Raw genomic sequence first — 56,247 nt, forward strand, 5'->3', positions numbered from 1 at the left:
GCAAGTACCGGCCTGAGGCAGGGGTCAATATCTGGCAGGTGACCGAACTCGGTCCGGCGGCAGCGATGGAACTGCAGGCGCGGGTGGAGCAAGGTGCCTGGATCGTCATCGCCGGCGACCGCGTACCCGTAAAGAGCGAGCGCGTGACCAGACTGCCCTTCCTGGGGCAGGACGCGCCCTTTTCGCAAGGGCCCTACGTACTCGGCGCACTGCTTGGCTGTCCAGTCTACACCTTGTTCTGCACCCGCAGGGGCGATCGTCATGTTCTGGATGTCGAAAAGATCGCCGACAGGATCGATTTGCCGCGGCAAGACCGGGAGGCTGCTCTCTCCCGTCATGTCGGCGAGTTCGCCGCCCGGCTTGAAGCTTATGCGGTCGCAAACCCGCTGCAATGGTATAACTTTTTCGATTTCTGGAATCCGGGCCGCAGGGAATCTCGTTCATGATCACCGCTGAATGCGAAATCGTCGCGCAGTTCTACGATATCGATCCGATGCAGGTGGTTTGGCATGGCAATTACGTCCGCTATTTTGAACAGGTCCGCGGCCTTCTGCTCGACAAGCTGGACTTCAATTATCGGCAGATGGAGCAATCCGGCTATATCTGGCCGATCGTCGATATGCGGGTGAAATATGTGCGGCCCGTCCGCTATCAGCAGCGTATCGTCGTGACGGCGACTTTGGTTGAATATGAGAACCGATTGAAGATCGATTATCGTTGCCGCGCCTGGGAGAGCGGCGAGGTTCTCACCAAGGCTCACACAATCCAGGTCGCGGTCAATGCGGCAACGCGGGAGCTCAGTCTGGAATCTCCGGCGATTCTGCTGGAGAAGGTGAGGCGCGCGCTATGCGGATCGTGACGATCTTGCGCTGGTTTGTCGGCCTTGCCGGACTCTTTGCCGGCAGCTCGGCGCTGGCCGATGGAATGAGCCCGTTGGCGTCGGGCGAAATTCTACGCGGCAGCTACACACAGGAACGTGTCCTGCAGGGCTTCACGACCCCCCTGCGCAGCGCCGGCAGTTTTGTGCTTGCGCCCGGTCAGGGCCTGATCTGGCGTGCCGAGACGCCTTTCGCAGTGACCACTTTGATGACGGGAAAGGGCCTCGCTCAGCAAAGCGACGGCGTCACCACGCTCAACCTGCCCACCAGCCATGCTCCCTTCATGGCCGGCCTCTATGAAATGCTGACCGGCGCGCTGGCCGGCGATTGGCGAGGCCTCGACCGCGATTTTTCCGTGGAACAATCTACAGACGGCGGCAAATGGAATCTGCGCCTCAAGCCGCGACATGATGCGCCGAGTGCCGCCATGCCGATCATCGAGATCCGGGTTACGGGCGGTGACTATGTCGAGACGGTCGAGATCGAAAAGCAGGGGGGCGACCACGATACGTTGACATTCAGCGGGCAGCAGCGGTTGGCCGGAGCGCTTGCCGCCGATGAAAAGGCCTTGCTCGATGCGGTCGGTGGACCGTGAAACCATTTCGTCTCGCTCGGCTCGGCGCAGCGCTCTGGCTGTTGATCGTCCTGATCACGGCTGGATATCTGGGTTCGCAGGCGTTGCGCGGCATAGCCTTCCGCACGGACTTGCTATCTCTGCTTCCGGCCGACGAGACGGCGCAGGAATCGCACACGGTCGCCACGAACTTGATGACCGGTGCCGCCAAGCGCTTCGTTCTGCTTGTCGGGCATGTAGACCGTACCGTCGCCCGCATGGCGGCCGCCGAACTCGAACGAAGCCTCGGCGAAGCCGGACTGGCAAGGGTGCGGGAAACGACTGGCGATCAGTCGAACGCCATGGGCGCCTTCTATCTGCCTTATGCGGGTTCTCTGCTGGCGCCGGGTGACCGGGCACTGCTTGCCGCGGGGAAGAGCGATCGGGTCGCTAAAAGGGCCTTGGCGCAAATCTATGGCGTCGGCGGTTTCGCCAATGGACGCCTTTTGATGCAGGATCCGTTCCTGCTGTTTCCTGCCTTTCTTGCCAGCTTGCCGGCGCCGCTTTCGCGCCTGACGGTGGATGAGGGGCGGCTCGCAGTGAAGGCGGACGGTCTCAATTGGATCCTGGTCAGCGGCGAAGTCGATGGCGATCCCTATGCCCTCGATGTGCAGGATCGCTTCCTCGGTGTTCTTGAGGGCAAGACCGGCCAGCTTTCCGGCCAGCATCCCGGTTTAGCGGTCAAGCGCGCTGGCGCCATCTTCTTCGCTGCTGCGGGATCGCAATCCGGGCTCAAGGAAACGTCGACGCTCGGCACCATCTCAATGGTTGGCACGGCACTGTTACTGATCGGTGCATTCCGCCGCGTTGGTCCTTTACTGATGAACCTGCTCGCGGTCGCGATCGGCATCGGCGCCGGGCTTGCCGCCAATTTGTGGCTGTTTGGCGAGATCCACATTGCGACGCTGCTCTTTGGCGTCGGCCTCACCGGCGTTGCCGTCGATTATGGTATCCATTACTCGGCGACCGTGTTCGACCCGCTGCAGCCAACCAGCTGGCAACGCCTACGCACGGTCTTGCCGGGGATCAGCATTGGCCTGACAACGACCCTTATCGGCTATGCCATCCTTCTGATGGCGCCATTTCCGGCCTTGCGACAGGTGGCCCTTTTTTCGATCGTCGGCTTGGCGGCATCATTCTTCACGGTGATCCTCTGGTTCCCATTTCTCGACCGGGGCAAAGCGCCGGGCTATGGCAGGCATCTCCTGCGCCTGGCGAACTGCTTCTGGCGCATCTGGGAGAACGCGCGGCTGCGACGAGTATGCTGGCTGGGGCTGGCTGTGCTGACCGGGCTCGGCGCGGTGGGATTTACGCGCCTCCACATCGACGACGATGTCCGGCGCATGCAGTCGCTTTCGCCGGATCTCGTCGCCCAACAGGACGACATTCAGCGCCTGGCCGGCATCGGCGCAACGCTACAGTTCGTGCTGGTCGAAGCCGCGGACGATGAGATCGCCTTGCAGCGCAGTGAAGCCGTGTCCGCCATTCTCGACAATCTCCAGGGCGACGGTGTACTCGGCGCCCATCGCGGTCCGGCAGATTTCGTGCCCTCGCTTGCCCGTCAGGCAGAGAATCGGCAACTGGTACAACGGCTCGACTGGGTTGCCCAGGCGACACAACTCGGTCTGGCATCCCACGAAAAACCGGTAGCCAAGGAAATGATCTTGCAAGATGCCCTGGAGGGCGGCGCATTGCCATTCCTGCGAGAGTGGGTGTTGGGGCCGGGGCGACATGTGATCGCGCTCGATGACGTTGAGATGCCGGAGACTTTGCACGAGGCGCTCGCGAACCTGGAAGGTGTGCGCTATCTCGATCCTGCCGGCGACTTCACGGAGCGGCTCGGTACTTATCGCCATCGTGCCTTGTGGCTGATTGGCCTTTCTGCTCTGCTGATGATCGTTCCGCTTGGCTGGCGCTATGGCCTGAAAGGCGGTGTGATCGTCCTGCTGCCTTCTTTGGCGGCGCTCATCCTGGCACCGGCGCTTGTTGCGGTAAGTGGGGAAGGCATCAGTTTCTTCCACGTCATGGGCCTGATCCTTGTTCTGGCGATCGGCGTCGACTATGCGACCTTCTGCGCCGAAACGGATCTGGCGCACCGCCCGGTCACGATGCTGGCGGTCATGTTGGACGTGGTGACGACCTTGCTTTCCTTCGGTCTGCTTGCCTTCAGCAGCGTCTTTGCCGTGCATGCGTTCGGCCTCACCATGCTGATCGGCATTCTCATCGCCTTCCTGCTGGCGCCCTTGGCTGGTACTATCTATCCACGCCGCAAGAGGCCGGCATGAAAGTCTTGCTTACCGCGTGCCTGTTGCTGCTGGCCGCCTGCAATGGAGTTCCCAGCTCGGACGAGGCCAACCGGCCGTTTTTCGCGCCTGGGCATGAATTGGCTCTGCCACAACCGGCCGAACTCGGCCGCGATGCCGAATGGTTGCAGCACATCACCGTCCGCCATGACGGCGATGCCTATGCCTTTGACGGTCGCATCAGCGTGACAGCGGAGAGTTTCCAATTGATCGGCATAGACGGCTTAGGCCGCCGCACCATGAGTATCGATTGGAATCGATCGGGCCAGGTCAACGCGATGCGCGCAGAATGGCTGCCGCCCCAGGTCCGGCCTGGGCCGATGCTGGCCGATATTGTGCTGCTTTATTGGCCGCGCGATGTCCTGCGTCGGGCGCTGCAACCATCCGGCGCCACGCTGCGGGAAATCGGCAAGACCCGCATTGTCTCGCTCGGTGGCAAGGAGGTCCTGCACATCGACTATCTGGGTGGCGGCCGCCTGCGTTACCGCAACAATGGCTGGGGCTACGAGATTGAGGTACAGTCGGTCGAGGTCGTGCCATGAGGCTTGGTATTGCCGCCCTGGGTCTCGCCACGCCGATCGGTATCGGCAAGGCTGCAGTTAGTGCAAATCTCTTCGCGGGCACGCGCGACGGGCTGGCGCACCGTATGGCGATCTACCCTGACCGCGAAATCCATGTCGGCCGCGTCACGGCGGAGCTGCCGCCGAGCTTTGCGCCATATCGGTCACGCAACAACAGCCTGATGCTGCTTGCGTTGACGGAGATCGCCGCGGAGATCGACGCGGCGCGGATGCGCTATGGGGCGGATAGGATCGCCGTGATCCTCGGAACCAGTACCGCCGGCATTGCGGAAGGCGAGGCGGCCTTTGCCATCCGTCTTCGGAAAGACGCTTGGCCGAAGGACTTCGACTACCGGCAGCAGGAATTGGGCAGCCTTGCCGAATTCGTGGCCGCTGACCTGCAGATCGCCGGGCCGGCTTACACTATCGCGACTGCCTGTTCGTCGAGCGCCAAGGTGTTCGCCAGCGCCAGGCGCCTGATAATGGCCGGGCTCTGCGATGCGGCCATCGTCGGCGGTGCGGACACGATCTGCGGGACGACCACGAACGGGTTTGCCTCCCTCGACGCCTTGTCGCGTGGCCTCTGCCAGCCATTCAGCCGGAACAGGGACGGCATCAATATCGGAGAAGGGGCTGCCGCCTTCCTGTTAACAAGAGAACCTGCCGATATCGCCCTATTGGGTTTCGGTGAAAGCTCCGACGCACATCATTTGAGTGCGCCGGATCCGACCGGCGCCGGGGCCGAGGCGGCGATGGCCGCAGCATTGCGCGATGCCGGCCTCAGTCCGGCGGACATCGCTTATGTTAACTTGCATGGCACAGGCACCCCACTCAACGACGCGATGGAAGCCATCGCCGTCCACAGGCTCTTTGGTGCAGGAATGCCCTGCAGCTCGACCAAGGCGATGACCGGTCATATGCTGGGAGCGGCCGGTGCCTGCGAGGCCGCCTTCCTGTGCCTGGCGTTGCACCCCGCCCATGGAGGCGGTCGCTTGCCGCCGCATCTTTGGGACGGTGCCGTCGATCCGGCCATGCCACCGCTCAATCTCGTTCGGCCCGGCATGCAACCGGTGCCCGCGGGCCGGCGCGCCATGCTGAGCAGTTCTTTCGCCTTCGGCGGCAGCAATATGGCCCTCGTCCTTGGGTACGGGGATACTTGATGGAAATCTGCCACTATCCCGTTGCCACTTTGCTGCCTCATGCCGGCCGTATGATCCTGCTCGATCGTGTCACGGGATTTACCGATACCTTGATCGAGACGGAGATTACCGTCCGGCCGGAAAATCCGTTCTTTGAAATGGGGGTGGGCGTTGCTGCGCATATCGCCATTGAGTGGATGGCGCAGGCTTGCGGCGCCTTTGTCGGTCTGGAGGCGCTACGCCGGAATCAGCCCGTGCGGCTGGGATTCCTGCTGGGGACGCGCAATTTCAAGGCGGAGCGCGCATGGTTCCGGGAAAATGAGTGCCTCATCGTGCGGGCGGAACTGGTATTTCGGGATGGCGAAATCGGTGTATTCGATTGTAATTTGCTCGATGCTGGGGTCACCCAGGCGATGGCGCAACTGACCCTGCACCAACCGGCCGATCTGGCGGCGGTTCTTGCGCGGCAAGGGATTGATATAAAGAGTCTGGGAACCAAATGAGCAGAACCATCCTTGTGACCGGCGCCAGCAAAGGTATCGGCCGCGCCATTGCCGAGAGGCTCGCGGAAGACGGCTTCACTTTGGTCCTGCATTACGGGCGCGACGTCGCCGGTGCACAGGAAACCCTCGACGCCATCAACGGTGCTGGACGACTTGTGACGTTCGATCTCAAGGATCGCGAGGCCGCCCGCGCTGTACTCGATGGCGATATCGCCAACCACGGCTCCTATTGGGGAGTCGTTCTGAATGCCGGGATCGCGCGCGACGCTGCCTTTCCCGCCATGACTGACGATGAATGGGACGATGTCGTGGATACGGATCTTGGCGGTTTCTACAATGTGATGCGCCCGATCGTCATGCCGATGGTGAGCGCGCGCCAGGGCGGGCGTATCGTCACGATCGCCTCCGTCTCAGGCATCGCCGGCAATCGCGGACAGGTAAACTACAGCGCCGCCAAGGCCGGTATCATCGGCGCTACCAAGGCGCTTGCGATCGAACTCGCCAAGCGCAATATCACGGTCAACTGCGTTGCGCCCGGCATCATTGGAACGCAGATGATCGAGAACCTGCCGATGGACGAAGTGCTGAAGATGGTGCCGATGCGTAGAGCGGGTCGGCCGGAGGAGGTCGCAGCCGCAGTCTCCTATCTCTGTTCCGACGGTGCCGCCTACGTGACGCGTCAGGTTCTGTCGGTCAACGGAGGCATGCTCTGATGCGTCGCGTCGTCGTCACCGGGATGGGCGGTATTACCGCCCTGGGGAACTCCTGGCCGGAGATTCGCGGGTACATGGCACGCGGGGAAACGGCGATCCGCCGTCTGCCCGAATTGGACCGCTTCGTGGGTCTTCATACGCGCCTTGCAGCGCCGGTGATCGGTTTCTCTGTCGACGATCTTTATCCACGTAAGAAGACGCGGACGATGGGCGTTGTGGCCAAAATGGCGGTCCGCGCCACGGAAATGGCACTGCAGGATGCCGGCCTCCTCGGCGATACGGTGGTGCGGGGCGGTCGTACCGGTATCGCCTACGGGTCATCTTTCGGTAGTCCTGCGCCGGTCATGGCTTTTGCCGAACTGATGAAGGACGGCCAATCGAGAACGCTCAACGCGACGAGCTACATCCAGATGATGAGCCACACGGCTGCCGTGAATATCGGCCTCTTCTTCGGCATCACCGGCCGGATGATTCCTACGTCGAGTGCCTGCACGTCAGGCAGCCAAGGGATCGGCTATGCCTATGAGGCGATCCGCTGGGGCAAGGCCGATGTCATGGTAGCTGGCGGTGCCGACGAATTCGATGTCACCGAGGCCGCCGTCTTCGATACCCTTTATGCGACCAGCACGCGCAACGATCAGCCGGATACGACACCACGCCCCTATGACCGTGATCGCGATGGACTGGTGATTGGCGAAGGGGCGGTGACGTTGATCCTTGAGGAGCGCGAACGCGCGCTTGCGCGCGGCGCCCCCATTCATGCTGAAATCGTCGGCTTTGCCTGCAATGCCGACGGCAACCACGTCACCCAGCCACAGGCATCGACCATGGAAGCGGCACTGCGCGAAGCCTTGGCCGACGCCGGGATTCCATCGCGCGAGATCGGCTTTGTCAGCGGCCATGGCACGGCCACGGAGTGGGGCGATATTGCCGAGACGGAAGCGACGCGCGCCGCAATCGGCTCGTCAGCGCCTATCCATTCACTTAAATCCTACTTCGGCCACAGCCTTGGCGCCTGCGGGGCGATGGAGGCCTGGCTTGGCATAGAGATGATGCGGGATCAATGGTTCGCGCCGACCGCCAATCTGGACAATGTCGATCCACGTTGCGCAGAACTGGATTACGTCATGGGTGCGCCGCGGCATCTGGATATCGGTTATCTCATGTCGAACAATTTCGCCTTCGGCGGCATCAACACCTCGATCATCATCAAGCGTGTCTGAGGCCGGACGGGCGTCACCTCCCTGCCTACACCTTGACAGGCTGTCTCATGATACCGGCTTTACGACACTGGCCTGCAGGCCTTTGTCCCCCGGCACGGCGATGTAACGCACCCGGCCACCGATGGCCAACTTGCGAAAGCCGTCGTTCGGAACGCTGTTGGCGTGGAAATAGACTTCTCCCACCCGCTCATCATTGATGAAACCGTAATCCTTATCCTGGAAGAGGCGGGCAATCGTGCCCGAGGCCGCTTCTTCTTCATGCGATTTGATGTCTCCGCGCTTCTGCCGCGTCACATCTTCGATCCGGCGAACGAGGGCATCGAAGGCGTCTCGAATTGCGACGTATATGTCCTCATGTTCCTGATGTTTGGGCGAAGTACGATTTATGGCGATCTCATGTCCCGGCAGAGTGAGGTCGATGCTCACATGATAGAGTCGGCCCGATTTCTGCCGCCGGTTCGGTGCCCGCACAATGACCCGGCAGCCCATAATCCGGTCGCTGAAGCGGTCGAGCTTTGCCGCCAGTGCCTCTATCCGGGCCCTGACCGCGTCCGACGGATCCATATTGCTGAAGGTAATCTGCAGCGGCATGTTCATGATTAAGACCTCACTTCGGCAGTTTCCGGTGCGACAGAGGACGCCCCCATCCAATTCCCGTCATCGACGTGAAGCAAGCGCTAACTTTGTTGCGCACCACCGTTCCTATCCTGATTTCCTTCGCGGCTAGCGGGATTGACCTAGGTCAATCGGGTCGCGGATGGCTTTTACATACTTCAGCGAGTGAACCGGCGAAGGTGTATTGGACATGGAGCAGCATTCGTCTGCCGATATCGGGACGACAAAAGTGCCTGTTTCGGCGCTTTATCACCCCTGTACCCTCAGTGACCTGGGGAGTGGGGAGAGCGTTCCGCCGGCACAGATCGCGGCTGTATCTCATTCGCCCCTTGCAATCGGTCAGAGCCGCGCTGTGGAGGCCATCGATTTCGGCATTGGCATCGGTGGCAAAGGTTACAACATATTTGTGTTTGGACCGACGGGAGCGGGGCGCCACACGCTGGTACAGGCCCTGCTGCAGCGCGTGGCACCGCAGCGGCCACGGCCGGACGATTGGTGCTATATCAATAACTTCGCCGAACCGCATCAGCCGACCATCTTGCGCCTGCCCGCCGGGCGCGCGGTCGAATTGCGTAGTGCCATGGACAGGACCATCAAGGATCTCCGCGTCGCCTTGCCATCCGCTTTCGAGCGAGAAGATTACCGGACTCGTCGTGACGCACTCACGCAGCAGGCAAAGTCGGCCCATGAGAGCGCCTTCGACGAGCTACGGCTGCGGGCGGAGGCGCAGGAAGTCGCAGTGTTGCGGACGCCGTTTGGACTGACATTGGCGCCACTCAAGGACAAGGAACCCATTCGGCCCGCGGATTTCGATGCACTGACGCCGGCAGAGCAGGAAAGAATCCGTCAAAAGATTGAGACGTTGCAGGTCGATCTCGAAAAGCTCGTGCGGCAGATTCCGACATGGGAGCGGGAAATGCGCGAGTCTATTCGCCAACTCAACCAGGAAGTCGTCGTCGCAGTCACGAGCCTGCCCTTCGGCGAGTTGAAAGGACAGTTCAAGGATATCCCGGCTGTCATTGCCTATCTCTCGGCCGTGGAGCAGGACATCCAGCAGAATGCCGACGAGTTCCTGTCCGCGATTCAGAATGACGGCCATGGCGAATTCTCGCTTGAAGGTGCTGGTCGCAACCCCTTCTCTTTTCGTCGATATCAAGTCAACGCCATTGTCGACAATAGCAGTGTCGTCGGCGCGCCAGTTATTTTTGAGAACAACCCAACGCATCAGAATCTGGTAGGCCGCGTCGAGCATATATCGCGCATGGGAACTTTGCTCACCGATTTCAGCTTGCTCGCGCCGGGCGCCTTACATCGGGCCAATGGCGGCTATCTTGTGTTGGACGCTGAAAAATTATTGTTGAACGGATTCTCGTGGGAATCCCTGAAGCGCGCCTTGCGGGCAGGTGAAGTCCGGATCGAGTCGATCGAGCAGTTGCTGAGTCTCGCCAGTACCGTATCGCTGCGACCGGAGCCGATGCCGCTCGACCTCAAGATTATCCTGATCGGCTCCCCGCGAATCTATTACCTGCTGTCGCTGCTCGATCCGGAATTCTCGACCTTGTTCAAGGTGTCGGCCGAATTCGACGATCAGGTCGACCGGAATCCAGCTGCAACAAGAGAATATGCCGATTTTGTCGCCTGCATCGTCGCGCGGGAGAAGCTGCGATCTTTCGAACCCGGAGCCGTTGCCCGGGTGATTGAACATGCTTCGCGGCTTTCCGGTGACGCGGAGAAACTGTCGGCCGATATGAGTTCGCTGGCGGATCTCGCGACTGAGAGCGACTATTGTGCGCGGATCGCGGGAGAAGAGGTCGTCAGCAGGAAATCCGTTGCAAGCGCCATCGAGGCGCGGCGCCGGCGTGCCGATAGGCTCTATCGCCGCTTCCAGGAAATGGTCGCCACGAAGACCGTTCGTATAGAGACGTCGGGGTTGCAGATTGGCCAGGTGAACGGGTTGGCGGTGATATCGCTGGGCGGTGTCGAGTTCGGGCATCCCAGCCGCATCACGGCACGCATTCAACTTGGCCGTGGCCAGGTCGTCGATATCGAACGGGAAACGGAACTGGGCGGACCCATCCATTCGAAGGGTGTTCTCATTCTCTCGGCTTTCCTCGGCGCGCGTTTCGGCATGAAGCGACCGTTGGCCCTCAACGCCAGCATCGTCTTCGAACAATCCTATTCCGGGATCGAAGGCGACAGCGCTTCGTCCGCGGAACTCTACGCCCTGCTATCGGCAATCGCCGATGTACCGATCGATCAATCCTGGGCCGTCACCGGATCGGTTGACCAGCGTGGTCAGATTCAGGCGATCGGCGGCGTCAATGACAAGATTGAAGGTTTTTTCGACATCTGCGTGCTGGGTGGCTTGACCGGCGCGCAGGGCGTCATCATCCCCGCCGCCAATGTCCGCAACCTCATGCTGCGCAGCGATGTCGTCGATGCCGTGAGAGACGGGAAGTTCCACATCCACGCCATCGAGCATATCGACCAAGGCATAGAATTGCTTACCGGATTGCCGGCCGGGGCCGCGGGTATAACCGGAGAATATCCAAGCGGTTCGGTCAATGAGCGCGTGATGCGTCGCTTGGCAGCTCTGGCAGAGAGTCATCGTCAATGGATCGGCGCCGGCGGGCAAGTCGGCAGGACAGGTCAAGCCTGATGCGCGACCTTGGGTTCGATCGAGTTGTAGTGATCCTGGACCCGGGCGGCGAACGCCGCGCGGCAGTCGAGGCCGCCGTCGAGATGGCATCGGCTCTGCGATTGCCGCTTCATGGGATCTTTGTCGAGGATGAGAGCTATCTGGATCTCGCCGGCCTAGCACTCTCGTCACATGTCGCACTTGGCTGCCAAGAGCCGGGCGCATTGGAAAGCGGCCTCTTGGCCGCGGCGATCAAGGTGGAGGCACGACGCAGCCGCGAACTGTTTGAGGCAGTCGCGCAGAGGGTTGGAGTTCCGACGACCTTTGCCGAATGGCGTGGCCGACCCAATCTAGGAAATGTCGGCGTCAGAGTGACGGATCTCGTCGTGGTCGAGGGTTATTCGCGCCCACTGACCGGGCAGGCGCGCATGCGTTCGCTATGGAGCCGGCGGTTGGCATCGGCTGACGCGTCCGTCCTGATCCTGAAGCATGAACTGGCGCGCAATCTCGTCATCGGCCGCATTGCGGACGGCGAGACGCAAATGCGTCCCACGCAGCTCGCCGATATGCTGGCAAGGCACCTCGCCGGATCCATTGTGCGGCTGCAAAAGGAAGAAATCTCCGACGCCGGCGACGAAACGGGCTCACGCGCTCCGGCGGCAGGCAAACCGATACCACATTACGCCGATCTCCGCTGCGATATGGTGATTGTCGAGGAAGATGAAGCGGATATCGGCATTTCATCGGCCCTTATTGCTAAGGGGCGTTGCAGTGTCTTGGTTCTGCGCCGCCGGTGACTGAGATTATCAATCGTGGCCGGGGCCGTTGAAGGTGAGGCTGAGGAAATCGCGAAATGTTCGCGTCGCGGCCGATTGTTCGCTGCCGGGATTCCACACGACGCCGACATCCATGGTTGGAATATCCGCGACGAGGCTGCGCGTCTCGATTCTCTGTCCCTCCAGCGACCAGGGCCGATAAACCATGTCGGAGAGGACCGTGATGCCGAGGCCTGCAGCTACGAGGCTGCGCACAGCTTCGACCGATGAGGTCCGGAAGATGGTGTTGGGCTGTAGCCCGCTCGGCTTCCAGTACCGATCCACCGTGTTGCTGGCTTCGTCCACGGTCAGCATGATGTAGGGCTCGCAGGCGACGTCCGCCAGGGCAATGGCATCCACCTTCAGCAATGGATGCTCGACGGGCAGCCACAGTTTGCGCTTTGAACGGATCAGCGCTTCGTATGCGAGATGCGCGCGATCCTCGAGATTCGAGACCAGCAGAACGGCGAGGTCGAGCGTGCCGGCGAGCAGGCCGCCCTCGATCGCACGTCGTGGCAGCTCGATCAGTTCGATATCGATCCCCGGGTATGAGCGGGCGAAGCGTGCATGGTGACGCGGCAGGAAGTAGCCGGCCACCGTATAGGTGACGCCGACACGGACGTGCCCTGCAAGCTGCGCATAGTCGGTGAGAGGCGTATGTACTGCCTCGTTTACCGCAGCCATGATGTTGCGGGCGTGAAGCAGAAAGCGCGCTCCCTCTGTCGTCAAGGCGACACCGCCGGGATGGCGGCGGAAGAGAGGCACGCGCAGATCCGCCTCAAGCTGCTGGATGGCGGCGGTCACCGCCGATTGCGAGACGTTGAGTTCAATCGCCGCCGCCGATACCTGGCCGGCATCGGCGGTCGCAATGAAGTAGCGGACTTGTTTGATCGAAAGAGTCATATCTGATTTCTAGATATCTATAACCATTTTTTACGATTTTACAATACGGGTATCCCGGCGCAAGACTGGCTGTGAACAGGGAGAAGGCGGCGCCAGACCGCAGATTCCTAAGAAATTGGCGACCAAATCTTCAAAGGCCGAGTTCCGCAGGCGAAACCCGGGAGGGTATGTTTGACTGTAATCAACTGTGATATGGGCGAGGCATTCGGCCTCTATCGCATGGGTGATGACGAGGCGTTGATGCCGCTCATCAATGTCGCCAACGTCGCCTGCGGCTTTCACGCTTCCGACTTCAACCATATGCACAAGACCGTTCGCCTGGCCAAGCAACATGGCGTGAAGGTCGGTGCCCACCCGTCATTGCCTGACCTGCAGGGGTTCGGGCGCCGCGAGATGAAGATCTCGCGTGAGGAAATGACGAACTGCCTGATCTACCAGATCGGCGCGCTCAAGGGTTTTCTGGAAGCCGAGGGCATGGCCCTCAATCACATCAAGCCGCATGGTTCGCTCTACGGCATGGCGGCACGACTGGAGCATATCGCCCACGCTGTCTGCGACGCCGCGGATGTGTTCAAGGTTCCGGTGCTCGGCATGATCGGCACGCTGCACGAGAAGATCTATCCGGAGCGTGGGCATCGATTGGTGGCGGAATTCTACGCCGATCTCGATTACAGCGACGATGGCGGCCTGATCGTGACGCGCGAGCATGACGCCAAGGATCCGCTTGAGGCGGCTCGGCGCTGCCTGCGCGCAGTCAAGGAAGGCAAGGTTGCCAGCGTCGGTGGCAAGGAAATCGCGGTTCGCGCTGATTCAATCTGCGTGCACTCGGATACGCCCAACGCCGTCGACATCGCTGTCGCGGTCCGGGAGGCGGTGCGCCCATATCTAGACGCATCGTGACGCAGGGCTTTTTGCCGAATTCTCTGTCGAAATGACAGAACGGGAAGGCCGGATATTTGACCATCCGGTCAGTCCACAGAAGAGGGATGAGAAGACATCATGGCCAGCAAGCAAATCCTCTCGCCATTGCCGGGCACTTTCTATCGCCGGCCGGCGCCCGACAAACCGACCTACAAGAATGATGGCGACGCCATAGCTGCCGACGACGTCATCGGCCTTGTCGAGGTGATGAAATCATTCAACGAGGTGAAGGCCGGGCAGGCGGGAAAGATCGTGCGCTTCCTGGTCGACAATGAGGATGCGGTAATGGCTGGCCAGCCTTTGGCCGAAATCGACGCCTGATCCCGCATCGAGCCAGCGCAGCATGTCCATCAAGACCCTGCTCATAGCCAATCGCGGTGAAATCGCCGTCCGCATCATCCGTGCGGCCCGGGAGCTTGGCATCCGTACGGTTCAGGTACACAGCAAGGCCGATGCCGACTCACTCGCCGCGAAGCTTGCCGATGAAACCGTCGATATTGGACCGGCTCAGGCCGCCAAATCCTACCTCTCCATTCCCAACATCATCGATGCCGCCAAGAAGAGCGGCGCTGACGCGATCCACCCGGGCTACGGGTTCCTCGCGGAGAACGCCGAATTTGCCGACGCTGTGACCGTGGCTGGGTTCGTTTTTGTCGGCCCCAGCGCCAATGCCATCCGCCTCATGGGCGACAAGGTGGCAGCACGCCAGGCGGCGGCCGCTGCCGGCGTGCCGACAGTGCCCGGCAGTGATGGTCGTGTCGACGATGTAGAAACAGCACGCAACGTCGTGGCACGCACAGGCTATCCGGTCATGATCAAGGCCGCAGCTGGCGGCGGTGGCCGCGGCATCCGCATTGCCGAGAATGAGGCGGAGTTCGAACGGCTGATGCCGCAAGCCCAGGCCGAGGCACTGGCCGCCTTCGGCGACGGCGGGCTCTATCTCGAAAGGGTGATCGAAGGTGCGCGGCATATCGAGGTGCAGATACTGGGCGACGGCGAGAATGTCGTGCATTGCTTCGAGCGCGAATGTTCCCTGCAGCGGCGCCGTCAGAAAGTGTGGGAAGAGGCACCGTCGCCGGTTCTGCCCGCCGATATACGCGACCAGCTTTGCCGTTCGGCTGTGGCGCTCGCCAAGGCCGTGCACTATCGCGGCGCCGGTACACTCGAATATCTCTATGACGACAAGACACGCGAGTTCTATTTCATCGAGATGAATACCCGCATCCAAGTCGAGCATCCGGTAACGGAGTTCATCACCGGCGTCGATCTGGTGCGTGAGATGATTTGCGTCGCCGGCGGAGCGAAGCTGCGCTACCGGCAGGAAGACATCGGGCGCCGTGGTCATGCGATCGAGGTGCGCATCAATGCCGAGGATCCGTCGCAGAACTTCATGCCTAATCCGGGTGTGGTCAACGCCCTGCACATCCCCGGCGGCATCGGCGTACGTTTCGATACCCTGCTTTATGCCGGCTATGTGATTCCGCCCTTCTACGACTCGTTGCTTGGCAAGCTGATTGTCTGGGACGACGACCGGCGCGGTGCGATCGCGCGACTGAAGCGTGCGCTCGGTGAACTGAAAATCGAGGGAGTCAAGACGACAAAGCCCCTGTACCTGGCCTTGGTCGAGGATGCCGACGTGCAGGCTGGCCAGTTCGACACGCGCTGGCTGGAACGCTGGCTTGAGGAACATGCCGCACGCCTGGGCTGAGGCGCGTGGTGCGAGTGACAGAGAAGGCCCCAATCAGGGAGGTGGCGCGACAATGAACACGCGATACTCATATGGTGGCGATGAGCATATTTTCGTCGAGGTCGACGAGGAGATGTCGCTCGGCGCCTTCTTCAAATCGCTTTCGATGACCAACGCGGTCAGGGAAAGCCGCATCAAGGGCGTGACCGAGATTTGCCCGGCGAATGCCTCGTTCCAGATCAAATTCGACCCCGATCAGATCAGTCCAGGCGACATGCTCGCTGAACTGAAGCGGTTGGAAAGAACCGCCGAAAAGGCCGATTCAACCTTAAAAACCCGCATTGTCGAGATCCCCGTACTCTATAACGATCCTTGGACGCACGAGACGCTGATGCGCTTCCGTGAGCGCCATCAGGATCCCAAGGCAACGGATCTTGAATACGCAGCGCGCGTCAACAATCTTGGCACAGCCGAGAACTTCATCAAGGCGCACTCGGGTGCGCCCTGGTTTGTGTCGATGGTTGGTTTCGTCGCCGGCCTGCCGTTTCTCTATCAGATGGTCGATCGGCCGCGTCAGCTCGAAGTGCCGAAATATCTGCGCCCACGCACGGATACGCCGAAGCTCACCGTTGGTCACGGCGGGTGCTTCAGCTGCATTTATTCAGTGCGAGGTGCCGGCGGCTACCAGATGTTCGGCATCACGCCGATGCCGATCTACGATCCCAACCAGAAGATCGGTTATCTGCGCGACTTCATGGTCTTCTTCCGGCCCGGTGACATTGTGAAATGGAAACCCATCGACCGCGCCGCTTATGACCAAGCCGTAGCCGATGTGGATTCCGGAAAGTTCGCGCCTCTGATGCGCGATATCACTTTCTCGCTTGACGAATTCCAGCTCGACATCGACGGCTACAACCGCAAGCTTGAGGGGGCTCTCTATGGCCATTAAGGTGCTTTCCCCCGGCCTTTCCACGACGGTCCAGGATCTCGGCCGGCCCGGTTACTACCATCTCGGCATCCCGCTTTCCGGTGGCATGGACCGCTTCGCGCTGCGCGTCGCCAACATGCTTGTCGGCAACGACGAAGGTGCAGCCGTCCTCGAAGCGGTCTTCATGGGCCCTGAGCTGGAATTCACCACGGACGCCATGGTCGCCATTACGGGTGCGGAGCTGCCGCCCAAGGTCGATGGTGCGGTCCATGCCACCTGGACCAGTTTCAGGGTCAAGGCGGGGCAGAAGCTTGCCTTCGACTATCTGCAGAAGGGAGCTCGCGCCTATATTGCCGTCTCCGGCGGGATTGATGTTCCGCTGGTCCTGGGCAGCCGTTCGACTTATACGCTGGGCGCGCTTGGCGGTTACAAGGGCCGCAAACTTGAAGCCGGCGACGAACTGGCTGTCGGCCAGCCGACGACGCCAATCAAGGCCGGCCGCAGTCTCTCGGCGGATCTGCGCCGTGCACCGGGTGCGTCGGCGGAGCTACGGGTTCTTCCGGGGCTCTATTGGCACCGCATCACGGACGAAGCCGGCCGCAACTTTTTTGACGACACCTGGAAGGTGGCACCGGAAGCCGACCGGATCGGCTACCGCTTCAAGGGCGGCAGGCCGCTCGCTTTCGTGCCGCGCAAGCAGCCTTTCGGTGCCGGATCGGATCCATCGAATATTGTCGATGCCTGCTACCCCTATGGCTCGATCCAGGTGCCGGGCGGCACCGAGCCGATCGTCCTGCATCGCGATGCCGTCTCGGGTGGCGGCTATTTCATGGTTGGAGCGGTGGTCTCCGCCGACATGGACCTCATCGGTCAGCTGCAGCCGCACACGCAGGCACGTTTCGTCAAGGTCGATATGGATGGAGCCCTTGCGGCGCGGCGCGATCGTGCTGCTCTGCTCGGCCGTGTCCGGACCGCCCTTACTCGCGAACAGTAGGAAAAGACATCATGAACGCTACATTTGCCGGCAATCTTTGGTCTGGCCTGGCTTCCAACCGTCTGTACCAGGTTCTGCTGGTGCTGGGCGGCACGATCCTGCTGGCGGTTTCCGCCAAGGTGCAGGTGCCGTTCTGGCCGGTACCCATGACGATGCAGACCTTCGTCGTCCTGATGATCGGCGCAACCCTGGGGGCGCGCCTCGCCGGTGCCACCATGCTTGCCTATCTGGTCGAAGGGGCGGCAGGTCTGCCGGTCTTCGCGGGTGGTGTGGGATTTGGTTACATCGCGGGACCGACCGGTGGTTATCTCATTGGCTTCGTGCTCGGAGCGACGCTGGTCGGCTGGCTGGCAGACCGCGGCTTCGGTCGATCGATCCTGACCACGCTTTTGGCTTTCCTGGCGGGTGAAATTGCGATCTTTGTCCTGGGAACAGGATGGTTGGCGACTCTTATCGGTTTGGACAAGGCGCTCCGCGGTGGGTTGGTCCCGTTCCTTCCGGGTGAGGCGATCAAAGTGGCTCTGGCTTGTGCAGTGCTGCCCATCGCCTGGCGCTTGGTGCGCCGCTGATGGTTCGACCAATCCGAGATCATACATGTCCGGATGGTTTCGCCATCCTGACATGCCTGGTTTGCTCACGAAACTCTTTGGGTGATTGACCGAAATGGGCCTTGAAGGCGCGCGAGAACTGGGCTTGGTCACCGAAGCCCCACCGATAAGCGATCTCGGCCACTGTTTGGCGGTTGGCGGGATCGGCGAGGGTGGCGCGGCAGGCTTCCAGGCGTTGATCGCGGATCCATTGCCCAAGTGTCTGATTGGTATCGCGGAACAATTCGTGGAGATAGCGGGTCGAAATGCCGCATGCGCGCGCGATCGCATCCATATCGAGATCGGGATTTTGCAGGTTGTGCCGGACGAACGCTTCGATTCGGGTGAGATGCGCTTCGCGTACGGTCGAGCTGGCGGAGGTCAGCGTACGCTCGTCGGCTTTCAGCGAAAGGACCAGCAACTCGATCAGCTGCTGACCGACCGTGTTGCGCACTTCGTCGGTCATTGCGTCGAAGCGGCCGGGTATCAGATGCAGCATGTCGACGAACATGCCGCCAGCGCCGTTCGCGGCGTCGAAGGTCATGCTGCAGAACCGGCCAGGCGCGCGGATGCGGCCGGCAAGGGCGCTGGCTTCCACTTTCAATACCCAGAGGTCCGCAGCCTGCTCATGGCTGAATTCATAGGGCTCGTTGCTGCGCTCCAGCAGGAAGCCGCCGGGAGAACAGCGAACTTCCTTGCCCAGTTGGGCGAAGAATACGTCGGATCTGGCTGGCACCGTGATGAGGAACTGCTCTCCGCGCTCGTTTGCGCAATGCTGCCGCTGGCGCCGATAGAGCAGCGATTCCGACGTAAGACGCGACAGCGAAACGTCACCGAGCTGCCAGATGGCGAGATCGCCGTTAAAGCTGTCCGGTTGCCTAAATTTCAGCTCAAGCGGGAAATAGGCACGGGCAATGGCGTCATGCCAGTGCCGGCTACGTTCGCTCGTAGCAATGTCGCTGGTGGTGAAAATCGTCTTCATCGGCCGCTCCGGCAAAGTCATAAAAGACTAGTTCAGCCGATCTGCGCCCGCAATGCCGACGCCGGCACGAAACGGACGGATTGCACAAAAGCGCAAAAGGCCGTTCACAAAGCGCAAAGACCGGTCAGTTCACAGCCCTTTAATCTGTCAGGCTATCACGGTGCGAAAAGATGCCGGGCAGGGAGCAAGGGAACGGGACCCATGGGTCGCGATCGCTACCGCTCGCCCCGGCGCAGCGATGGAGCGAGGTTCCCATGAGCAAAGCAACCAGCAGGACCGCCAGGAAAACGATCAAAGAGACTAAGCCGGCAAAGATCGTACCGCGCGCCAAGGTCGACCCCATCACGCTTTCGGTGGTGCGCGGCGTCCTCGAGACAACCCAGCGCGAAATGACGCTGACGCTGGAAAAGACGGCACGCTCCAGCGTCTTCAATCTGGCGCATGACTATTCGACGGCGTTGTTCAATGCCAAGCCGGAGATGATCCTGCAGGGACAGGATATCCCGATCCATCTGGGTTCCCTCATACCGGCGACTAAGACCATCGTCCGTTTCTTCGGCGATGACATTCATGAAGGCGACCTGATCCTGCATAACGATCCGGCCTATGGCGGCAGCCATGCCATCGATCTGTGCATGTATAAGCCGGTCTTTTACAAGGGCCGGCTGATGTACTGGACAGTGTGCAAAGGACACCTCACCGATATCGGTGGACCGGTACCGGCGGGTTACAATCCGAACGCCACCGAGATCTACGCCGAATGCCTACGCATCCCACCGGTCAAGATCTGGGATCGCGGCAAGCCACGGCATGACGTCATCAACATGATCCTTTCCAACATGCGCGCGCGCCGCGACCAGGAAGGCGATCTCAATGCCCTTATCGGCGCGTGTCAGGTGGGCGAGCGGAATCTCATTTCCATGTTGGACAAGTATGGCGTGGCCCAGGTCGAGGCCTGCGTCGATGAGTTGCTCGCCATGGCCGACCGGCACATGCGATCGCTGATAAAATCCGTTCCAGACGGCACTTATGTCGGGACCGCCATCCTCGAAGATGCCGGCCACGGCTTCGGCGATTTCGAGATTACCGCGACCGTCACGATCAAGGGTGATGGCTGCAGGATCGCGATAAAAAGTCCACCGCAGATTCCCTATTTCATCAACTCATATGAAGGCAATTCGCATTCGGGCGTCTATCTTGGCTTGATGATGTTCGCGCAGCTGCCGCCGCCTTACAACGAAGGCCTCTATCGTTGCGTCAGCGTCGATTTCGGCCCCAAAGGCACGCTCTGCAATGCCAGCGAGCCGGCGCCGCACATGAACTGCACGACGACGCCTATGGAAACTCTGACCGACGCCGTGCGCCTGGCGTTTGAGAAGGCGATGCCGTCGAAGGTGGCGGCGTCCTGGGGTCACGCCAATGGCCTCAATATTGCCGGCTGGGATTCCCGCAACAATGAGGAATATGTGACGATGGTGCTGGCCACCATCATCTCCGGCGCGGGTGCCACGCCGCAGCAGGATGGCTGGCATGCCTGCGGCCCGGAATGCTGCTTCGGCGCATTGACGTCGGGCGATATAGAACTTCTCGAATACTCTTACCCGATCGTCATTCACCGCTACTCGCTGATGACTGACTCAGGCGGCGCCGGGAAGTTCCGCGGTGGATCCGGCACGGCCTGGGAAGTGGAACCGCTCGACAAGGAGATGACTTTCATCACCTTTGGTGAAGGCCGACGCATTCCTGCAGTCGGTGCTGCCGGCGCTGCTTCCCATATGATCGACAGCAAGGTCGGGCGCCTGGAATTGAAGCGTGGTGGCGATACCAGGATCATCAAGACCAATGTGATCGAGAAGCTCAAGCCCGGCGAGACCGTTACCAATATGAACCCGGGCGGCGGTGGTTACGGGAATCCATTGGAACGGCCTATCGACAAGGTCGTCTGGGACGTCAAGAACGGCTTGGTTTCCATAAAGGGTGCAAAGGAGGATTACGGCGTCGTTATCAGGGACGATGACTCTCTCGAAGTCGACATGACGGCAACCAGACGGCTGCGCGCCGCCGTGGCTGCCCAGTGATCGCCCAGTAGCAGAGAGAAAGACAGAATCATGCGCTCCAAATATCGTCTTGGGATTGATGCCGGCGGCACTTTCACCGACTTTGTACTTGCGGACCGGACCGGCAATGTTCGCCTGTTCAAAGCCCTGTCCACCCCGACAGACCCGACCAAGGCCATCGAGAATGGCCTGAAGCTGATCGCCGAAGAAATAGGCGAAGACCCAAGCTCAATCATCTCCAATTGCGATTTGTGTATTAACGGAACGACGGTCGGGCTCAACGCCCTCATTCAACACAAGGGCGGCAAGACCGGTCTCATCTGTACCGCCGGCCATGAGGATTCGATCGAGATTCGTCTTGGCCACAAGGAGGACGGCTACCGCTACGATCCGGAATATCCGGCGGCCGTCATGCTGGTGCCGCGCTATCTGCGCCGTGGTATTCGCGAACGCGTTATCTCCGACGGCACAGTTAAGATGCCCATGAACGAGGAAGATGTGCGCGACGCCTGCAGGCTCTTCTTGAAGGAAGGTGTCGAGGCGGTGGCCATCTCCTTCGTTTGGTCCGTGCTCGATCCGGCTCACGAACGCCGGGCCGCGGAATTGGTCCGCGAGATGATGCCCGGTGTCAATCTCACGGTCGGCAGCGAACTCTATCCGCAGATACGCGAATATACGCGCACCTCGACCGCCATTACCAACGCCTACCTGGCGCCGATTTTGAAACGATATGTGACCGCGGTGGATGCCTATTTCCGGGCGCTCGGCGCGAAGCATCCGGTGCGATACTTTCAGTCCAATGGCGGCCTTGCCATCGGTCAGGCGATGACAGACCGCTCGGTCTATGCGATCAATTCCGGGCCGGCTTCGGCGCCGCAGGCCGGTCTCTTCGTCTCTGCGCCGTTCAAGAAGAAGAACGTCATCACCGTCGATATGGGCGGTACGTCTTTCGACATCACGCTGACCAAGGATGGTCTTACCAACGTCAACAAGAATATCGACTTCCTGCGCTATCGTATTGGCGTGCCGATGATTCAGGTCGAAACCCTGGGGGCCGGCGGCGGCTCGATCGGCTGGATCGATGCGATGGGCATTTTGCAGGTCGGTCCACAAAGCGCCGGCTCGGACCCCGGGCCGGCCTGCTACGGCCAAGGTGGTGCAGAGCCCACCGTATCGGATGCCAATCTGGTGCTGGGATATCTCAATCCGGACGGCCTGCTCGGCGGTCGCCTGCCGCTCGATCTGGAAAAAGCACGCAAGGCGATGCGAAAGATCGCCGATCCGCTCGGCATTTCAGTTGAGCGCGCTGCCTATGGCATCTACACGATCGTGAACAACAACATGGTGAATGGCATCCGTCGGGTCTCGGTCGAACGTGGCTACGATCCGCGCGATTTCGTCCTGGTGGGAGCAGGTGGGGCAACGGCTGCACATATCACCGCCCTCGCGCGTGAGATGGGTATTCATACGGTTATCCTGCCCAAGTTGGCGTCAGGTCTGTGCGCATTCGGCCAGATCATCTCTGACGTGAAGTACAACTACATGGCGACGGCCCCCCTGCGTCTGGACAATGACAAAGCCTATCGCCGCGTCAACACCCTGTTCCGCGAGATTGAAGTGGAAGGCGTGAAGCATCTGAAGGCAGACGGATTCAAGTCGGCCGAGATCGATGTCAAGCGCAGTCTTGACATGCGCTATGTCGGCCAGGTGCACGAATGCACGGTAGAGATCGGCAATTTCGAGATCAATGCGAGGACAATCGAACAGGTGAAGGAAGCGTTCCATAAGCGACATGAAGAACTCTACACCTATTCGGAACGCCATAACGCGGTTGAAGTAGTGAATATCGAAAGCACGCTCTATGGCCGCGTTGTCAAACCGAAACCACCCAAATTAAGCAAGGGCGCAACTTTGCCGAAGGCTTTGAAGGGACATCGCAAGGCGATCTTCCAGGCCAGCGGCAAGGCGGACAAGGTGCCTGTCTATGACGGTTCGAAACTCGGCGCGGGCGCTATCGTCAAAGGCCCCGCTATCATAGAAGAAGTCACCACTACCATCGTGATCGAGCCAAGCTGGAGTGCAAAGCTCGACGCGAGCGGATCCTATGTGATCACGTTACGAAAATGACCGAGGAAGAATGAGCACTGCATTGCAGGCGGACAACGTATCGGTTTCATTTGCGGGGCTTAGGGCCCTGTCGAATGTGGCGCTGGCGCTGCCGCCTGGCCGCATCACCGGGTTAATCGGCCCGAACGGCGCAGGGAAGACCACCTTGGTCAACGTCCTGACCGGTTTCCAGTCGCCGACCGCCGGTCGCGTGTTGATGAACGGGGACGATATCACCGGCCGGTCCGCACACATCATCCGCCGACTGGGTGTCGCGCGAACCTTCCAGTCGGGCCGGCTGTTCAACGACCTCCCGGTCGTCGACAATCTCGAAGTGACGGCGATCGGTCTTGGCATGAAACGCCGCGATGCTGCTTTGCGTGCCGGTGCGATGCTGGAATGGATGGGAATCGAGCATCTGGCTGAGCGGACGGCGGGAGCATTACCCTACACGGACGAAAGACGTGTCGCCATCGCCCGGGCGCTGATGATGGAACCGCGCTACCTGCTGCTCGACGAGCCGGCCGCCGGCATGTCGCACGACGAAGCGACAGATCTGGCAGCCATGATCAGAAGGATCGCCGCCGAGATTGCCTGCGGCGTACTCCTGATCGAACACAATATCGGCCTTGTCCTCGAGATATGCGACATGATCCATGTCCTCGATTCCGGCGAGATCATCGAGACCGGAGACCCTGCCTTCATCCGCGCCAGTGAGAAAGTGCGCCACGCCTACATGGGGACGCAGGGCGACGTTGCCCAGTCCGTCGAGGAGGCCATTCTATGACGCTTCTGGCGGTGCAGGACGTTACAGTCCGCTATGGCCGCTTGACGGCCCTGCGCAATGCCAGCTTCACCATCGGGCAGGGCGAGACCATCTTCGTCACTGGGCCGAATGGTGCGGGTAAATCCACGTTGCTGAAGGCCATTGCCGGTGTCGTCACGCCCGTGGGCGGTGACATCCGCTTCGGCGATCGTTCGATCGCGGGAAGCGTCCCTGAAGACATAGCGCGCCTCGGTTTCTCCATGGTGCCGGAAGGCCGACATGTCTTTGCGACGCTCACGATCGAGGAGAATTTGCGTCTGGGTGCCGGCATGCGGGCGGATAAGGCGGCTGTCGCCGCGGATCTGGCTCATTGCTATCAGATTTTTCCCATGCTGCGCGATCGCAAGGAATCGCCGGCCGGCATACTCTCCGGCGGCCAGCAGCAGATGCTGGTGATCGCGCGGGCGCTGATGGCGGGGCCGCGGCTTATCGCCATCGACGAACCATCCCTGGGCCTGGCGCCAAAGATTATCGACCAGGTCTATGAGGTCCTGCTGCAGCTGCGCGACGAGCGGGGGCTCACGCTGCTCATCGTCGAACAGAGTTCCACCCGCGCCCTTCTGACAGGTGGCCGGATGCTGCTGATGCGCAGCGGCGAGATCGTCATGGAGGGAGATGCCCGCGAACTGCTGCGCGGCGACGCGCTGAAACAGGCCTATTTCGGTTATGGAGGGCACTGAGGCGTCATGAGCGGAATTCTCCAGATTGTCTTCGATGCCCTGAGCCTTGGCAGCCTCTATGCTCTCGGCGCTCTCGGCATCGCTCTCATTTTCGGCGTCATGCGCCTCGTCAACTTTGCGCACGGCGATTACATCTCCTTCTGCGTGTTCGCCATGCTGGTGCCGTCGACCGATGCCATGGCGACGATGTTCCTGGGTGATCTGCCGACGATCATCCTGGTGCCGGTCATTCTCATCATCGGCGGTGGCATATCCGTATTGTCCGAGATCCTGATCTTCCGGCGCCTGCGCAATGCCAATCCGGCGACGATGATGATCGCTTCCTTTGCGTTGGGCTTCATCCTCAAGCATTTCCTCCTGATGCTCTATTCGTCGCGGCCGAAATCGATCAGCCTCTGGCCCGATCTCAGCCTGCCGGTCGAGATTCTCGGGGCGCGTCTTCCGCTCCTGCAGCTGATTGCCATAGGTATCACGCTCGCGATCCTCGCAGCTCTCTCGGCTTTTCTGAAACGTACGCGCTTCGGCCTGGAGATGCGCGCCGCTGCCGAGAACTTCACCATGGCGCGGATGCTAGGCGTGCGAGCTAACCGCGTCATCCTGATAGCTTTTGCCATCAGTGGCATGCTGGCCGCCGCCATCGGCCTGATTATGGCAACGCAGACCGGCACGGCCGACATTCAGATGGGTGTCTCGGTGATGCTGGTGGCCTTCATCGCGACGGTGATCGGCGGCCTTGGAAGCCTCCCGGGCGCGGTCGTCGCCGGCTTCCTGATTGGGGCAGCCAGCGTCCTCATGCAAGTGGTTCTGCCTTTGGAGGCGCGGCCGTTCCGCGACGCCTTTGTCTACGGAGCGGTCATTGCGTGCCTCATCTGGCGGCCGCAAGGTTTGTTTGCGTCACGATCCGCCAATCAACGAGTCTAAACGATGTCCGCAAACAAATCCGTCCTCAGCCGCACCATTTCGACGCCGGCTATCCTGCTTGTATTGCTGTTGGCGATCGCCCTGATTGCCAAGATCGCCGGTTCCGGCCCCTTCGAGCGCACGGTGACGGAGCTTTTCATCCGCGTCGTGCTGGTCGTCGGCCTCTATATCTTCATAGGCAATTCCGGCGTGATGAGCTTTGGACATGTGGGCTTCATGTGCCTCGGTGCCTATGGCACGGCCTGGCTTACCATTCCGCCGGCGATGAAGAAGTTCACGCTGACCGGCCTGCCGGACTTCGTCCTGATGCATCAGGCGCCACTTGTCGTTTCGCTGGCGCTCGCGCCGCTCCTGGCAGCGGCCTTTGCGCTGATCGTCGGGCGCGTCCTCATGCGCCTTGCCGGCATCGCCGCCTCGATCGCGACCTTCGCCATGCTGGCGGTGATCAATGTCGTCTATTCCAATTGGGAGACCGTGACCGGTGCGACCAGCTCCGTCGTGGGCATCCCGATGTATACCGGAGTGTGGCTTTCCTTTGCCGGCGCGGTCTTTGCCGTGTTCGTGGCATATGCCTATGGCATTTCACGCTTCGGCCTGGCTCTGCGTGCCGCTCGGGACGAAGCCATTGCCGCCAGGGCCTCGGGCGTCGACATCGAGCGTCAAAGATTGATTGCCTTCGTCATCAGCGCTTTCGTCATCGGCGTTGCCGGCGTGCTCTACGCCCATTTTCTCGGCGTCATCAATCCGGACGCCTTCTATCTCGGCCTTACATTCATCTCTCTATCGATGCTTGTCGTCGGCGGCATGGGTAGCCTTTCCGGTGCAGTCGTTGGCGTGGTGGCAATCTCGGCGATGATCGAGAGTCTGCGTGCGCTGGAGAAGGGGGTTTCCTTCGGCGAGGCCAGTATATCCATCCCGAATGGGGTGCAGGAGATCGCGATCGGCGTCGCCATGATCGTCATTCTGATTTTCCGGCCGAGCGGGCTGATGCGGAACAGGGAACTCCGCTGGCGCAAATGGCCGTTTGAACGAGCTTCCTGGAAGGTGTGACCGGCGGAGTCCGGCCGCATTTCAAGGATGGGTATCGGGAGTGCCAGTGTAAAAAAGGAGGAGACGATGATGAAATTCTTCAATCTGGGCTTGCTGGCGGTAGCCGGCAGCCTGGCGATAGGGTCGGGGACGGCCTTGGCCGACGACGAGATTGTCGTCGGCATGGCGACCGCGCAGTCGGGCTTCATGGAGGCTTATGACAAGCCCGCCAAGGAAGCGGCGATGATCCGTATTGATGAAATCAACAAATCGGGCGGCTTGCTTGGGAAACAGATCAAGGTCGTCGAGGCAGATACCAAGACAGATCGCGCCGAAGGAGCGAAAGCCGGCCTTGAAGTGATCGATAAGGGTGCCGATCTCGTTATCGTTTCCTGCGATTACGATTTTGGCGCCCCGGCCGCCTTGGCGGCCGAGGCCGCGGCCAAGGTTTCGTTCTTCCTATGTGCCGAATCGATCAAGGCTGGAATCCAGGGCGTCGGTCCGCATTCCTTCAGTGCCTCGGTGCTGGCGGCTGTGCAGGGGGCGACCATGGCCGAATGGTCCTACAAAAAGAAGAATGCCCGGTCCTTCTACGTCCTGCTCGACACCTGGACGGAATATAATAAAGGCATCTGCGACGGCTTCGACTGGATGGCGCCCAAGCTCGAAGGGGCGGAAGTGGTCGGCCGCGACACCTTCAAGAATGAAGATGCCTCGATCGCCTCACAGATCACGCGTATCAAGAGCCTTGCCAAGGAGCCGGATGCCATCATGCTCTGCTCGATGATGCCGGGCGTGGTGAGTGCCATCAAGCAGATCCGAGCCGCGGGCATCAATTCGATGATCCTCAACGGCTCCGGGGTTGATGGCAGCTATTGGCTGAACGCCGTGCCGGATCTCTCGAATTTCTATGTACCGGTGCAAGGGTCGATCTATGGCGACGACCCCAATGCGGCGGTCGAAGAGTTCAACAAGAAGTACGAGACCATCACTGGCGCCAGGCCTTCGAGCCAGTATGTTTATCCCGGCTATGTGCTGATCGACGTCTGGGCGAAGGCGGTCGAAAGGGCCAAGAGCACCGATGCCGATGCCGTCGTGGCTGAGCTTGAGAAGATGAAGGACGAACCGACTCTGTTCGGCCCACGCACCTTCAGCAGCGAAATCCATCATCAGAACCGCGGCCGTTACCTCATCGCCCAGACCACCGGCGGCAAGCCAGCCATTGTCGATGAATGGACGATCAGCGAGCCGGTTCCGTTGGATGCTCTGCTGAAGCAATAAGACCTGTCGAAAATCCGATTGTTCCGGGCCGCCTCGGCAATGAGGCGGCCTTTTTTTCGGGTTTTGTGCAGCCGATACGCCGGGTCAAGGTGATAGCCCCGTCGCTGTTGCGAGATGTCAGGGAACTTCAGGCGGTTGAGACCCTTGATAAGTCATGAAACGCCTGGAGGGCTCATGACAAAGCGGCGAGACGCGGGATCCTTCGAGGAAGCCATGATGAAGATTGTGCGGCTGCTCGGCGCCGGCCAGGCTGCGGAGATCGTGAACCTGTCGCCAAAGACCATCCGCGACTATTCGGATCCCGCCCGTGCTGGCAGGCCCAGATTGGCCGAGGCGGTCAAGCTCGATATGGCGTGCCTCGAGAGGACAGGTGAGGCGCCGCTATTTGACGCCTATCTGCGGAACCTCGCGGATATCACGTCTGGCTCACCTTCCGAGGGTCAATCGGGGGCCGGGCCGACTGGCGAAGGAACGGCATCTCAGGAGCAGAAGCCGTCACGTCCCCTCAATTAAGGACATTCCCCTCGATCGGTCGCAATTTAATGAATGATTATGGGGCCCGGACCCTCAGTATCCAATATCCGGGCCTTCCGACGGAGCGTCCTTGCCTCTCGCAGCGCCAGCGCAAGGCAAGCGATCTTCGTATTGGCAACGTCCAGTTCGGCACGCAGGTCGTCTCGCTCGGCCAATGTGTGCGCCAACATCTCGCGTTGCATCTCAAGGGTCTGTGCGAGTGCATCGAGAGATCGGCTGAGGCGCCGAATCTCCACGATGAATCTGTGCGTCGCGTAGTTCATAAACTTGCTCACCCTATCCTGTCAGACGAGTCTCCGCCGCTCCTGGTCGAGCTCGCGGGCACCTCGCATGCCGAACCGAGGTAAGTGGAAAGTTAAGCGCGCCCGGTCGAGGTCAGCGCTGGCGAATTCAGCCATGGATGTTCGACGTGAAACCGCTCGATATATACTTCGTTCCGAGCGCCGGCCGCATGTTCCATGCTGGCGATGTCTTCGAAAAGCCGACGGTTACGTTCGAATATCTGCAGCAACTCGGAGGCCGAGGCATCGTCGGTATCACTGCAGGCAAGGATCGCATCCTTGGTGACGCGGCAGACGACATGCTTTTCCCGGTCGAGGCCGATGAAGCGCAAACGTTCAAGATCGAAATTATATATGGGTACCTCATTCAAGAAGCGAAGCATTCGATCCTCCAATTGCCCTGCCGAAGTATGGTGAGGGAACGGCGACCGATGCAAAACCCCTTTATCCGAAAACATCATAATCACAGATTTTTCACGGAGTCCTGCGAAGTCATAGTCCAAGTCATAGTCTCTGGGGGAACTCAGACGGAGAGTCTACGGCGGAAGAAACGTTTGAGCAGCTCAAGTCCAAGCCACAAACCTAGGGCGCTCGCAAAAGCGAAGGTCATGCTCGGCAAATGCAGGGAACCGAAATGAAAGAGCTCACGCAGGGACGGGAGAAGAATGATTGCTCCGAGAATTACACCGACAAGCGCGAGGACCAGACCTAAAGCCAGATTGGGCCCCGCTATCGCCCGGCGCAACGATGGGCTGAAGGAGCGGTTGACCAGAATCAAGGCAACCAGACAGAGGATCAGCGTGGTGAAGACGAGCGCGCGTATTTCATCTTCCGCCATGCCGAGTGCCCAGGTTGCCACAAATGCACTCGCCGTAACGACAAAAGTGGCGACACCTTGGAGAGAACTCCATGTCATGAGCGCCGGAGAGAAGAGTGGGGCAACCGGATCGCGCGCCGGCCGCTTCATGACATCGTCCTCGTCCTGCTCCGCCTCGAATACCAAGGTGCAGGCCGGGTCGATTACCATTTCAAGGAACGCGATGTGGATCGGGCCGAACAATATAGGCAGTCCGAAGAGAAGCGGGAGGAGAGCCAGCCCCGCAATCGGCACATGCACGGCGATGATGAAGCCCATTGCTTTGCGCAGATTGTCATAGATCCGCCGGCCGAGGCGAATGGCGCTGACGATTGACGAAAAATCATCATCGAGCAAGACGATCGACGAGGCCTCGCGCGCCACGTCGGTGCCCCGTCCACCCATGGCTATGCCGATATGGGCCGCCTTGAGAGATGGTGCGTCATTTACACCGTCCCCGGTCATGGCGACAACATCGCCGCCTCGCTTGAATGCGTCCACCAGTCGCAGCTTCTGCTGAGGAAGGATGCGGGCAAAGACGCCGACATCGGTGATGCGTTCGGCCAAGGTCGCGTCGTCCATTGTGTCCAGTTCGGTGCCGGTGAGGACGCTTGTGGCGTTGATTCCGGCTTGCGTCGCCACGGCCCGAGCGGTTGCCGGATAGTCGCCTGTGATCATGACAACCCTGATGCCAGCCGAACGGCACTGAGCGACGGCCTTCGGCACGTCTGCGCGCAGCGGGTCGGTAAGACCGGCCAGACCGAGAAAGGTAAAGGCAAAATCACTCTGCGTTTCGGGCAATGCGCTCGCTTCGGCTTCAGCCCGAGCGACACCCAGGACCCGCATGCCGTCGCGCCCCATTTCGTCGACGGCCACCTGCAGGCTGTCGATCTCCGAGGCAGGCAGCCGGCAGAGCAGGGCGATCGCCTCTGGCGCGCCTTTGACGGCTACGAAACAGCTGCCATCTTCCCGGCGCCACACATTCGACATGGCCAGGAGATCGGGGCGGAGGCCATAGCTCCGCAGCAATTGCAGCGGTGCCGTGTCGGGTAACCGGGGGGTCAGGTCGTGAAACGCCCGTTCCATTGGATCAAAGGGCACGGCGGCGCTAGCCAGGATACCTGTGCGCGCAAGGTCAATGCAGTCTTGCGGCAAGGGGGCTGCTGCACGGCTGTCGAGGCGCCGGATCGGCGCGGAAGACGGTCGCAACTCCGCGAGAGACATCCGGTTTTCGGTCAGCGTCCCGGTCTTGTCCGTGCAAAGGATGGTGGCCGCACCCAGGGTCTCGATCGTCGCCGCGCGTCTGGTCAGGACCCTTGCGTGCGAGATGCGCCAGGCCCCCATTGCCGTGAAGACCGTGAGTACGACCGGGAATTCTTCCGGGATCAGAGACATGCCCAAGGTGATGCCCGCCAGAAAACCTTCCAGCCACGCGTCCCGATAGAAACCGTAGAGGAGGATGACCGCTATGCTGCAGAAAGCGGCGATGCCGGCAAAAATCCGCACCAGGCGTCCGGTCTGCGCCTGCAGGCGCGGTGTCTCTCCGGTTAGCGAACGCAGGCTCTCGCCGATCTTGCCGATTTCACTTTGTGCGCCGATGGCTGTGACTTCACCAAGCCCGGTGCCGCGTACCACGAGGGCGCCGGAGAAGGCGACCGCCAGATCGTCGCCGCCGGGCCGCGGGCTCATGGCGGATGCTGCACCTGTGCGCGCCTGTTTTCGGACCGGCACGGACTCGCCGGTCAGCAGAGATTCATCTGTCAGCAGGTCGCTGACATCGATCAGGCTGAGATCTGCCGGAATGCGATCGCCTTCACCCAGCACGACCAGATCGCCTTGAACGAGTTCCCGGCCCGGTATGCGCTTGCGGACGCCGTCACGGATGACCAGGGCGCGCGGACTGGATAGATCGCGAAGAGCCTCGAGTACACGCTCAGTGCGCGATTCCTGGATCAGGGTGACAAGGACTGAAAACGTGGCGAAGGCCAGAAGGATCAGCGCTTCGCCCGTACTGCCGACGATCAGGTAAATCAGGCCACCGCAAAGGAGCAGCGCCAGCATCGGTTCCTTGAGGACGTCCCTGAGAATGATCGGAACGGAACGTCCGCCACTCTGCGGCAATTCGTTAGGCCCGTCGCGCAGGTGTTTTTCCCGGGCAGCTGCGTCGGCTAATCCACGGTACTGTGCTGTCTTTTGCCCAAAAACTCGTTCGGCCATCGCGCTCCCATGCCGGTCGCAGGCCGGCTCGACATTGCGACATCTGGATTCTTCCCATAAGCCGTTCTTATATACTACTATTCGTTCAAAGAGGGCAGGGATGATGACTGAGACCGAAGGAACGATCACGCACGACATGCTACGCGAACGCGAGGCACGCTTGCGGTCGATTCTGGAAACGGCACCGGACGCAATCCTGGTCATCGACGAGCGCGGACTGATCGAATCGTTCAGCCCGGCCGCAGAAAGGCTGTTTGGTTACAAGGCCTCGGAAGTGATCGGCCGCAATGTGAGCATCCTGATGCCCTCGCCTTATCACGAACGGCATGACAGCTATATCCAGAACTATCTGGACTCCGGCGAGCGGCGCATCATCGGCATTGGTCGTATCGTCGTCGGCCAGCGCAAGGATGGCAGCGCCTTTCCGATCGAACTGTCGGTCGGCGAGGCGATGATCGGGGGGAAACGGCACTTCACCGGCTTCATCCGCGACCTGTCGGAGCGCCAGCTGACCGAAAACCGCCTACACGAGCTGCAGCTGGAACTGCTGCACGTCTCGCGCCTCAGCGATGTCGGGCAGATGGCATCGACTCTTGCCCATGAACTCAATCAGCCGCTGGCAGCGATCGTCAACTATGTGCAAGCCTCGCGCCGCATGCTGCAGACCGAAGCCGATATTTCTCCCAAGATTGCCGAAGTAATGGATAAGGCCGTCGTGCAGGCGGCGCGTGCCGGCGAAATCATCCGCCATCTGCGCAGCTTCATTCAGCGTGGCGAGGCCGAACGCCAGATCGAGGAGTTGAATAACGTAGTCGAGGAAGCGACCGCGCTGGCACTGGTTGGCGCCAAGGAAAGCAGCATCAATGTGCGCTGGGTTCTGGGCACCGAGCCGATGCCGGTGCTTATCGACAAGGTGCAGATCCAGCAGGTCGTTTTCAACATCATCCGCAACAGCGTTGAAGCGATGAGCGAACATCCGCTGCCGCGGGACCTGACGGTCACCACGGGCCTGGTCGGCGCCGACACCGCGCAGATTTCGATCAGCGATAGCGGACCGGGGCTTGCGCCCAAAGTCCTGGCACAGCTCTTCCAGCCCTTCGTAACGACGAAGGAACGCGGGATGGGATTGGGCCTGTCGATCTGCAAGACGATCATAGATTCGCATGGCGGGCGCCTGTGGGCGAGCCCGAACTCGAAGCGCGGGGCGACATTCTACATCGCCCTGCCCATTACCGACGAGACGGATGGGAAGGCTGGATGACGCTGGTCTATATTGTGGATGACGATGACGCGGTGCGGGATTCCCTAGGTATCCTGTTGGAATCGGCTGGCTTGTCGATCGAAGCCTTTCCCGGCGCCGGACCGGTGCTTGATCGCTGCAAGGCGCAGGTTCCAGACTGCGTCGTCACCGACGTGCGCATGCCCGGCATGGACGGCATGGCGCTCTTCGGGGCCCTTGGCAAGGCCGGCATCGACGTGCCAGTCGTTATCATGACTGGCCATGGCGAAGTGCCTCTGGCGGTCGCCGCGATGAAAGCGGGGGTTTCGGACTTTGTCGAAAAGCCGTTCACCGACGAAGCTATCCTCACTGCCATTTCCGGCGCCATCAAGAAGCATCAGGATCGTTTACGGTTGCGGCCGGCCAGCGCCGATCTGCAGGCGCGCCTGGACAGTCTTACCACCCGCGAACGCGAGGTGTTCGACCTGCTGGTGGCTGGAGATGCCAATAAGATCATCGCCCATGCCCTCGACATCAGCATCCGGACGGTTGAGATTCATCGCGCCCGTGTGATGGAGAAGATGAAGGCCAAGAGCTTGCCGGAACTGGTGCGAATGGCCCTGGAGCTGGGTACCTTGAAGCTGAGTTAGCTCTCCAGCTCCCTGGTGACGCGCAGCAGGCCCGGCATGTCCGGCGCGGCTTCCCGCGTGAAACCCAGCCGTTCGCAGATTCCCAGCATCGCCGCATTCTGCGCCTTGACCGTGCCGGTGATGCGGGCAAGGCCGATCGATCTGCCATAGGCGACGATACGCTCCATCATGAAGCTGCCGATACCTTGGCCGGCTACGTCGTCGCGGACGATGATGGCATATTCCGCGCCCACATGATCTGGATCGATGAGCAGTCGGGCGTCGGCGTAGATCTGCGGCGTGGCGGCCGTGGCCGGCTCAGGATCGGTGAGGACCAGGGCCATTTCACGATCGTAATCGATCTGCGTGAGGCCCGCGACCATCTGATGCGTGGGATTGGTGATGACCCTGAAGAAGCGCAGCTCGACGCTCTCCTGCGACAGGCGTTTGAAGGCGTCGAGCATGGCGGGTTCGTCTTCCGGGCGGATCGGGCGCAGCAGCTTTGCCGTGCCGTCCGGCAGCGTGATGATCTCTTCAAGTTCTTGCGGGTAGGGCTTGATAGCCAGCCGAGCCGTCGGCGGCGCATCGGTTGCCTTCACGCGGATGCGGGCATCGAGCGCGATCGCCTTTTCACTGCTGGCGAGCAGCGGGTTGATATCGAGCTCGGTTATCTCGGCGAAGTCGACGATGAGCTGGGAGACGCGGACGATTGCGAGTGCAATGCCGTCGAGATCGGCAGCCGGCCGGTCGCGATATCCCAGCAGCAGCTTGTGGATTCGGGTGCCGGCAATGAGCTCGTGCGCGAGTTTGAGATTGAGCGGCGGCAAGGCCAGGGCACGGTCGGCCGTCACTTCGACCGCCGTGCCGCCTTGGCCAAAAAGGATGACCGGACCGAATTGCGGGTCGAGGACTGCCCCAACGATCAATTCAACACCGGCGCTGCGGTCGATCATCGGCGACAAGGTAAAGCCATCGATGCGCGCTTTGGGCCGCAGTCTGGCGATCTTGGCCAGCATGGCGGTAGCTGCAGCCTCGACCGCCGCGCCACCTTCCAATCCAAGGACGACGCCGCCTACGTCGGATTTGTGCGTGATATCCGGAGAAAGCAGCTTGAGGACGAGTGGTCCGGACATCTTCTCGGCCGCAGCCTTGGCTTCGCCCGGTGTCGTCACGATATCGTCGGCCACGGCATGGATACCATAGGCACGCAGCACGGCGAGCGATTCCGGCGATGTCAGGAAGTCGCGGCCGGCGGCAAGGGCGCCATCGATCACGTGTCTTGCCGTTTCGCGATCCGGAGCGAACTGGGTCGGCAGCGATGGCGGCGTTTCCATGAGCTGCGCTTGACTGCGTCGATAGGCCACCATGTGACCGAACGCGCGCACGGCCTGTTCTGGCGTCGCATAGCTGGGAATGCCGTGTGCCGCAAATTTCTGCCGCGCCGGGCGCGACGTCTGTTCGCCGATCCAGCTTGTCAGCATTGCTTTTTTGCGCCCAGCGAGGCCGGCAATCACCGCCTCGGCGGCGGCATCGCTGGAGGTGAGCGCCGTCGGGCTGTTGAGCACGAGCAGCGCGTCGGAATGGTCGTCGCCAGCCAATATGTCGATGGCGGCGCGGTATCGCTGCGGATTGGCGTCGCCGATGATGTCGACGGGGTTTTGCCGCGACCATCCCGCCGGCAGCACCTGGTCCAGCTTGGCGGTCATGGCTTCATCGAGCGGTGCCAGTCGGCCGCCCTGCCGGATGAGGGCGTCGGCTGCCAGAATGCCGGCGCCGCCGCCATTGGTGACGATGGTCAGCCGGTCGCCGCTGGCCGGTCCCATCAGTGCCAGCGTTTCCATGGCCTCGAACAGTTCAGCAAGATCCTCGACCCGCAGCAGGCCCACGCGGCGGAACACCGCGTCGTAGACGGCATCGGCCCCAGCCAGTGCCCCGGTGTGGGAGGCGACGGCACGCGCCGTCTCGCCGTGGCGCCCGGCTTTGATGATGATGACGGGTTTCAGTCGCGCCGCGCGCCGTGCCGCGGAGACGAATTTGCGCGCATTCGTTACCGCCTCTGCATAGATGAGGATCGCGCTGGTGCGCCCGTCGCTCGCCAGATAGTCGAGCATGTCGCCGAAATCGATGTCTAGCATCTCGCCCATCGAAACGAGATGCGAAAAGCCGATCCCCCGCGCCGCGGCCCAGTCGAGTGCCGACGTCAGGATGGCGCCGGACTGCGCCAGGAACGCGATCGATCCGTTCTTGGGCGGAAGATGCGCGAAGCTGGCGTTGAGGCCGGTTTCCGGCACCAGCACACCCAGGCAGTTCGGGCCGATCATGCGCAGCAGATGGGGCTTTGCCGCCAAGAGCATCTGCTGTTTCAGCGCGGCCCCTTCCGGTCCGCCGAATCCGGCGCTGATGACGACCGCCGCGCGTGTGCCGCGTTCAGCCAGATCTGCGATCAGCTTCGGCACGGTGGGCGCCGGGGTGGCGATGACCGCCAGGTCGGGCACAAAAGTCAATCCGCCGATATCGCCGACGCATGGCCGTCCGAAAACGGAATTGTATTTCGGATTGACCATGCCGATATCGCCGCGGAAACCGTCCTGCAGCATATTGCGCGCCACGACATGCCCGAGTGCACCTTCGCGGTCGCTGGCGCCGACGATGGCGACCGAACGCGGTTGGAACAGCTTGTCGAGATTGCGGATTGTCACGAAATGGGAATCCCCTATCGGCGCGGTGAGTCAGCGGAGCAGACCATTGTGTCGCCGACATGTTGCCGGGGAATGACGCAGCCGCGCAAGTCCCCGGGCAACCCTTGGCTCCGTCTGGGGCCTAGCGGGATATCCTCAGGAAGCGATCCTCAAACTCGGTTCAGTGCGGGAGCGCTTGATGTCCTGCGTCATGTCGACGCCGGCCGCCGTTGCCAACCGTTTCAAGTCGAGGATATCGAGTTTCTGGCCACGCAAGATCACCATGCGATCCTTGCGCATGGAGGAGAGGGCACGGCAAACCGTCTCGCTGGTGAGCCCCAGCGCGTCGGCGATATGCGGCAGCATCAGCGGCAGTGTCATCGTCGTCTCGCGCAAGGCGGCATTCGTTCCCCGGGCGCGCATTACCAGTTCCAGCAGCAGATGAGCGACTCGTTCCTTCGCGGTGCGGCGACCGACGCTGGTCAGATGCTCGAAAGCACGCGCTTCGGCATCGGCCATGATCTCCAGCAGGCGGAAGCCCAGGACGGGAACGTCGCGCATCAGGTCGAACAGGCGTTCGCGCGTGAAGACGCTGAAAGTGCAGGCGGTCAAGGTTTCCAGGCTGTGGGTCATGATACCGGTGCCCGGCAGGCCGAACACGACGCCCGGCAGCGCGAAATCGAGAATTTGACGGCGTCCGTCTTCCAGAATCTGGTGCCGGAAGGCCCAGCCGTCGAGCAGCAGGTATATATTGTGACAATCGTCGCCCTGGTAGTAGAGCGATTCACCGGGCTCCAGCGTGCAGAAGGTCGGACGCGCGGCATTGACGCGGATCATGTCCTGCGGCGTAAGGCCGCGGGCGAGCAAGCTCGGCAACGGCTGCAACGCCGCATTCGTCGCGAACGATATACCTTGTGTCATCCCCTGTAGGTTGGGATGCGCAATGACTTGGGCGGCAAGTGCGGCATTTCCCGAAACGGCAACGGCGGTAGGCATCGTGTTCCCCATCTGGCGACACCCGATCTCTCGTTTCGGGCAGGGGTACAATAGGCAATAGACGCCGCTTCGGCCTAGTCAGGAAAGTTACCTAAGGGGTCCTACGTATTGCGACAGGGCGTCGCAGCGCGTCACGCCTCTTCAAGGTTCCTGCCGTTTTCTTCACTTCGCCGGTCTCCCGCCTGGCGACATCTAACCCCGCGTCATGCGGGCACTGACGGCTGGGCTCTGCCACAGCGCGCGAATGTCGGCCGGCAGAATACGCATCAGCTTGGCGACCTCGCCCTGGTCGACACGCTCCCAGATGACCGCAAAGACAGCGCGGACCGCACCTTCCAGATTGCCACGGTGGTTCTCATCCAGGCTGCAAGCGACATGCTCCAGGAAGTCCGCCACATGGCGTTCATGACTGGCGGGCGCGCTCATCTTCCAGCCTTCGAAGAACAGGCCACGGATCAGCAGCGGTAGCTGAGCGGAAAAGTGCACCGCGTTCTCCGGGCCGATCCGGTCACGCAGCGCATGCAAAACCGCCTTCAGCACATGAAAGGCTTGTACGCGGTCACGTCCATCGAGATGCCGCATCAATGCATTGAGCCACAGGTGTACATCCTCAATGCTCTTATCGAGAATGGGTAGATGATCCTTGCTCATCCCAAATCTCCTTCGACCGATAGATCATAGGGCCACCGGACCGGCTTACCTTGATTTAAATCAGCGGCTCAATCCAGCGTTGCGCGCTGCATGTGATCGGGAACCACGCATCGCCATCCCAGTTCCTCTTCGATGCGATGCCGCAGCGCGTCGGAAGCCGTCGGTTCGCCATGGGTGACGAATGTCAGCACGGGCGCCCGTCTAAAGCCCTTCAGCCATCGCATGATACCATCGGCGTCGGCATGTGCAGAGAGCATTGAGAGGTTTTCGACATGCGCTTTCACCGGAAAGTAGCTGCCATGGATCTTGATGCTCTCGGCGCCCGCCAGCATGGCGGCACCACGCGTGCCCGCGGCCTGGAACCCGGCAAACAGGATCGTGCTGTTCGGATCGACTACGTAATGCTTGATGTGATGCAGCACGCGCCCACCGGTCGCCATGCCGCTGGCCGAAATGATGATTTTGGGCATGGGGTCGGCGGTCAGGGCCTTTGACTCTGTTGGATTGCGCACAATGCGGGCAATGCTGAAGGCCGCGCGGCATTCCTCCGCGGTCAGGCGATGATCCTCGGGGTGCGCAGTAAGAAGATCGGTGGCATCTGTCGCCATCGGACTGTCGAGGAAGACCGGTACCTGGCCAAGCTTGCCTGCTTTGCGCAGGCGGTTGAGGTGGAATAGCAAGGTCTGGGCGCGGCCGACGGCGAAGGCCGGGACGACGATGGTACCGCCGCGCTCGGTCGTGTCTTTTATGATGCGCAGCAGGACCGCTTCGGGATCCAGGCTGTCATGCTTGCGGTTACCATAGGTCGACTCGACGACAAGGTAGTCGGCATGCTCGATCAAGGTCGGATCGACCATCATCGGATCGCCGAACTGGCCTAGATCGCCGGAAAAGACCAGCTTGCGGCCCTCGAAATCGACCTCGACGATGGACGCGCCGAGAATATGTCCGCCGCGACGCAGGGTAATGGCGATATCGGGGCCGATTTCACGACGTCGATCGAACGGTATCGGATCGATATGTTTCAGCGACTTGTCGGCGTCGTCCGCCGTGTAGAGCGGCAAGGCCGGACTGTGCTTCGAAAAGCGGTGCTTGTTGGCGAACTCGGCATCGCGCTCCTGCAGCATGCCGCTGTCCGGCAGAATGATGCCGCAGACCTCCTGGGTGCCGTGCGACGCGTAGACCGGTCCCTTGAAACCGTCGCGTACCAGCGCCGGCAGATAGCCGGAATGATCGAGATGCGCGTGTGTAAGGATGACCGCATCGATCGAACCGGGCGGAACGGGGAACTTCGCCCAATTGCGCAGGCGCAGCTGCTTCAGCCCCTGGAACAGGCCGCAATCGACCAGGATGCGGCGACCGCCGGAACTGAGCAGGTATTTGGAACCGGTGACTGTCCCGGCACCACCCAGAAAAGTGATCTTACGGGTCATCTTGGGCCAGGCGCCGGGCTTAACCGAAGGGCGGCCAGACGACCGGATAAGTGGTGTGGTCCTTCACACCTTCGACGCCGGGCGTATTTTCGGCCGCGACCCGCATCGCCGCGCGCTCCTCTTCCGACGTGACCTCGCCCCACAGATGGGCAATACCATGGCGCACGATCACATTGCTCGGCCGCCACGATTTGTCGGCGAATTCGGCAACAAGCTTGGCGCGAATGGCGGCATCGTCCTTCGGCGCCGCGGCCTCTGGCCGGGACGCCATGGTGGCGACCAGGGCCTGCAGCAGATTGGCTCGGCTGACCACGCCGACCAAGCGCTTTTCGCGCAGAACCGGCACGCGCTTGATGCCATGTTTCTCGAGCAGATCCGCGATATCGCGCAAGGAAGTGCTCTCGGACACCGTGACCACTTCTGTGGTCATGATATCCTTGGCCTTGCGGCCATGCGACTTCACATATTCCGCCGCCAGCTGGCTGTTGCTGACGAAGAGTTCGACCCAGGCGGCGCGCTTTTTTTCCGTGCCGCTCTCGCAGCGGCGCAGCAGATCCCCCTCGGTGATCATGCCGACAACGCTCCCGGCGGCGTCGACGACCGGCAAGGCACTGATCCGCGATTCCAGCATCAGGCGGCACAGATCCGGTATGCTGGTGTCGGGGGATGCGGTCACTACAGCCGGCGTCATGACATCGATGGCAAGCATCTCAGTTCCTCTCAAGGTGTCGATCGTCGAAACTAGGCGCTAATTCTTATTAGCGGATTGATCTGGGACAAACCACGGCAATCTCGCAACAACGCTGGCTCGCAACAACGCTGGCTCGCAACAACGCTGGCTCGCAACAATGCTGGCTCGTTAAAGCAGCGGCAAGCTGAGTGCCGTCAACAGCACGGCGTTGAAGATCATCAGAAGGCCCAGCGGCACCTTGAGCTTGCTGCGGAAACGCTGCGTGGCGAAACGGCTGCCATAGCCGATCGCCCAGGAAAGCGGAAAGGTGCCGACGGCAAAAGCCAGCATGGCGAACGCCGCCGCCAGAGGATCGCCGGTGGCGGCGGCCGCGACGATCGCACCGTAGAGAAGGCCGCAGGGCAGGAAGCCGAGCAGGATACCGAGAAGGTAGCCGTGCATTCCCGTCGGCTGGCGCATCAGAGTGCCGGCCATCGCGCGCAACGGACGCAGCAGGCTCAGGATGGGGCCCGTTGTCGCACCGGCGACGCTGCCCGAGGAGACCAGGCTGGCCGGAATTGCATCGAGCTTCGCCAAACCCTGCCACAGGAAGATCGCGGCGGCGCCCCAGAGCAGCAGCGGTGGAAGCCAGTTCGCCGACAACAGGCTGTCGCCGGCGGCGACGGGCAGGGCGGCGACGGCACCGAGCGCCATGTAAGTCGTCGTCCGGCCCAATTGATAGGGAATGAGCGCGCCGCCGGCCAAACGCCGCCAGGCTTCCCCTCTGGAGGTCACGCGCATCGCCGCTCGTTCCAGCGATTGCGCGGCCACCAGCGGACCGCACATGCCGGCGCAATGCGTCAGACTACCGACAAGGCCGGCCAGCAGCATGGCGAGGATTATCGACCCATGGCCTTCAATGACGACGACGCAATGCTCACCCAGTCCCTTGGCCAACTCCAGCATTGCCTGCGACCATCTAGTAGATTGTTATCGCGCGAATATTGACATCTAAGAATGCCGTTTGCCAACCGGCGCCTTGATCTGGATCAAAACTCGTTCCAAACAAGAGGCTAGTTTGCAATGCGGAAAGGGTTCGATTCATCCCAGTTTAACCCAATTGGGCTTTCCTGTTGGTAGCTAAGGCGAATCGACCAAGAGGGGATATGGCAAGGTCCGACACATCGCGCGATCCGGAAGGCGTCCGCTATACCTCGATCATCGGCATTGACCTGGAATTGCCAGTCAATCAGGTGACAGTGGAGCAGCCTTGGCGCTGGCTCATGCTTGGCTGGCAGGATTTCTGCCGCGCCGGTGCGGCCAGCCTTTTCTTCGGCGTCGCCATCGCCCTCGTCAGTGCCCTGCTCATCTTCGGATTCTGGCAGAGTGAACTGCGGCCATATGCATTCCCGCTCGCCGCCGGTTTCTTCTTCGTCGCTCCGCTCCTCGGCGTGGCCTTCTACGAAATCAGCCGGCGCCTCGAAAAGGGCCTGCCGCTCAATGTCGTCGATATCGCGCTTTCGTGGCGTACCCATGCCGGCCAGCTCTTTACCATGGGCCTCATCATGATGTTCCTGCACCTTGCCTGGGAACGCATCGCGATGCTGATCTATGCGGGTTTTTTCAATATCGAGCTGGCAAGCTGGGAGCATTTCGTCGGCGCCGTCCTCTTTTCGACCGCTGGTATTCCCTTCCTGCTGGTTGGCACCGCGGTCGGCGGCGTGCTGGCGATCGTCGCCTTCGCTATCGGCGTCGTCTCTTTCCCGATGCTGACGGAGCGTGATTGCGGCACGTTTCGCGCCATCACCACATCGATCTGCGCGACTTTCGTCAATTGGCGCGTCCTCATCGGCTGGGGGGCGCTTATCGTCCTGTTCACGGTCGCGGGCATCGCGACATTTTGCTTCGGGCTTATTGTGACCATGCCCCTTATAGGTCATGCCAGCTGGCACGCTTATCGAGATTTGGTGGAGACAAAAAATGAATGATAAAGCAGGTCCCGTTCAGACGGCCGATGCCGAACTTGCCGGGGGTGGATCCGGCGCGATCGCCATCGTCTTCCTCAGCATCATCGCATTGCTGGGGGTTTTTCTGTTTGCGCGCGCTGTCAGCGGGGGGTTCCAGCTGTTCGGCGGCCTCCTTGCCGTGTTCGCGGTACTGATGCTGTTCCGCGTCATTGCCCTGCTGTTCCCGTCGCAGCACTGAAATCTGAAGGAAACTCCCATGGCACTCTCTTCTGCAGACGTCATGCCATCCTATAACGAACGGGTCGTTCGGCTCTTCACCATGGCCTCGATGTTCTGGGGCGTTGTGGGCTTTCTGGTGGGCGTGGTCATCGCCTTCCAGCTGGCCTTCCCGGCCCTAAATCTGGGTCTCGAGTGGACGTCGTTCGGCCGCTTGCGCCCGCTGCATACTTCTGGGGTGGTGTTCGCCTTCGGCGGCAACGTCCTCTTCGCGACCAGCCTCTACGTCGTGCAGCGTACCTGCCGTACCGCCTTGTTCGGCGGTCCGCTGGCCGCGGAATTCCTGTTCTGGGGCTACCAGCTGTTCATCGTCCTGGCGGCCACCGGCTACGTACTCGGCATCACCGAAAGCAAGGAGTATGCCGAGCCTGAATGGTACGTCGATCTGTGGCTGACCCTGGTTTGGGTCGTCTATCTGCTGGTCTTCCTCGGCACGCTGATGAAGCGCAAGGAGCCGCATATCTACGTCGCCAACTGGTTCTACCTGGCTTTCATCGTCACCATCGCGATGCTGCATATCGGCAACAATCTCGCTGTGCCCGTCTCATTCCTGGGGACCAAGAGCTACTCCGCTTTCCCGGGCGTGCAGGACGCGATGCTGCAATGGTGGTACGGCCATAACGCGGTCGGTTTCTTCCTCACCGCGGGCTTTCTCGGCATCATGTACTATTTCGTGCCGAAGCAGGCGGGCCGTCCGGTCTATTCCTATCGCTTGTCGATCGTGCACTTCTGGTCGCTGATCTTCCTCTACATATGGGCCGGTCCGCACCATCTGCACTACACGGCGCTCCCCGACTGGACGCAGTCGCTGGGCATGATCTTCTCGGTCATGCTGTGGATGCCCAGCTGGGGCGGCATGATCAACGGCCTGATGACGCTTTCGGGTGCCTGGGACAAGCTCCGGACCGATCCGATCCTGCGCTTCCTGGTGACGTCGGTCGGCTTCTACGGCATGTCCACCTTCGAGGGCCCGGTCATGTCGATCAAGGCCGTGAACAGCTTGAGCCACTATACCGACTGGACCGTGGGTCACGTCCATTCGGGTGCCTTGGGCTGGGTCGCTTTCGTCAGCTTCGGCGCCATGTACTACCTGGTCCCGGCCCTGTGGAAGCGTCAGCGCCTCTACAGCCTGCGCCTGGTCGAATGGCACTTCTGGATCGCCACTTTCGGCATCGTCCTCTACATCGTGTCGATGTGGATCTCGGGAATCATGCAAGGCCTGATGTGGCGCGCCTACGATAGCCTCGGCTTCCTGCAATATTCCTTCGTCGAAACCGTGGCCGCGATGCACCCCTACTATGTGGTGCGTGGCTTCGGCGGCGTCCTCTTCCTGATCGGGGCGCTCATCATGACCTACAACCTGATCCGGACGATGCGCGGCGACGTGCGGCAAGAACGCGGCATCGGCAGCACCGCTGCTGTCCCGGCGCGCGCTTGAAAGGGAAAGAACTCGTCATGATCAAACACGAAAAGTTCGAAACCAATTCCATCATCCTGACGGTCGGCATCCTCCTGACGGTGGCGATCGGCGGCTTGGTGGAGATCGTGCCGCTCTTCACCATCGGCGAGACCATCGAAAAGGTCGAGGGGGTACGCCCCTTGAGCCCGCTCGAGCTCACCGGGCGCAACATCTACATCGCGGAAGGCTGCTACAACTGCCACAGCCAGCAGATCCGGCCGTTCCGCGACGAGGTCGAGCGCTACGGCCATTACAGCCTGGCGGCGGAGAGCATCTACGACCATCCGTTCCAGTGGGGCTCGAAGCGTACCGGTCCGGACCTGGCGCGCGTCGGGGGCAAATATTCCAACGATTGGCAAGCCGCGCATCTCATCGATCCGCGTTCGGTCGTGCCGGAATCGATCATGCCGACTTACGCGCATCTGGCCGAACAGGAAGTGGACGCGCACGACATCGCCGAGCATTTGAAGACGCTCTCGATCGTCGGCGTGCCTTATTCCGAGGAGATGGTGAAGGAGGCAGCGGCCGACCTCGCCGCCCAGGCGACGCCGGATGCGGACGTCGAGGCCCTGCTGCAGCGCTATCCCAAGGCCGCCATCGGCGATCTCGACGGCGACCCGGCCAGGATCACCAAGATGGATGCGCTGATTGCCTACCTGCAATCGCTCGGCCGCATGGTGGATTTCACCACCTACCGGCCCGAGCTTGGCGCCAAGACCGAGGGAGGTCAGTGATGAGCATGCATGATTTGTCGCTGCTTGCCCGCGACCTCTGGGTCGTATGGCTGCTGATTGTATTCTGCGCCATCGTGTTTCACGCCTACCGCAAGCGCAACAAGGATCATTTCGGCGATTGCGCCCAGATACCGTTTCGTGAAGAGGAGATGAACAATCATGGCTGAAGTCGAACGCGATCTCGCCACGGGCGTTCAAACGACCGGTCACGAGTGGGATGGGATCAAGGAACTCAATAATCCGCTGCCGCGCTGGTGGCTGCTGGTGCTCTATGCCTGCATCGTCTATGGGCTGGGTTACACCATCTTCTATCCGGCCTGGCCGAGCCTCACGAACTATACCAAGGGTATTCTCGGCTACAACTCGCACGCGGATTACTATACCGATGCGGCAGATGCGGCGGACGCGAAAAAGCAGTTCACCGACCGCATCGCGGCGATGAGTGTCGCCGAAATCGCCGGCGACCCGCAATTGCTGGAATTCTCGCTGGCCGGCGGCAAGGCCGTCTTCAACGAGAATTGCGCGCAGTGTCACGGCGTCGGCGGTCAGGGGCAGAAGGGCTATCCGGTCCTGGCCGATGACAATTGGCTGTGGGGCGGTCAGCTCGCCGATATCGAGCAGACGGTTCGTCACGGCATCCGCTCGGAAGATCCGGACGCCCGTCAGTCGCAGATGCCGCGCTTCGGCGCCGACGGCATCATCGACGCCGCGGCGATCGGCGATGTCGCCGATTACGTCGTGTCCCTCAGCGGCGGCGAGGTCGATGCCGCCGCCAAGGAACGCGGGGCCACGGTCTTTGCCGAGCAATGCGTCGCTTGCCACGGTGAGAACGCGGCCGGCAACAAGGATCTCGGCGCACCGTCCCTTACCAACAATATCTGGCAGTTCACCGGCGACAGGACGGCCTTCGTGGCGCAGATCACCTCGCCCAAGCATGGCGTCATGCCGGCCTGGCAGGGCCGTCTCAGCGACGACCTCGTCAAGATGGTGACTGTCTACGTGCATAGCCTGGGTGGCGGTCAGTAGGCCATCCTAGCCAAGTCTGGATCACGCGAAGAATGACCGTTCAGGATGCCCGGAAGGAGGTTCGCCCGAAGAGCCTCTACGCCTCTCACGAGAAGATCTACCCGCAGCGGATCTTTGGCCGCTTCCGATTGATCAAGTGGGTGGCGCTGGGCGTCCTGCTCGGCCTCTATTATGTGGCGCCCTGGCTGCGATGGGATCGCGGCCAGGGTGTTCCGGACCAGGCACTGCTGGTCGATCTGCCCGGTCGCCGGGCATATTTCTTTTGGATCGAAATCTGGCCGCAGGAAGTCTACTACCTGGCCGGCCTGCTGATGCTGGGTGCATTCGGCCTGTTCCTGGCCACGTCGCTGCTGGGCCGGGTGTGGTGCGGCTTCACCTGCCCGCAGACGGTCTGGACCGATCTCTTCCTCTGGGTTGAGCGCTGGGTCGAGGGCGACCGCAACAAGCGCATGAAGCTCGACAAGGAACCCTGGAGCGTCCGCAAGCTTGGCCTCAAGCTCTCCAAGCACGGCATCTGGCTGCTCATCGCGCTCCTCACCGGCGGCGCCTGGGCGATGTATTTCAACGATGCGCCCACCTTGGTGCGCGACTTCGTGACGTTGAGGGCGACACCGACGCAGTACGGCTTCATCGCCCTCTTCACGGCGACAACCTACATCCTTGCCGGCTGGGCGCGCGAGCAGGTCTGCATCTACATGTGCCCCTGGCCGCGTTTTCAGTCGGCCATGTTCGACGAGCGCACCATGCTCGTCACCTATGAGGAATGGCGCGGCGAGCCGCGCGGCAAGGTCAAGGCCGTGGCCGCCGACGGCGGCAAGATGGGCGATTGCGTCGACTGCAATCTGTGCTTCCACGTCTGTCCGACAGGTGTCGATATCCGCAACGGCCAGCAGCTCGCCTGCATCGGCTGCGGCCTTTGCATCGACGCCTGCAACGGCATCATGGCCAAGGTCGGTCGGCCACAGGAACTCATCACCTACGATTCGATCTACAATCAGGCGCAGCGTTCCGTCGGTCAGCCGGCCAAGCACCGCTTCGTGCGCGCGCGGACGGTCTTCTACACGCTCGTCATCGCCCTGATCGGCGCCGCCATGGTGGTCTCGCTGGCCCTGCGCTCGCGCCTGGATATTTCCTTACAGGCCGACCGGTCGCCGCTCTTCGTGCGCTTGAGCAACGGGGATATACAGAACGGCTACAGCATCAAGATATTGAACATGGTCCGCATTCCCGCCAACTACGCCGTTTCGGTGAGCGGGATCGACGGATTGCGCATCAAGCTCATCGGCGAGGATGACAATATCCTCTCTGTCCCTGGCGACAGTGTGGGTACTTTCCGCCTTCTCCTGCACGCGCCGGCCAAGGCCTTGAGTGACGCGTCGACGCCGATTACAGTGATGGTCGAGGACCAGACAACCCATGAGAAAAGCAGCCATGATGCCGTCTTCCGTGGTCCCGCAAAGTAACCGTCCGCGGACCGACCGGGCCTTGTGGATTCCCGGTCTGTTCGTATTCGGCTTTCTCGTCGTCATCGCGGTGAACGGTATCCTCATTGTCACGGCGGTGAGCAGCTTCAGCGGGTTGGAGACGGTGGGCGCCTATGAGAAGGGCCTGCATTACAATCAGGCCTTGGCCGCCGCCCAGGCGAACGCCGAAACCGGCTGGAACGCGATGCCCGAAGTCGGTGCCGCCGCTGCCGGTGGCGGCGATGTCGCCGCGCGCGAGCTGCTGGTCGCCATCACCGATCGTGCTGGCGCACCGGTAATGGGGCTGAAGGTCGAGGCCTATCTGGTGCGTCCCACCAATGCCGGCATGGATGCCGCCATCGCGCTGAAAGACGCCGGCGGCGGCCGCTACCGGGCCGATTTCACGCCGCAGGCCCTCGGCAATTGGGAACTGCGCCTGCAGGCGAGCCGCGGCGACGTGACCTGGCAGCAGGTGCAGCGGATTTTCGTGAAATGAATCTTCCCGCCGTCCACCAAGGATCGGAGGCGGCGGGATGCCGGCATTGCGGCGGCGAGGTGCTGGGCGATGCCGCCTATTGCTGTACCGGTTGCGAAGCGGCGCACCAGCTCATCGGCAAGATGGGCCTTGCCGCCTATTATCAGCGCCGTATCTTCGACGCGGCGCAACGCAAGCCGCGACCCGAGGATGTCCATCACACCGGCGATCTCGGTGCCTGGGTACGCGATATCGACGATGACACCGCCGAATTGATGCTCATGGTCGACGGGCTGCATTGCGGCGCCTGCGTCTGGCTGATCGAGCAATATCTGCTGCAGCAGCCGGGGATCGTCAACGCGCGAGTCTCGCTGACCACGCGCCGTCTCTCGGTCCGCTGGGAGAAGCGCATCGCAAGGCCGGAAGATCTGGTGGAAGGTGTCCAGGCGCTGGGCTACCGCCTGGTGCCGCTCGACCCCAGCTGCCTTGCGAGCAAGGAAGAGGGCGAGGTTAAAGGCCTGCTGCGCTGCCTTGCCGTTGCCGGATTTGCCGCCGGCAATATCATGCTGCTCTCGATCTCCGTCTGGCTGGGGGCGGATCCCTGGACCCGCGATCTGCTGCACTGGGTCTCGGCCATGATTGCGATCCCCGCCATCCTTTACGCCGGGCAACCGTTCTTCGCGTCGGCCTGGAGCGCCTTGCGCGCCGGGCGCACCAATATGGACGTGCCGATCTCGCTGGCCGTGATCCTGGCACCTTCCTTGAGCCTCTTCGAAACCTTCACCGGCGGCCAGCATGCATATTTCGACTCCGCCGTCACCTTGCTGTTCTTCCTGCTGATCGGCCGTTTCCTCGATCACCGCGCCCGCCGCGCCGCGCGGGCGACGGCGGAACAATTGCTGGCGCTCAATGCCGAGGCGGCGACCGTGATCGAAACCGATGGCGGTTTGCGCGATGTCCAGCCGCGCCAGCTGCGTGCGGGCCAGCGTATCCTGGTGGTGGCCGGCGCCCGCATCCCGGCCGATGGCAAGGTCCTCGCCGGCAATTCGCGCATCGATCTGCAGGTGATCTCCGGCGAGTCCGTGCCGGTCGGGGCAAATCTCGGCACCGAGGTCTTCGCCGGTACCCTCAATATCGAAGCGCCGCTGACGATCCTGGTGGAGAAGGTGGGCGAATCCACGCTGCTTGCCGACATCATCCGCCTGATGGAGGCGGCCGAGGCCCGGCGCGGCCGCTTCGTGCGCATCGCCGAGCGCGTCGCGCGCTATTACTCGCCGGTCGTGCATTCGACGGCGCTCATCACCTTCCTGTCCTGGGTCTTCATCGGTGGCATGGCCTGGCAGGATGCATTGCTGGTCTCGATCGCCGTGCTCATCATTACCTGTCCCTGTGCCCTGGCGCTGGCCGTGCCGGCCGTCCAGGTCGTCGCCAGCCAGCGCCTGCTCAAGGCCGGCATTCTGCTCAAGGCGCCCGATGCGCTTGAGCGGCTGCGCCAGGTCGATCATATCCTCCTCGACAAGACCGGTACGCTGACCATCGGCCGCCCGACACTCCATGCCTGCAGCGATCCGGCCAAGCTGGCCAAGGCCGCCTCCATCGCCGGCAGCAGCCGGCACCCCTTGGCCGCCGCCTTGCGGCGTGCCGCCGGCCTTGTCATGACCCTCGAAGGTGTGCGCGAGGTTCCCGGCTACGGCCTCGAATGGGACGGGCCGGACGGCACCTGGCGCCTGGGCAGCGCCCGTTTCACCGGGCAAGGCGATAACGGTTCCGCCGCGATGACCCTGTATCTGCGCGACCCCGCCGGCCATGCGACGTCCTTCGAATTCACCGATCCACTGCGCGGCGATGCCGCCGCGACGATCGCCGAACTGAAGAAGATCGGTCCCGTCGAAATCTGGTCCGGCGATCGCCCGGCCACGGTCGCCGAATGCGCGGCGGCGGTTGGTATCGAAATCTGGCATGCGCAGCAATTGCCGACCGACAAGGTCGGGCGCCTTGAAGCGCTGCGCGCCGCCGGCAGGCATGTGCTGATGATCGGCGATGGCATCAACGATGCGCCGGCGCTGCGTGCCGCATCGGTGTCGATGGCGCCCGCCAGCGGTGCCGAAATCGCCCAGAATGCCGCCGATCTGGTCTTCCAGGGAGACAGGTTGGAGCCGGTCCTCACGGCGATCCGCACGGCCGGCGCCGCCGACCGGCTGGTGCGCCAGAATCTGCTCGTCTCGCTGACCTACAATCTTGCCGCTGTGCCGCTGGCCATTCTCGGCCTGGTTACTCCGCTCGTCGCGGCGATTGCCATGTCGAGTTCTTCGATCATCGTCGTGCTCAACGCACTGCGTGTCGGCCGCGCCCGTCCGGAAGCGTCGGTAGCCTTGAGGCGGCCATGACGATTCTGCTGTTCCTCATCCCGGTGGCCCTGTTTCTTGGCGGATTGGGCCTTGCCGGCTTTCTCTGGGCCATGCGGTCGGGCCAGTTCGACGACCTCGATGGTGCAGCGCAGCGAATTCTCTTCGATGACGAACCGCGCCCGGCGGTGCCTCGATCAAGGCCGGAAACGCCCCCTGAATCGGCCGAACACGGCCTTCGTTCCTGACCTAAATCAATATTAAGACGGATTTCGCCCGATAGGATGCCCGTTGCAGACCGCCACGAACCGGCGGAGGGCCGTCGGAGTGGGTATGAAGAAGGGCGTTTTATTGGCTGTGGTGACCGGGACACCGTCGGATGTCGACGTCCTCGAGGCCGCCCTCGCATTGTCGCATCTTTATGACAGCCATATCGAGGTTCTGCATCCGCGGCTGGATCCCTACCGGGTCCTGGCCGGATTCATAGATGGCATTAACGGTTTGGGCACCTCCGACATCGTCGCCGGAATCAGGCTGGATATCGACCGCCGCCAGCAGGTCGCCCGCGGTGCTTTCAACGCCTGGACGGCCCAGCATGGGATCCGCCAGGGCAACGAAATCGGCAAGAACGGTGCCGGCCGCGGCGAATCCGCCACTTCATCCTGGCGGCAGTATGAAGGGACTTACGAAGGGGCCATGATGCAGATTGGCCGGCTGGTCGACTTCATCGTCGTGGCACAGCCCGGTCCCGGCGGTCGCGCCTGGCAGGATTCGGTCGTCGAGGCGGCAATCTTTAACACGGGGCGACCGGTCCTTTGCGTTCCCGCCGGTACGCGCAACCTGGATTCGAAGAGTGTCGCGATCATGTGGAACGGCAGTCTCGAGGCCGCGCGCGCCGTGGGCGCTGCCATGCCGCTACTCTCCGCCTGCGGCAGCGTCACCGTCGTCACGGCGGGCCGAAGCGAAGGCGCCGATCCGACCGACCTTGTCGAACGACTGGTCGTGCGCGGCATCGAAGCGCGTACGAAGCGCATTCATCCAGCTCAGGAGTTAACTCCTAGCGCGCTTCACGCCCTGATCGTTGAGGGCAAATACGGACTGGTCGTCATGGGCGGTTACGGTCACAGTCGATTGCGCGAACTGGTTCTGGGCGGACTCACGCGTCATATGCTGGCCGAGGCAAAAGTTCCGATATTGCTCGCGCACTAAGCCGATCCGGCGCCCGGCCTCGCCCGAGGAAGCATTTAGTAATATTTACGGGTTACCGTCTGCTCAGGAAATTACGGTTCACGGAGCAGAATATGGCCAGCCCATTCGATTCGCTCTCAAGCCTTCAGAAGAAGCTGCAGCGTTTTTCCCTCGCCCTGTTCGCGGCCATGCTGCTCGCGTTCGCTGCGGATGCACAGGAAGTGCCGATCCTGATTGTCGACGGTGCCATCGCCAAATCGCCGAGCGTCAGCTTCACGCAAGCCGATCTCGATGCGATGCCGCAATCCGATATCAAGACGAGTACACCTTGGCACGATGGCGTACACACTTTCTCCGGCCCGAAGTTGAGTGCCGTCCTGGCATTCGCCGGCGCAACGGGCGGCACGATCACCGCTCACGCGTTGAACGACTATTCCGCCGATCTGCCTGCCGAGGATGCCGAGAAATTCGGTGTTATCCTGGCCACCCGCATGGATGGGGCCTTGCTCCCCGTCCGCGACAAGGGTCCAATCTTCATCATCTACCCCTACGATAGCGCGGCAGAGCTTCGTCATGACGTCTACTACACCAGGTCCGTGTGGCAGGTCGACAAGCTGACGCTGAAATGAGCAAATAGAACGCGCGGCACGCCCGGTCATGTTGCGCTTCACCGACAATAAGCGACGGGTCAATCCGCTCAGTATAACCCTGGTCGTGATGCTGGCCGGGTTGATCGGCTGCATCGTCACGTCGGGGCTGCTTTTCGAGAAACGCAAGAATCTCGTCCAATCCATCACGGAATCGGGCAGCGAGAACTTCACCTGGGCCTTCAATCAACTGCGCGTCGAATTCTACCGTCTGCAGGCAATGTCCGAGGGTGTGAACGTCCGGCGGGATTCTCTGGGAGGGAAGGATTGGGAAGCGCCGTTGCGCAAGCGCTACGAAATCTTCGTCAGCCGTGTCAATACGGTCGATGTCGGGGCTTACCGCGACAACATGATTGATACCGGCGTCTACAAGGAGACGATGCCGCAATTGCGGTCGCTGGTGACGCGGATGGATGCCGCCCTGGGCAGTCGGCAGAGCTACAATATCGAAGCCGTGCAGCTCTACCTGCAGTTAAGCCGGTCCTTGGCGCCCTCGATAGACGAAATGACGGCGAAGGCCGTGGAGGTCGATTCCGAGCGGCTGGGCGAAATGCGCAGTCTCCTCGTGCTGCAGGAAAGCTACGAGCAGATCAATCTGGCATTTCAGCTGGCCATTCTCATCGCCTTTGCCAGTCTTGCCTTCTACGGCCTGTTCCGCCTCGACCGGCAGAAACAGCGACTGATGCTGGTTGCCGAGGAATTGCAGCGCACGCGGACCGCTGCGCAACGCGAGTCCGACGCCAAGCGCAAGGCGCTGGAGCGCGCGCTCAGCGAGGAGCAGCGCCACAATGTACTGCAGCGCCGCTTCGTCTCCATGGCGTCGCACGAATTCCGGACGCCGCTTGCCGTCATAGATAGCACGGCGCAACGCCTGCTGCGAAAGCTCGACCGGCTGTCGGCGGAGGAAATTGCCGATCGCATCAATCGCATCCGCCGCACCGTCGCGCGCATGGGCGAATTGATGGAGACCATGCTTGAGGCAGGTCGTTCGGAAGAGGGCAAGACGCAGTTCAACCCGGCCGTCGTCGATCTTGACGAGATCGTGCAAAGGGTGGTCCATCAGCATCGCCAGATATCGGCCGACCATCGGCTTGTCGACAGTATAGAGCATCTGCCGCCGGATTTTCACGGCGACCCGCGGCTGCTTGAACATGCGCTGGCCAATCTGCTTTCGAACGCCGTGAAATATTCGCCCAAGGGTAGCGAGGTCGGCCTTCGGGCGGCTTGCCGCGGCGACGCGGTCGTGATCGAGGTTTCCGATCAGGGCGTGGGCATTCCGGCGGCGGAAATTGCCCATATCGGGGAAGTATTTTTCCGCGCATCAACCTCGGCTGGCATACCGGGCACGGGTGTCGGTTTCAATCTGGTCAAGAAATTCATCGAATTGCACGGCGGAACCATCGATATCGGCTCGCGTGTCGGTGTCGGAACGACATTCACCATACATCTTCCCCTCAATCGCGGGGCGACGGCCGATATCGACGATCGGCGTGGGGTCGCCGCCCGATGAAAGACGAAGGCGATCGAATGGCGGATATCATGCCCACTGGAATAACAATTCTCTGCGCCGAGGACGAAGCTGACCTGCGCGAAGATATTGTCGGCGAATTGCGCGATGCCGGATACGAAGTGATCGAGGCCGTCAATGGCGAGGACGCGCTGATGGCCATCACCACGCTGGCACCCGATGTCGTTCTCTGCGACATCAACATGCCGCGCATGAACGGTCTGCAGGTGCTGGAGAAGGTCCGTGCCAGCGAAACCGAAGCCGCCGATGTGCCCTTCATATTTCTCACCGCCTATGGTGAAAAAGGCGATCTCATCAAGGGGCGCAAGCTGGGCGCCGACGATTACCTGGTCAAGCCGGTCGATTTCGACGTGCTGCTCACGACCGTATCGTCCCGCCTGGAATCGGTGGCGCGGGCCAAGCGGCGCGTCGCCAGTCGCGCCCAGCAGTTGGAGCGCGATCTCTCCGATTTTCTCGCCACCGGGGTAACGTCGACGACGCTGCCCAACGGCGATCGACTGCGCCTGATGCTGCAGCAGAAGCATTTCCCCGACGGCCTGCTGGTCCTGGCCGGCATCGACGCCTATCACCGCCTGGCGCCGCAGTTCGGCCCTCAGGTTGCGCAGAAGCTGCTGGATCGGTATCTGGCCGCCTTCCGCGCCACCTCGGGCGGCTCGCCCTCGCACCTCTTCCAGCTTCAGGGCGATGTGTTCGCTCTTCTGGTCGAAGGCAACCAGGATTGGGACGGGGTCGGCAGGAAGGCCGGCCAGCTGGTCGATACGACGCTGGAGATTACCGGCATGCGCTTGCCGATCACCTCGACGGTCGTCGTGGCGGAATATCGCGTCGGCGACCTGCGCAACCCGCTCAATATGCTGGACGATGCGCTGCTGGCATTGCGCTTCTCGCGCCGCGACGGCGGCCGCAGCATCGTCCGCGTCGACGATCCCATCCGCGATCGACTGCGCATCATGCAGTTCATCGAGGACAATATCGCCAAGGCCATCGCCAACGGCGAATTGTTCCTCGCCTTCCAGCCCAAGGTGAGCATGCTGGACCGTCGGGTGATCGGTGCCGAGGCGCTGATCCGCTGGCAGAGTCCGGAACGCGGCCTGATCTCGCCGGCCCTGTTCATTCCGATCATCGAAAAGACCGGCTTCGTCGAGCAGGTCAGCGATTGGGTCCTGCGGCATGCGGCCGAAAGCGTGCGCAAGCTGGCCGATGCGGGGTTGGCCACCAAGATCGCCGTCAACGCTTCCGGCGCGGAGCTGCACAGCCGCTTCGCCGAGCGCGTCGAGGCGGCGCTGGGCGCCCACGGCATCGACCCGGCGCAGCTCGAAGTCGAGATCACGGAAACGTCGGTCATTCTCGACATGGATTTTGCCGCCTCGATCACCGACAAGCTGCGGCGCAAGGGCGTCACGGTCGTCGTCGACGATTTCGGCACCGGCTATTCCTCGCTCTCCTACCTGCGCACCTTCCCGCTGGACGGCGTGAAGATCGACCAGAGCTATGTGCGCGGCATCACCACCAACGCGATCGACCGGCAGATCGTGGCGAGCGTGATCGGCCTGGCGCGCGCCATCGGCCTCACCACCGTCGCCGAAGGCGTCGAGACGGTCGAGCAGTTCGACCTGCTGAAGCGCCTGGGCTGCGACATCGCGCAAGGCTATCTGATCGCCAAGCCCCTGGCGCTGGAGGACCTGCAGGGCTTCATGACCGCTGGAGCGGAGCGGCGCTGAAGCGGCACGCCGCGCGGACTTCCGCCCCGGGCTCCAGCACGATCATGCCGGTTTCCTCCCGGTCGGCCAGGTTGAAGGCATCGGTGATGTTGCTCACCGGCTCGGCGCAGAAATAGTCAGGCGTCCCGGCGGCGCGCTCCGCCGCCTGTGTCGCCGCATCCGGCACATAGACCACCAGCTGCCGCAAGGCGGGATCGGCCGCGAGCTTGAGCCTCGTGCCGAATTCCGGCCAGGCGATCTCCGCCTTGCCGGCGAAACCGGTGAAGACATTGTCGATGACGATTTCCCGCATGCCAAGGCCGGCCCTCAAATCGAATCGCGCCGGCACCTCCTTGTGCCGCGTCGGCAACACATCGGCGTCGCTTTCCCAGAAGCCGTTCACGTCCGCCCTCAGCGTCGCTTGCGGCGTGCGCGGGAAATAGGGGTGGAGACCGAAGCCGAACGGCATGCGCGCCCGGCCCAGGTTGCGCGCGCGCAAGGTTACGTGAAGACCCGCCGCGCCGAGCTCGAAATGCTGTTCGGCGGCATAGGCGAACGGCCAGCTCGCATCCAGCGCCGGATCGTGGGTGAAGCCGATCGCGGCCGATTTCTCATCCTGCGCCAGCACCGTCCACGGCCGCCGCCAGCCATGGCCATGCTCGACATGCGCGCCGGCGGCGCCTTGCGGCAACTGAATCTCCCGCCCGTCGAAGCTGAACCTTGCCCGCCGGATGCGGTTGGAATAGGGGAAGAGGGGGAAGCAGGCGGCGCCGTCGCTGTGGCCGGCGGCGACGGCGGCCTGCGCCATCGGCCGCATCAGGTCGATCCGCGCGCCGTCCGGATGGCGCCAGCAAAAACGCCCGATCGCGCCGCCGATTGCCGGCTGCAGTTCCAGCTCATAGGCCCCACGCCGCAGCGTCAGTGCCGTCATCACGCCACCCGCCGCAGCGCCCAGGCATCGCCCCCATCGAGCCCGCCCATATGCCGCGACAGCTGGTCGGCATGGCGGATGAGGATCGCCGCCAGCTGCTGCTGCCTCTCCGTCTCGGCATTCTGCTTCAGTCCGGTGATGCTGATGGCACCCACCGCATTGCCGGTGCGGTCGAAGACGCAGGTGCCCAGGCACACGACGCCCTCGGTATCCTCCTCGTCGTCGATGGCATAGCCGCGCCTTACCACCAGGTCGAGATCCGCCTGCAGCGCCTCGATCGAAACGAGCGTATGCGCGGTGCGTCGCGGCAGCCCGACCGCACGCAGGATGGCAAGGGCCTGCGCGCGCGGCAGGGCCGCCAGCATCGCCTTGCCCACAGCCGAGGAATGCGGCAGTTCGCGCCGCCCGAGCGCCGCGTCGAAGCGCACCGCGCCCGGTGCGT

54 protein-coding genes (2 of these 54 running past the window's edge) are annotated in these 56,247 nt (G+C 61.7%); 41 read left to right on the forward strand and 13 right to left on the reverse strand.

The window, feature by feature from the left end; translation table 11 throughout:
- The 9 genes in view from ACE3TY_RS03200 to ACE3TY_RS03240 are tightly spaced (each overlapping or abutting the next) and all read left to right on the forward strand, a layout consistent with a single transcriptional unit that may run on beyond the window.
- Positions 1-446, forward strand: partial view of a glycosyltransferase gene (locus ACE3TY_RS03200; protein WP_374650984.1) — the end only. 1,231 nt of this gene lie to the left of the window's left edge; 446 of the gene's 1,677 nt are visible here — the last part of the coding sequence; its start codon lies off the left edge, out of view; the stop codon is at positions 444-446.
- Positions 443-859, forward strand: coding sequence for an acyl-CoA thioesterase (locus ACE3TY_RS03205; protein ID WP_374650809.1), 417 nt, complete (start codon positions 443-445; stop codon positions 857-859). Before ACE3TY_RS03200 ends, ACE3TY_RS03205 begins: the two co-directional genes overlap by 4 nt.
- Entirely contained in the window at positions 847-1,473 is a 627-nt protein-coding gene (locus ACE3TY_RS03210; RefSeq protein WP_374650811.1) for an outer membrane lipoprotein carrier protein LolA, read from the forward strand. Before ACE3TY_RS03205 ends, ACE3TY_RS03210 begins: the two co-directional genes overlap by 13 nt.
- Positions 1,470-3,776 (forward strand): MMPL family transporter, encoded by a 2,307-nt coding sequence (locus ACE3TY_RS03215; protein ID WP_374650813.1) that lies wholly within the window; start codon positions 1,470-1,472, stop codon positions 3,774-3,776. The genes ACE3TY_RS03210 and ACE3TY_RS03215 overlap by 4 nt, the downstream gene beginning before the upstream one ends.
- Positions 3,773-4,336 carry a DUF3261 domain-containing protein gene (locus tag ACE3TY_RS03220; protein ID WP_374650814.1) on the forward strand — a complete coding sequence of 188 codons (564 nt, stop codon included), beginning with the start codon at positions 3,773-3,775 and terminating at the stop codon, positions 4,334-4,336. Before ACE3TY_RS03215 ends, ACE3TY_RS03220 begins: the two co-directional genes overlap by 4 nt.
- Positions 4,333-5,514: a beta-ketoacyl-[acyl-carrier-protein] synthase family protein gene (locus tag ACE3TY_RS03225; RefSeq protein ID WP_374650815.1), complete on the forward strand. Its 1,182-nt coding sequence runs from the start codon at positions 4,333-4,335 to the stop codon at positions 5,512-5,514. The genes ACE3TY_RS03220 and ACE3TY_RS03225 overlap by 4 nt, the downstream gene beginning before the upstream one ends.
- Positions 5,514-5,996, forward strand: a complete 483-nt coding sequence (locus ACE3TY_RS03230; RefSeq protein ID WP_374650817.1) for a hypothetical protein — start codon at positions 5,514-5,516, stop codon at positions 5,994-5,996. Before ACE3TY_RS03225 ends, ACE3TY_RS03230 begins: the two co-directional genes overlap by 1 nt.
- A complete protein-coding gene (locus ACE3TY_RS03235; protein ID WP_374650819.1) occupies positions 5,993-6,709 on the forward strand; it encodes a 3-ketoacyl-ACP reductase FabG2 in 717 nt (238 codons plus the stop codon). The genes ACE3TY_RS03230 and ACE3TY_RS03235 overlap by 4 nt, the downstream gene beginning before the upstream one ends.
- Complete coding sequence (locus ACE3TY_RS03240) at positions 6,709-7,932, forward strand: beta-ketoacyl-ACP synthase (RefSeq protein WP_374650821.1); 1,224 nt, start codon at positions 6,709-6,711, stop codon at positions 7,930-7,932. Before ACE3TY_RS03235 ends, ACE3TY_RS03240 begins: the two co-directional genes overlap by 1 nt.
- 45 nt (positions 7,933-7,977) lie before the next feature.
- Here the strand turns inward: ACE3TY_RS03240 and ACE3TY_RS03245 are convergent, their stop codons facing one another.
- Complete coding sequence (locus tag ACE3TY_RS03245; RefSeq protein WP_374650822.1) at positions 7,978-8,529, reverse strand: HPF/RaiA family ribosome-associated protein; 552 nt, start codon at positions 8,527-8,529, stop codon at positions 7,978-7,980.
- A 424-nt stretch (positions 8,530-8,953) separates the two neighbouring features.
- On the opposite strand from ACE3TY_RS03245, the gene ACE3TY_RS03250 reads away from it, so the two are divergent.
- Positions 8,954-11,206, forward strand: a complete 2,253-nt coding sequence (locus ACE3TY_RS03250) for a Lon protease family protein (protein WP_374650824.1) — start codon at positions 8,954-8,956, stop codon at positions 11,204-11,206.
- Complete coding sequence (locus tag ACE3TY_RS03255; RefSeq protein WP_374650826.1) at positions 11,206-11,982, forward strand: hypothetical protein; 777 nt, start codon at positions 11,206-11,208, stop codon at positions 11,980-11,982. The genes ACE3TY_RS03250 and ACE3TY_RS03255 overlap by 1 nt, the downstream gene beginning before the upstream one ends.
- A 9-nt stretch (positions 11,983-11,991) precedes the next feature.
- Here ACE3TY_RS03255 and ACE3TY_RS03260 read toward each other — a convergent pair whose 3' ends face one another.
- Complete coding sequence (locus ACE3TY_RS03260; protein WP_374650828.1) at positions 11,992-12,903, reverse strand: LysR family transcriptional regulator; 912 nt, start codon at positions 12,901-12,903, stop codon at positions 11,992-11,994.
- Positions 12,904-13,074: 171 nt separating this feature from the next.
- Here ACE3TY_RS03260 and ACE3TY_RS03265 point away from each other — a divergent pair, with 171 nt between their 5' ends.
- The 6 genes from ACE3TY_RS03265 (at position 13,075) to ACE3TY_RS03290 (ending at position 18,002) form a co-directional block, all read left to right on the forward strand.
- Positions 13,075-13,803, forward strand: a complete 729-nt coding sequence (locus ACE3TY_RS03265; protein ID WP_374650829.1) for a LamB/YcsF family protein — start codon at positions 13,075-13,077, stop codon at positions 13,801-13,803.
- A gap of 99 nt (positions 13,804-13,902) precedes the next feature.
- Entirely contained in the window at positions 13,903-14,145 is a 243-nt protein-coding gene (locus tag ACE3TY_RS03270; protein ID WP_374650831.1) for an acetyl-CoA carboxylase, read from the forward strand.
- A gap of 22 nt (positions 14,146-14,167) precedes the next feature.
- Positions 14,168-15,532 carry an acetyl-CoA carboxylase biotin carboxylase subunit gene (locus tag ACE3TY_RS03275; RefSeq protein ID WP_374650833.1) on the forward strand — a complete coding sequence of 455 codons (1,365 nt, stop codon included), beginning with the start codon at positions 14,168-14,170 and terminating at the stop codon, positions 15,530-15,532.
- 52 nt (positions 15,533-15,584) lie between these two features.
- Positions 15,585-16,460: an allophanate hydrolase subunit 1 gene (locus tag ACE3TY_RS03280; protein WP_374650834.1), complete on the forward strand. Its 876-nt coding sequence runs from the start codon at positions 15,585-15,587 to the stop codon at positions 16,458-16,460.
- Positions 16,450-17,433 carry a biotin-dependent carboxyltransferase family protein gene (locus ACE3TY_RS03285; protein WP_374650835.1) on the forward strand — a complete coding sequence of 328 codons (984 nt, stop codon included), beginning with the start codon at positions 16,450-16,452 and terminating at the stop codon, positions 17,431-17,433. Before ACE3TY_RS03280 ends, ACE3TY_RS03285 begins: the two co-directional genes overlap by 11 nt.
- A gap of 11 nt (positions 17,434-17,444) precedes the next feature.
- Positions 17,445-18,002 carry a biotin transporter BioY gene (locus ACE3TY_RS03290; RefSeq protein WP_374650837.1) on the forward strand — a complete coding sequence of 186 codons (558 nt, stop codon included), beginning with the start codon at positions 17,445-17,447 and terminating at the stop codon, positions 18,000-18,002.
- Between the two features lie 19 nt (positions 18,003-18,021).
- Here the strand turns inward: ACE3TY_RS03290 and ACE3TY_RS03295 are convergent, their stop codons facing one another.
- Positions 18,022-19,002 (reverse strand): helix-turn-helix domain-containing protein, encoded by a 981-nt coding sequence (locus tag ACE3TY_RS03295; protein ID WP_374650839.1) that lies wholly within the window; start codon positions 19,000-19,002, stop codon positions 18,022-18,024.
- A 254-nt stretch (positions 19,003-19,256) separates the two neighbouring features.
- On the opposite strand from ACE3TY_RS03295, the gene ACE3TY_RS03300 reads away from it, so the two are divergent.
- The 8 genes from ACE3TY_RS03300 (at position 19,257) to ACE3TY_RS03335 (ending at position 28,415) form a co-directional block, all read left to right on the forward strand.
- Positions 19,257-21,080, forward strand: coding sequence for a hydantoinase B/oxoprolinase family protein (locus tag ACE3TY_RS03300; protein WP_374650841.1), 1,824 nt, complete (start codon positions 19,257-19,259; stop codon positions 21,078-21,080).
- A gap of 30 nt (positions 21,081-21,110) precedes the next feature.
- Positions 21,111-23,186, forward strand: coding sequence for a hydantoinase/oxoprolinase family protein (locus ACE3TY_RS03305; protein ID WP_374650843.1), 2,076 nt, complete (start codon positions 21,111-21,113; stop codon positions 23,184-23,186).
- Positions 23,187-23,196: 10 nt separating this feature from the next.
- Positions 23,197-23,952 (forward strand): ABC transporter ATP-binding protein, encoded by a 756-nt coding sequence (locus tag ACE3TY_RS03310; RefSeq protein ID WP_374650845.1) that lies wholly within the window; start codon positions 23,197-23,199, stop codon positions 23,950-23,952.
- A complete protein-coding gene (locus ACE3TY_RS03315; RefSeq protein WP_374650847.1) occupies positions 23,949-24,671 on the forward strand; it encodes an ABC transporter ATP-binding protein in 723 nt (240 codons plus the stop codon). Before ACE3TY_RS03310 ends, ACE3TY_RS03315 begins: the two co-directional genes overlap by 4 nt.
- Before the next feature lie 6 nt (positions 24,672-24,677).
- Entirely contained in the window at positions 24,678-25,592 is a 915-nt protein-coding gene (locus tag ACE3TY_RS03320) for a branched-chain amino acid ABC transporter permease (protein WP_374650849.1), read from the forward strand.
- Positions 25,593-25,595: 3 nt separating this feature from the next.
- Positions 25,596-26,642 carry a branched-chain amino acid ABC transporter permease gene (locus ACE3TY_RS03325; protein ID WP_374650851.1) on the forward strand — a complete coding sequence of 349 codons (1,047 nt, stop codon included), beginning with the start codon at positions 25,596-25,598 and terminating at the stop codon, positions 26,640-26,642.
- A gap of 66 nt (positions 26,643-26,708) precedes the next feature.
- The gene (locus ACE3TY_RS03330) at positions 26,709-27,902 is read left to right on the forward strand and encodes an ABC transporter substrate-binding protein (protein WP_374650853.1); all 1,194 of its coding nucleotides are present in this window, start codon (positions 26,709-26,711) and stop codon (positions 27,900-27,902) included.
- A 174-nt stretch (positions 27,903-28,076) separates the two neighbouring features.
- Positions 28,077-28,415, forward strand: a complete 339-nt coding sequence (locus ACE3TY_RS03335) for a hypothetical protein (protein WP_374650855.1) — start codon at positions 28,077-28,079, stop codon at positions 28,413-28,415.
- A gap of 376 nt (positions 28,416-28,791) precedes the next feature.
- Here the strand turns inward: ACE3TY_RS03335 and ACE3TY_RS03340 are convergent, their stop codons facing one another.
- Positions 28,792-29,100: a DUF1488 family protein gene (locus tag ACE3TY_RS03340; protein ID WP_374650857.1), complete on the reverse strand. Its 309-nt coding sequence runs from the start codon at positions 29,098-29,100 to the stop codon at positions 28,792-28,794.
- Positions 29,101-29,240: 140 nt separating this feature from the next.
- Positions 29,241-31,790 (reverse strand): cation-translocating P-type ATPase, encoded by a 2,550-nt coding sequence (locus ACE3TY_RS03345; RefSeq protein WP_374650859.1) that lies wholly within the window; start codon positions 31,788-31,790, stop codon positions 29,241-29,243.
- A gap of 100 nt (positions 31,791-31,890) precedes the next feature.
- Between ACE3TY_RS03345 and ACE3TY_RS03350 the strand changes: the two genes are divergently transcribed.
- Together ACE3TY_RS03350 and ACE3TY_RS03355 are read left to right on the forward strand one after the other, a co-directional pair.
- Positions 31,891-33,051, forward strand: a complete 1,161-nt coding sequence (locus ACE3TY_RS03350) for a nitrogen regulation protein NR(II) (RefSeq protein WP_374650861.1) — start codon at positions 31,891-31,893, stop codon at positions 33,049-33,051.
- Complete coding sequence (locus tag ACE3TY_RS03355; RefSeq protein WP_374650863.1) at positions 33,048-33,659, forward strand: response regulator transcription factor; 612 nt, start codon at positions 33,048-33,050, stop codon at positions 33,657-33,659. Before ACE3TY_RS03350 ends, ACE3TY_RS03355 begins: the two co-directional genes overlap by 4 nt.
- Here ACE3TY_RS03355 and ACE3TY_RS03360 read toward each other — a convergent pair.
- The 6 genes from ACE3TY_RS03360 to ACE3TY_RS03385 all read right to left on the reverse strand — a co-directional run bounded on the left by ACE3TY_RS03360 (position 33,656) and on the right by ACE3TY_RS03385 (position 41,032).
- Positions 33,656-36,337, reverse strand: a complete 2,682-nt coding sequence (locus ACE3TY_RS03360) for a GNAT family N-acetyltransferase (protein WP_374650865.1) — start codon at positions 36,335-36,337, stop codon at positions 33,656-33,658. The two genes, ACE3TY_RS03355 and ACE3TY_RS03360, sit on opposite strands and share 4 nt — an antisense overlap.
- A gap of 135 nt (positions 36,338-36,472) precedes the next feature.
- Positions 36,473-37,312, reverse strand: coding sequence for a Crp/Fnr family transcriptional regulator (locus ACE3TY_RS03365; protein ID WP_374650867.1), 840 nt, complete (start codon positions 37,310-37,312; stop codon positions 36,473-36,475).
- A 192-nt stretch (positions 37,313-37,504) separates the two neighbouring features.
- Positions 37,505-37,963 carry a DUF2267 domain-containing protein gene (locus ACE3TY_RS03370; RefSeq protein ID WP_374650869.1) on the reverse strand — a complete coding sequence of 153 codons (459 nt, stop codon included), beginning with the start codon at positions 37,961-37,963 and terminating at the stop codon, positions 37,505-37,507.
- A gap of 68 nt (positions 37,964-38,031) precedes the next feature.
- Complete coding sequence (locus ACE3TY_RS03375; RefSeq protein WP_374650871.1) at positions 38,032-39,396, reverse strand: MBL fold metallo-hydrolase RNA specificity domain-containing protein; 1,365 nt, start codon at positions 39,394-39,396, stop codon at positions 38,032-38,034.
- A 19-nt stretch (positions 39,397-39,415) separates the two neighbouring features.
- Entirely contained in the window at positions 39,416-40,105 is a 690-nt protein-coding gene (locus ACE3TY_RS03380) for a CBS domain-containing protein (RefSeq protein ID WP_374650873.1), read from the reverse strand.
- A 150-nt stretch (positions 40,106-40,255) separates the two neighbouring features.
- Positions 40,256-41,032 (reverse strand): sulfite exporter TauE/SafE family protein, encoded by a 777-nt coding sequence (locus tag ACE3TY_RS03385; RefSeq protein ID WP_374650875.1) that lies wholly within the window; start codon positions 41,030-41,032, stop codon positions 40,256-40,258.
- Positions 41,033-41,232: 200 nt separating this feature from the next.
- On the opposite strand from ACE3TY_RS03385, the gene ACE3TY_RS03390 reads away from it, so the two are divergent.
- The 14 genes from ACE3TY_RS03390 (at position 41,233) to ACE3TY_RS03455 (ending at position 54,895) form a co-directional block, all read left to right on the forward strand.
- On the forward strand, positions 41,233-42,054 hold the full coding sequence (locus ACE3TY_RS03390; RefSeq protein WP_374650877.1) for a DUF2189 domain-containing protein: 822 nt from the start codon (positions 41,233-41,235) through the stop codon (positions 42,052-42,054).
- Positions 42,047-42,271 carry a hypothetical protein gene (locus ACE3TY_RS03395; protein ID WP_374650879.1) on the forward strand — a complete coding sequence of 75 codons (225 nt, stop codon included), beginning with the start codon at positions 42,047-42,049 and terminating at the stop codon, positions 42,269-42,271. The genes ACE3TY_RS03390 and ACE3TY_RS03395 overlap by 8 nt, the downstream gene beginning before the upstream one ends.
- An 18-nt stretch (positions 42,272-42,289) precedes the next feature.
- Positions 42,290-43,747, forward strand: coding sequence for a cytochrome-c oxidase, cbb3-type subunit I (ccoN, locus tag ACE3TY_RS03400; RefSeq protein WP_374650881.1), 1,458 nt, complete (start codon positions 42,290-42,292; stop codon positions 43,745-43,747).
- 17 nt (positions 43,748-43,764) lie between these two features.
- The gene (gene ccoO, locus ACE3TY_RS03405; protein ID WP_374650883.1) at positions 43,765-44,502 is read left to right on the forward strand and encodes a cytochrome-c oxidase, cbb3-type subunit II; all 738 of its coding nucleotides are present in this window, start codon (positions 43,765-43,767) and stop codon (positions 44,500-44,502) included.
- Positions 44,502-44,669, forward strand: coding sequence for a cbb3-type cytochrome oxidase subunit 3 (locus ACE3TY_RS03410; protein ID WP_374650885.1), 168 nt, complete (start codon positions 44,502-44,504; stop codon positions 44,667-44,669). The genes ccoO and ACE3TY_RS03410 overlap by 1 nt, the downstream gene beginning before the upstream one ends.
- Entirely contained in the window at positions 44,662-45,528 is an 867-nt protein-coding gene (gene ccoP, locus ACE3TY_RS03415; protein ID WP_374650887.1) for a cytochrome-c oxidase, cbb3-type subunit III, read from the forward strand. Before ACE3TY_RS03410 ends, ccoP begins: the two co-directional genes overlap by 8 nt.
- Before the next feature lie 32 nt (positions 45,529-45,560).
- Entirely contained in the window at positions 45,561-46,991 is a 1,431-nt protein-coding gene (gene ccoG / locus ACE3TY_RS03420) for a cytochrome c oxidase accessory protein CcoG (RefSeq protein WP_374650889.1), read from the forward strand.
- Positions 46,960-47,487: a FixH family protein gene (locus ACE3TY_RS03425; protein ID WP_374650891.1), complete on the forward strand. Its 528-nt coding sequence runs from the start codon at positions 46,960-46,962 to the stop codon at positions 47,485-47,487. The genes ccoG and ACE3TY_RS03425 overlap by 32 nt, the downstream gene beginning before the upstream one ends.
- Positions 47,484-49,853, forward strand: a complete 2,370-nt coding sequence (locus ACE3TY_RS03430; protein ID WP_374650893.1) for a heavy metal translocating P-type ATPase — start codon at positions 47,484-47,486, stop codon at positions 49,851-49,853. Before ACE3TY_RS03425 ends, ACE3TY_RS03430 begins: the two co-directional genes overlap by 4 nt.
- Positions 49,850-50,059, forward strand: a complete 210-nt coding sequence (ccoS, locus tag ACE3TY_RS03435) for a cbb3-type cytochrome oxidase assembly protein CcoS (protein WP_374650894.1) — start codon at positions 49,850-49,852, stop codon at positions 50,057-50,059. Before ACE3TY_RS03430 ends, ccoS begins: the two co-directional genes overlap by 4 nt.
- An 85-nt stretch (positions 50,060-50,144) precedes the next feature.
- Positions 50,145-51,020, forward strand: a complete 876-nt coding sequence (locus ACE3TY_RS03440; protein ID WP_374650896.1) for a universal stress protein — start codon at positions 50,145-50,147, stop codon at positions 51,018-51,020.
- A gap of 92 nt (positions 51,021-51,112) precedes the next feature.
- Complete coding sequence (locus tag ACE3TY_RS03445) at positions 51,113-51,628, forward strand: molybdopterin-dependent oxidoreductase (RefSeq protein WP_374650897.1); 516 nt, start codon at positions 51,113-51,115, stop codon at positions 51,626-51,628.
- 28 nt (positions 51,629-51,656) lie between these two features.
- Positions 51,657-53,156 carry a sensor histidine kinase gene (locus tag ACE3TY_RS03450; protein WP_374650899.1) on the forward strand — a complete coding sequence of 500 codons (1,500 nt, stop codon included), beginning with the start codon at positions 51,657-51,659 and terminating at the stop codon, positions 53,154-53,156.
- 29 nt (positions 53,157-53,185) lie between these two features.
- Positions 53,186-54,895: an EAL domain-containing protein gene (locus ACE3TY_RS03455; protein ID WP_374650901.1), complete on the forward strand. Its 1,710-nt coding sequence runs from the start codon at positions 53,186-53,188 to the stop codon at positions 54,893-54,895.
- Here the strand turns inward: ACE3TY_RS03455 and ACE3TY_RS03460 are convergent.
- Positions 54,867-55,805, reverse strand: a complete 939-nt coding sequence (locus ACE3TY_RS03460; protein ID WP_374650903.1) for an aldose 1-epimerase — start codon at positions 55,803-55,805, stop codon at positions 54,867-54,869. The genes ACE3TY_RS03455 and ACE3TY_RS03460 overlap by 29 nt on opposite strands.
- A protein-coding gene (locus ACE3TY_RS03465) for an IclR family transcriptional regulator (RefSeq protein ID WP_374650905.1) crosses the window boundary here: on the reverse strand, positions 55,805-56,247 show its 3' portion. 400 nt of this gene lie beyond the right edge of the window; 443 of the gene's 843 nt are visible here — the last part of the coding sequence; the start codon falls outside the window, past its right edge; it ends in the stop codon at positions 55,805-55,807. Before ACE3TY_RS03465 ends, ACE3TY_RS03460 begins: the two co-directional genes overlap by 1 nt.

Source organism: Dongia sp. (assembly GCF_041918875.1).
GTDB lineage: Bacteria > Pseudomonadota > Alphaproteobacteria > Dongiales > Dongiaceae > Dongia.

What these genes read in the sequence shown, in the direction of transcription:
- ACE3TY_RS03380 (WP_374650873.1), bottom strand. Translation starts at nt 40,105, where the DNA reads ATGCTTGCCATCGATGTCATGACGCCGGCTGTAGTGACCGCATCCCCC.
- ACE3TY_RS03315 (WP_374650847.1), top strand. Translation starts at nt 23,949, where the DNA reads ATGACGCTTCTGGCGGTGCAGGACGTTACAGTCCGCTATGGCCGCTTG.
- ACE3TY_RS03285 (WP_374650835.1), top strand. Translation starts at nt 16,450, where the DNA reads ATGGCCATTAAGGTGCTTTCCCCCGGCCTTTCCACGACGGTCCAGGAT.
- ACE3TY_RS03440 (WP_374650896.1), top strand. Translation starts at nt 50,145, where the DNA reads ATGAAGAAGGGCGTTTTATTGGCTGTGGTGACCGGGACACCGTCGGAT.
- ACE3TY_RS03335 (WP_374650855.1), top strand. Translation starts at nt 28,077, where the DNA reads ATGACAAAGCGGCGAGACGCGGGATCCTTCGAGGAAGCCATGATGAAG.
- ACE3TY_RS03395 (WP_374650879.1), top strand. Translation starts at nt 42,047, where the DNA reads ATGAATGATAAAGCAGGTCCCGTTCAGACGGCCGATGCCGAACTTGCC.
- ACE3TY_RS03270 (WP_374650831.1), top strand. Translation starts at nt 13,903, where the DNA reads ATGGCCAGCAAGCAAATCCTCTCGCCATTGCCGGGCACTTTCTATCGC.
- ACE3TY_RS03235 (WP_374650819.1), top strand. Translation starts at nt 5,993, where the DNA reads ATGAGCAGAACCATCCTTGTGACCGGCGCCAGCAAAGGTATCGGCCGC.
- ACE3TY_RS03455 (WP_374650901.1), top strand. Translation starts at nt 53,186, where the DNA reads ATGCCCACTGGAATAACAATTCTCTGCGCCGAGGACGAAGCTGACCTG.
- ACE3TY_RS03300 (WP_374650841.1), top strand. Translation starts at nt 19,257, where the DNA reads ATGAGCAAAGCAACCAGCAGGACCGCCAGGAAAACGATCAAAGAGACT.
- ACE3TY_RS03460 (WP_374650903.1), bottom strand. Translation starts at nt 55,805, where the DNA reads ATGACGGCACTGACGCTGCGGCGTGGGGCCTATGAGCTGGAACTGCAG.
- ACE3TY_RS03320 (WP_374650849.1), top strand. Translation starts at nt 24,678, where the DNA reads ATGAGCGGAATTCTCCAGATTGTCTTCGATGCCCTGAGCCTTGGCAGC.
- ACE3TY_RS03430 (WP_374650893.1), top strand. Translation starts at nt 47,484, where the DNA reads ATGAATCTTCCCGCCGTCCACCAAGGATCGGAGGCGGCGGGATGCCGG.
- ccoP (WP_374650887.1), top strand. Translation starts at nt 44,662, where the DNA reads ATGGCTGAAGTCGAACGCGATCTCGCCACGGGCGTTCAAACGACCGGT.
- ACE3TY_RS03340 (WP_374650857.1), bottom strand. Translation starts at nt 29,100, where the DNA reads ATGCTTCGCTTCTTGAATGAGGTACCCATATATAATTTCGATCTTGAA.
- ACE3TY_RS03255 (WP_374650826.1), top strand. Translation starts at nt 11,206, where the DNA reads ATGCGCGACCTTGGGTTCGATCGAGTTGTAGTGATCCTGGACCCGGGC.
- ccoN (WP_374650881.1), top strand. Translation starts at nt 42,290, where the DNA reads ATGGCACTCTCTTCTGCAGACGTCATGCCATCCTATAACGAACGGGTC.
- ACE3TY_RS03410 (WP_374650885.1), top strand. Translation starts at nt 44,502, where the DNA reads ATGAGCATGCATGATTTGTCGCTGCTTGCCCGCGACCTCTGGGTCGTA.
- ACE3TY_RS03445 (WP_374650897.1), top strand. Translation starts at nt 51,113, where the DNA reads ATGGCCAGCCCATTCGATTCGCTCTCAAGCCTTCAGAAGAAGCTGCAG.
- ACE3TY_RS03240 (WP_374650821.1), top strand. Translation starts at nt 6,709, where the DNA reads ATGCGTCGCGTCGTCGTCACCGGGATGGGCGGTATTACCGCCCTGGGG.
- ACE3TY_RS03365 (WP_374650867.1), bottom strand. Translation starts at nt 37,312, where the DNA reads ATGCCTACCGCCGTTGCCGTTTCGGGAAATGCCGCACTTGCCGCCCAA.
- ACE3TY_RS03310 (WP_374650845.1), top strand. Translation starts at nt 23,197, where the DNA reads ATGAGCACTGCATTGCAGGCGGACAACGTATCGGTTTCATTTGCGGGG.
- ACE3TY_RS03220 (WP_374650814.1), top strand. Translation starts at nt 3,773, where the DNA reads ATGAAAGTCTTGCTTACCGCGTGCCTGTTGCTGCTGGCCGCCTGCAAT.
- ACE3TY_RS03205 (WP_374650809.1), top strand. Translation starts at nt 443, where the DNA reads ATGATCACCGCTGAATGCGAAATCGTCGCGCAGTTCTACGATATCGAT.
- ACE3TY_RS03330 (WP_374650853.1), top strand. Translation starts at nt 26,709, where the DNA reads ATGATGAAATTCTTCAATCTGGGCTTGCTGGCGGTAGCCGGCAGCCTG.
- ACE3TY_RS03260 (WP_374650828.1), bottom strand. Translation starts at nt 12,903, where the DNA reads ATGACTCTTTCGATCAAACAAGTCCGCTACTTCATTGCGACCGCCGAT.
- ccoG (WP_374650889.1), top strand. Translation starts at nt 45,561, where the DNA reads ATGACCGTTCAGGATGCCCGGAAGGAGGTTCGCCCGAAGAGCCTCTAC.
- ACE3TY_RS03325 (WP_374650851.1), top strand. Translation starts at nt 25,596, where the DNA reads ATGTCCGCAAACAAATCCGTCCTCAGCCGCACCATTTCGACGCCGGCT.
- ACE3TY_RS03375 (WP_374650871.1), bottom strand. Translation starts at nt 39,396, where the DNA reads ATGACCCGTAAGATCACTTTTCTGGGTGGTGCCGGGACAGTCACCGGT.
- ACE3TY_RS03450 (WP_374650899.1), top strand. Translation starts at nt 51,657, where the DNA reads ATGTTGCGCTTCACCGACAATAAGCGACGGGTCAATCCGCTCAGTATA.
- ACE3TY_RS03245 (WP_374650822.1), bottom strand. Translation starts at nt 8,529, where the DNA reads ATGAACATGCCGCTGCAGATTACCTTCAGCAATATGGATCCGTCGGAC.
- ACE3TY_RS03390 (WP_374650877.1), top strand. Translation starts at nt 41,233, where the DNA reads ATGGCAAGGTCCGACACATCGCGCGATCCGGAAGGCGTCCGCTATACC.
- ccoO (WP_374650883.1), top strand. Translation starts at nt 43,765, where the DNA reads ATGATCAAACACGAAAAGTTCGAAACCAATTCCATCATCCTGACGGTC.
- ACE3TY_RS03345 (WP_374650859.1), bottom strand. Translation starts at nt 31,790, where the DNA reads ATGGCCGAACGAGTTTTTGGGCAAAAGACAGCACAGTACCGTGGATTA.
- ACE3TY_RS03355 (WP_374650863.1), top strand. Translation starts at nt 33,048, where the DNA reads ATGACGCTGGTCTATATTGTGGATGACGATGACGCGGTGCGGGATTCC.
- ACE3TY_RS03305 (WP_374650843.1), top strand. Translation starts at nt 21,111, where the DNA reads ATGCGCTCCAAATATCGTCTTGGGATTGATGCCGGCGGCACTTTCACC.
- ACE3TY_RS03350 (WP_374650861.1), top strand. Translation starts at nt 31,891, where the DNA reads ATGATGACTGAGACCGAAGGAACGATCACGCACGACATGCTACGCGAA.
- ACE3TY_RS03290 (WP_374650837.1), top strand. Translation starts at nt 17,445, where the DNA reads ATGAACGCTACATTTGCCGGCAATCTTTGGTCTGGCCTGGCTTCCAAC.
- ACE3TY_RS03295 (WP_374650839.1), bottom strand. Translation starts at nt 19,002, where the DNA reads ATGAAGACGATTTTCACCACCAGCGACATTGCTACGAGCGAACGTAGC.
- ACE3TY_RS03425 (WP_374650891.1), top strand. Translation starts at nt 46,960, where the DNA reads ATGATGCCGTCTTCCGTGGTCCCGCAAAGTAACCGTCCGCGGACCGAC.
- ACE3TY_RS03385 (WP_374650875.1), bottom strand. Translation starts at nt 41,032, where the DNA reads ATGCTGGAGTTGGCCAAGGGACTGGGTGAGCATTGCGTCGTCGTCATT.
- ACE3TY_RS03370 (WP_374650869.1), bottom strand. Translation starts at nt 37,963, where the DNA reads ATGAGCAAGGATCATCTACCCATTCTCGATAAGAGCATTGAGGATGTA.
- ACE3TY_RS03230 (WP_374650817.1), top strand. Translation starts at nt 5,514, where the DNA reads ATGGAAATCTGCCACTATCCCGTTGCCACTTTGCTGCCTCATGCCGGC.
- ccoS (WP_374650894.1), top strand. Translation starts at nt 49,850, where the DNA reads ATGACGATTCTGCTGTTCCTCATCCCGGTGGCCCTGTTTCTTGGCGGA.
- ACE3TY_RS03280 (WP_374650834.1), top strand. Translation starts at nt 15,585, where the DNA reads ATGAACACGCGATACTCATATGGTGGCGATGAGCATATTTTCGTCGAG.
- ACE3TY_RS03225 (WP_374650815.1), top strand. Translation starts at nt 4,333, where the DNA reads ATGAGGCTTGGTATTGCCGCCCTGGGTCTCGCCACGCCGATCGGTATC.
- ACE3TY_RS03210 (WP_374650811.1), top strand. Translation starts at nt 847, where the DNA reads ATGCGGATCGTGACGATCTTGCGCTGGTTTGTCGGCCTTGCCGGACTC.
- ACE3TY_RS03275 (WP_374650833.1), top strand. Translation starts at nt 14,168, where the DNA reads ATGTCCATCAAGACCCTGCTCATAGCCAATCGCGGTGAAATCGCCGTC.